The 57,671-nt window shown below is 61.5% G+C and carries 35 protein-coding genes (2 of these 35 cut by a window edge); 17 read left to right on the top strand and 18 right to left on the bottom strand.

The genetic code is table 11. The features are described from left to right. A protein-coding gene (locus V3330_RS01555; RefSeq protein WP_354693619.1) for a pseudouridine-5'-phosphate glycosidase crosses the window boundary here: on the bottom strand, positions 1 to 581 show its 5' portion. The gene continues 361 nt to the left of window position 1, outside the view; only the first 581 of its 942 coding nucleotides appear in the window; it begins with the start codon at positions 579 to 581; its stop codon lies off the left edge, out of view. Positions 582 to 742: 161 nt separating this feature from the next. On the opposite strand from V3330_RS01555, the gene V3330_RS01550 reads away from it, so the two are divergent. After that, a complete protein-coding gene (locus tag V3330_RS01550; protein WP_354693618.1) occupies positions 743 to 2,329 on the top strand; it encodes an amidase in 1,587 nt (528 codons plus the stop codon). 15 nt (positions 2,330 to 2,344) lie between these two features. Here the strand turns inward: V3330_RS01550 and V3330_RS01545 are convergent, their stop codons facing one another. Next, positions 2,345 to 4,606 carry a S9 family peptidase gene (locus tag V3330_RS01545; RefSeq protein ID WP_354693617.1) on the bottom strand — a complete coding sequence of 754 codons (2,262 nt, stop codon included), beginning with the start codon at positions 4,604 to 4,606 and terminating at the stop codon, positions 2,345 to 2,347. A 6-nt stretch (positions 4,607 to 4,612) separates the two neighbouring features. Further along, positions 4,613 to 7,048, bottom strand: coding sequence for a TonB-dependent receptor (locus V3330_RS01540; RefSeq protein WP_354693616.1), 2,436 nt, complete (start codon positions 7,046 to 7,048; stop codon positions 4,613 to 4,615). A gap of 746 nt (positions 7,049 to 7,794) precedes the next feature. Here V3330_RS01540 and V3330_RS01535 point away from each other — a divergent pair. The 8 genes from V3330_RS01535 to V3330_RS01500 all read left to right on the top strand — a co-directional run bounded on the left by V3330_RS01535 (position 7,795) and on the right by V3330_RS01500 (position 18,375). Further along, positions 7,795 to 10,038: a TonB-dependent receptor gene (locus tag V3330_RS01535; protein WP_354693615.1), complete on the top strand. Its 2,244-nt coding sequence runs from the start codon at positions 7,795 to 7,797 to the stop codon at positions 10,036 to 10,038. 52 nt (positions 10,039 to 10,090) lie between these two features. Next, positions 10,091 to 11,473: an amidohydrolase family protein gene (locus V3330_RS01530; protein ID WP_354693614.1), complete on the top strand. Its 1,383-nt coding sequence runs from the start codon at positions 10,091 to 10,093 to the stop codon at positions 11,471 to 11,473. Positions 11,474 to 11,517: 44 nt separating this feature from the next. Beyond that, positions 11,518 to 13,092 carry an amidohydrolase family protein gene (locus V3330_RS01525; protein ID WP_354693613.1) on the top strand — a complete coding sequence of 525 codons (1,575 nt, stop codon included), beginning with the start codon at positions 11,518 to 11,520 and terminating at the stop codon, positions 13,090 to 13,092. A gap of 68 nt (positions 13,093 to 13,160) precedes the next feature. Continuing rightward, positions 13,161 to 13,646, top strand: a complete 486-nt coding sequence (locus tag V3330_RS01520; protein ID WP_354693612.1) for a DUF3830 family protein — start codon at positions 13,161 to 13,163, stop codon at positions 13,644 to 13,646. A 70-nt stretch (positions 13,647 to 13,716) separates the two neighbouring features. After that, positions 13,717 to 14,598: a bile acid:sodium symporter family protein gene (locus V3330_RS01515; protein WP_354693611.1), complete on the top strand. Its 882-nt coding sequence runs from the start codon at positions 13,717 to 13,719 to the stop codon at positions 14,596 to 14,598. A 95-nt stretch (positions 14,599 to 14,693) separates the two neighbouring features. Continuing rightward, complete coding sequence (locus V3330_RS01510; RefSeq protein ID WP_354693610.1) at positions 14,694 to 15,185, top strand: MarR family winged helix-turn-helix transcriptional regulator; 492 nt, start codon at positions 14,694 to 14,696, stop codon at positions 15,183 to 15,185. 86 nt (positions 15,186 to 15,271) lie between these two features. Then, a complete protein-coding gene (locus tag V3330_RS01505) occupies positions 15,272 to 16,582 on the top strand; it encodes an NAD(P)/FAD-dependent oxidoreductase (RefSeq protein WP_354693609.1) in 1,311 nt (436 codons plus the stop codon). Between the two features lie 59 nt (positions 16,583 to 16,641). Then, the gene (locus V3330_RS01500; RefSeq protein WP_354693608.1) at positions 16,642 to 18,375 is read left to right on the top strand and encodes an NHL repeat-containing protein; all 1,734 of its coding nucleotides are present in this window, start codon (positions 16,642 to 16,644) and stop codon (positions 18,373 to 18,375) included. Positions 18,376 to 18,604: 229 nt separating this feature from the next. Here the strand turns inward: V3330_RS01500 and V3330_RS01495 are convergent, their stop codons facing one another. Both V3330_RS01495 and V3330_RS01490 read right to left on the bottom strand, forming a co-directional pair. Then, positions 18,605 to 22,060, bottom strand: a complete 3,456-nt coding sequence (locus V3330_RS01495) for a pyruvate carboxylase (protein WP_354693607.1) — start codon at positions 22,058 to 22,060, stop codon at positions 18,605 to 18,607. 128 nt (positions 22,061 to 22,188) lie between these two features. Continuing rightward, positions 22,189 to 24,630 (bottom strand): DUF3604 domain-containing protein, encoded by a 2,442-nt coding sequence (locus V3330_RS01490; protein WP_354693606.1) that lies wholly within the window; start codon positions 24,628 to 24,630, stop codon positions 22,189 to 22,191. A gap of 150 nt (positions 24,631 to 24,780) precedes the next feature. On the opposite strand from V3330_RS01490, the gene V3330_RS01485 reads away from it, so the two are divergent. Genes V3330_RS01485 through V3330_RS01475 form a run of 3 tightly spaced genes read left to right on the top strand, consistent with a single transcriptional unit; the run spans position 24,781 to position 30,052 of the window. Further along, positions 24,781 to 26,184, top strand: coding sequence for an amidohydrolase family protein (locus tag V3330_RS01485; RefSeq protein WP_354693605.1), 1,404 nt, complete (start codon positions 24,781 to 24,783; stop codon positions 26,182 to 26,184). A 3-nt stretch (positions 26,185 to 26,187) separates the two neighbouring features. Next, a complete protein-coding gene (locus V3330_RS01480) occupies positions 26,188 to 27,849 on the top strand; it encodes an amidase family protein (protein ID WP_354693604.1) in 1,662 nt (553 codons plus the stop codon). Positions 27,850 to 27,886: 37 nt separating this feature from the next. Further along, a complete protein-coding gene (locus tag V3330_RS01475; RefSeq protein WP_354693603.1) occupies positions 27,887 to 30,052 on the top strand; it encodes a prolyl oligopeptidase family serine peptidase in 2,166 nt (721 codons plus the stop codon). Positions 30,053 to 30,120: 68 nt separating this feature from the next. Here the strand turns inward: V3330_RS01475 and V3330_RS01470 are convergent, their stop codons facing one another. Next, positions 30,121 to 30,873: a hypothetical protein gene (locus V3330_RS01470; RefSeq protein WP_354693602.1), complete on the bottom strand. Its 753-nt coding sequence runs from the start codon at positions 30,871 to 30,873 to the stop codon at positions 30,121 to 30,123. Positions 30,874 to 31,047: 174 nt separating this feature from the next. On the opposite strand from V3330_RS01470, the gene V3330_RS01465 reads away from it, so the two are divergent. Continuing rightward, on the top strand, positions 31,048 to 31,440 hold the full coding sequence (locus tag V3330_RS01465; RefSeq protein ID WP_354693601.1) for a helix-turn-helix transcriptional regulator: 393 nt from the start codon (positions 31,048 to 31,050) through the stop codon (positions 31,438 to 31,440). Positions 31,441 to 31,470: 30 nt separating this feature from the next. Here V3330_RS01465 and V3330_RS01460 read toward each other — a convergent pair whose 3' ends face one another. The 5 genes from V3330_RS01460 to V3330_RS01440 all read right to left on the bottom strand — a co-directional run bounded on the left by V3330_RS01460 (position 31,471) and on the right by V3330_RS01440 (position 43,069). After that, complete coding sequence (locus tag V3330_RS01460; protein ID WP_354693600.1) at positions 31,471 to 36,471, bottom strand: fibronectin type III domain-containing protein; 5,001 nt, start codon at positions 36,469 to 36,471, stop codon at positions 31,471 to 31,473. A 1,354-nt stretch (positions 36,472 to 37,825) separates the two neighbouring features. Next, positions 37,826 to 38,329, bottom strand: a complete 504-nt coding sequence (locus V3330_RS01455; RefSeq protein ID WP_354693599.1) for a hypothetical protein — start codon at positions 38,327 to 38,329, stop codon at positions 37,826 to 37,828. A 103-nt stretch (positions 38,330 to 38,432) separates the two neighbouring features. Beyond that, a complete protein-coding gene (locus tag V3330_RS01450; RefSeq protein ID WP_354693598.1) occupies positions 38,433 to 39,947 on the bottom strand; it encodes an FMN-binding glutamate synthase family protein in 1,515 nt (504 codons plus the stop codon). Between the two features lie 57 nt (positions 39,948 to 40,004). Beyond that, positions 40,005 to 41,408, bottom strand: a complete 1,404-nt coding sequence (locus V3330_RS01445; RefSeq protein WP_354693597.1) for an aldehyde dehydrogenase family protein — start codon at positions 41,406 to 41,408, stop codon at positions 40,005 to 40,007. Next, positions 41,405 to 43,069 carry an acetolactate synthase large subunit gene (locus tag V3330_RS01440; RefSeq protein ID WP_354693596.1) on the bottom strand — a complete coding sequence of 555 codons (1,665 nt, stop codon included), beginning with the start codon at positions 43,067 to 43,069 and terminating at the stop codon, positions 41,405 to 41,407. Before V3330_RS01440 ends, V3330_RS01445 begins: the two co-directional genes overlap by 4 nt. 196 nt (positions 43,070 to 43,265) lie before the next feature. Here V3330_RS01440 and V3330_RS01435 point away from each other — a divergent pair, with 196 nt between their 5' ends. Continuing rightward, positions 43,266 to 44,906: a DUF885 domain-containing protein gene (locus V3330_RS01435; protein ID WP_354693595.1), complete on the top strand. Its 1,641-nt coding sequence runs from the start codon at positions 43,266 to 43,268 to the stop codon at positions 44,904 to 44,906. Positions 44,907 to 45,050: 144 nt separating this feature from the next. On the opposite strand, the gene V3330_RS01430 is transcribed toward V3330_RS01435, so the two are convergent. From V3330_RS01430 to V3330_RS01420, 3 genes are all read right to left on the bottom strand, one after another. Then, positions 45,051 to 46,097, bottom strand: a complete 1,047-nt coding sequence (locus V3330_RS01430; protein ID WP_354693594.1) for a peptidylprolyl isomerase — start codon at positions 46,095 to 46,097, stop codon at positions 45,051 to 45,053. Between the two features lie 55 nt (positions 46,098 to 46,152). Then, a complete protein-coding gene (gene yghU / locus V3330_RS01425) occupies positions 46,153 to 47,016 on the bottom strand; it encodes a glutathione-dependent disulfide-bond oxidoreductase (protein ID WP_354693593.1) in 864 nt (287 codons plus the stop codon). 191 nt (positions 47,017 to 47,207) lie between these two features. Further along, entirely contained in the window at positions 47,208 to 48,086 is an 879-nt protein-coding gene (locus tag V3330_RS01420) for a class I SAM-dependent methyltransferase (RefSeq protein WP_354693592.1), read from the bottom strand. Positions 48,087 to 48,183: 97 nt separating this feature from the next. On the opposite strand from V3330_RS01420, the gene V3330_RS01415 reads away from it, so the two are divergent. Continuing rightward, positions 48,184 to 48,927: a hypothetical protein gene (locus V3330_RS01415; RefSeq protein WP_354693591.1), complete on the top strand. Its 744-nt coding sequence runs from the start codon at positions 48,184 to 48,186 to the stop codon at positions 48,925 to 48,927. A 143-nt stretch (positions 48,928 to 49,070) separates the two neighbouring features. Here the strand turns inward: V3330_RS01415 and hydA are convergent, their stop codons facing one another. Next, entirely contained in the window at positions 49,071 to 50,465 is a 1,395-nt protein-coding gene (gene hydA, locus V3330_RS01410; protein WP_354693590.1) for a dihydropyrimidinase, read from the bottom strand. Positions 50,466 to 50,591: 126 nt separating this feature from the next. Here hydA and V3330_RS01405 point away from each other — a divergent pair, with 126 nt between their 5' ends. Continuing rightward, positions 50,592 to 51,749 carry an acyltransferase family protein gene (locus V3330_RS01405; protein WP_354693589.1) on the top strand — a complete coding sequence of 386 codons (1,158 nt, stop codon included), beginning with the start codon at positions 50,592 to 50,594 and terminating at the stop codon, positions 51,747 to 51,749. On the opposite strand, the gene V3330_RS01400 is transcribed toward V3330_RS01405, so the two are convergent. Genes V3330_RS01400 through V3330_RS01390 form a run of 3 tightly spaced genes read right to left on the bottom strand, consistent with a single transcriptional unit; the run spans position 51,700 to position 57,224 of the window. Next, positions 51,700 to 52,608, bottom strand: a complete 909-nt coding sequence (locus V3330_RS01400) for a TylF/MycF/NovP-related O-methyltransferase (protein WP_354693588.1) — start codon at positions 52,606 to 52,608, stop codon at positions 51,700 to 51,702. The genes V3330_RS01405 and V3330_RS01400 overlap by 50 nt on opposite strands. After that, complete coding sequence (locus V3330_RS01395) at positions 52,598 to 55,969, bottom strand: glycosyltransferase (protein ID WP_354693587.1); 3,372 nt, start codon at positions 55,967 to 55,969, stop codon at positions 52,598 to 52,600. The genes V3330_RS01400 and V3330_RS01395 overlap by 11 nt, the downstream gene beginning before the upstream one ends. 10 nt (positions 55,970 to 55,979) lie before the next feature. Then, positions 55,980 to 57,224 carry a hypothetical protein gene (locus tag V3330_RS01390; RefSeq protein ID WP_354693586.1) on the bottom strand — a complete coding sequence of 415 codons (1,245 nt, stop codon included), beginning with the start codon at positions 57,222 to 57,224 and terminating at the stop codon, positions 55,980 to 55,982. Positions 57,225 to 57,529: 305 nt separating this feature from the next. Between V3330_RS01390 and V3330_RS01385 the strand changes: the two genes are divergently transcribed. Then, positions 57,530 to 57,671: the beginning of a hypothetical protein gene (locus V3330_RS01385; RefSeq protein WP_354693585.1), read on the top strand. It continues 377 nt past the right edge of the window; the window shows 142 of its 519 coding nt (coding positions 1-142); its start codon is at positions 57,530 to 57,532; the stop codon falls past the right edge of the window.

Genomic DNA, 57,671 nt, shown 5'->3' with positions numbered 1-57,671 from the left:
AGTTCGTCCGTCTGGTATCCGATCACGGGTACCCCGTGGGTTTCCAGGTACTGGGCCGTCAGGGGCAGGTCGAGAATCGCCTTGGGTCCGGAACACACCACCGCCATCGGTGTGCGTGCGAGTTCCGGCAGGTCGGCCGAGATATCCAGAGTCTGTGCCGCGCCCCGGTGCACGCCGCCGATTCCGCCGGTCGCGAAAATCCGGATGCCCGCCATGGCCGCGATGATCATCGTCGCGGCTACCGTGGTCGCGCCGGCCCGATGCTGTTGCAGCACCACGGCAATGTCGCGACGGCTGCATTTGATCGCCTTGTCGCCGAGACGCGCCAGGCGCTCGAGCTGTTCGCTGCCGAGCCCCACCCGCAGGCGGCCATCGAGTATGGCGATGGTGGCGGGCATGACGCCTTGCTCGCGGACGATGGCCTCGAGTTGACGGGCGGTATCCAGGTTCCTCGGCCACGGCAGGCCGTGACAAATCAGGGTGGACTCGAGTGCCATCACCGGATGACCGGCATCCAGTGCCTGCTGGATCTCGGGCTGGACCGCCAGCAGACGGCCAGCCGGTGACGCTGAGGGGTTCATCCGGTCGATAGTACCCCCTGCACCGGCCACCACCAAGTGCCCCAATGACGCACAGCCGCCGGTGATCGGGTAACCGGGTGGTGCTGGCCGCAGAACCCGGTCGGCCGGCGGTGACCGGACCCGTATACTGATGCCACGGAGTGGAGAGAAGCGAGGTTGTGATGAATTCGAATTACCCGGATGCGGTATCCGTAAACGAAGACGCTGGCACAGGCGAGAGCGCAACGATATCGAGGCGAGAGCTGATCACCGCCGCAGGGCTGGGATTGCCCCCCCTGGGACTCGCGGCATGTGCATCGCCGTCCGGTGCGCCGCCCCGGGCGCCCGTTACGCCGATGGATGCATCGATTTCGCGGCAGGCGCTCAGCCAGCCGGTTTATTACTCCACGGCCTCGGCCCTGGCGCGCGCCATCCGGTCCGGTGAGTTGACGTCCGAAGCGGTCGTGACCGCCTGCCTGGAGCGGATCGAAGCGGTCAACGGAATGCTCAACGCCGTCGTTCAGTTGGATGGGGAACAGGCATTGGCGCAGGCAGGGGCCGCCGACCGGGCGCTGGCGCGGGGTGATGCCGCGGGGCCGTTGCACGGGGTACCCATGACCATCAAGGATTCGCTGGATACGGCCGGCATGATCAGTACCGGCGGCACCCTGGGCCGGGCCGCGTTCGTCCCCGGCAAGGACGCCACCGTGGTGCGGCGTTTGCGCGACGCCGGTGCGGTGCTGATGGGGAAGACCAACACGCCGGAACTGACCCTGTCGTTTGATACGAACAACCGGGTTTACGGTCAGACTTTCAATCCGCACGATCTGTCCCGCTCACCCGGTGGCAGCAGCGGCGGCGCCGCGGCCATTGTCGCGGCAGGTGGATCTCCGTTCGACATCGGCAGTGATTACGGCGGCAGCATACGGTTGCCGGCCCACGTGAATGGCATCTGTGGGTTGAAGCCGACCGCAGGCCGGGTGTCGAGGAGCGGGCACATCTTTCCGTTCGGCGGCGTTCAGGATGCGTTCCAGCAATTGGGGCCGCTGGCACGAGGCGTCGAGGATCTCGCGTTGCTTCTGCGGATCATCCAGGGGCCCGACGGGATCGACCCGGGAGCACTGCCGCTGGAATCCCATGATCCCGATACGGTCGATCTGTCGGATTTGCGAGTCGCCTGGTTTGACGACAACGGCATTGCGGAGCCGACACCGGAAACCCGCGAGGCGGTGCGCGTGGCGGCCCGGTCCCTGGCGGAAGGCGGGATTCCAGTCAGTTCGGACCGGCCGGGATCCATCGGCCAGACCCTGGATGTCACCTTGCCGATCTACTTCTGGGATGGGGGTGCAAGCGTGCGCCGGTTGTTGCGCGCTTACGGCACCACCGAGCATACCCTGTCGGCGATTACCGGGAGTGAGGCGCTGACGGCGGAGCAGTTCGATGCCGCCCATGCCCGGCTGGATGCCTGGCGGAGCGAGATGTTGTCGTTCCTCGATCGCTACGATGTGCTGCTTTGCCCGGTGAACGCGCATCCGGCGTTCCGGCCGGGCGCCGGCGCGGATCCGGAGATGATGGCCTGGGCCAGCTATGCGTTCACCTTCAATGCCACCGGCTGGCCGGCGGTGGTAGTGCCGGTCTCGCGTTCGGCCGATGGGCTCCCCATCGGCATCCAGGTGGTGGCAGGACCCGGCCGGGAAGACCGGGCCCTGGCGGTTGCGGGGCGCATCGAACGGCTGGTCGGCGGGTATCAGCGCCCGTCTCTGGCCTGAAACCCCGCGCTCAATTCACGGTTGCAGGTGCTCGTTGAGGAAGTTGACGATTTTCCGGTAGCCGAAGCGTCTGCGGGTCAGGTCACCGTTGGCCCAGACGTGGCTGGCCGCCGGAAGCGGCACGAACTCGAAGTCGGCTTCGCGCGCGATCAACTTCTCGGTGAAGGCCAGGCTGTCCGAGAACATCACCACTGAATCCGCGGTGCTGTGAAGGATCATCAACGGATCCTCGATGCCGTCCGTCTGGTACAGCGCGGACATACGCTCGTAGCGTTCCGGGTAATCGGCCCCCTCGCGCTCCCCCATGACCCACATCTGTTCGGGAAACGCATGCCAGACATTGGTTGCGGGTGCATCCGCCACACCCACCGCGTACAGGTCCGATTTGCGCGAAAGCGACATCAGGGTCATCAGGCCCCCGTAGCTCCATCCCCAGATGCCAACGCGATCCGGATCGACGAAGCCCTGGCCGATCAGGTGGCGAATCCCGCTTTCCAGGTCATCGGTATCGATGCCGCCGTAGTCACCCAGCAGTCCCTGGCTGAATGCACGGCCGTGGCCCCAACTGCCGCGCACGTCCACTGCGAACACCACGTAACCGCGAGCGACCAGGTGCTGGTCCAGGCCCCAGATCGGGGTCGCAGAACCTCCGCCCCAGCGATTGCGCACGGTGTTCGGATAGATTGAGCCGACCACCAGTGGGTAGCGGTGTTCGGGATCGAAATCCGGCGGCAGCAACAGCCGGCCGACCAGTTCGGTGCCGTCCACATGGCTGTTGAACCGGGGGTAACGGACGGTGGCCCAGGGCAGGGCGTCGAACTCGTCGCCCGGTGAACGGGTTACCTGAACGCCCTCGAGTTCCGGTTCGAGCCCGTTCAGGTACAGGTCCGGCGGAGTCGTGTCGTTGGTGAAAATGACGGCGGCCCGTTCATGGCCGGGTGAATAGACCGGCTGGTGGGTTCCGCTACGCCGGCTGAGCCGTTCCGGCTCACCACCGGTCACGGCGACCCGGTACAGGTGCCGTTCGGCCGGGTGCGGCGTGTTGGCGACGTAATAGATGAGTTCCTCGTCCGGGTCGACGGAGAACGATTCGACTTCCCACTCACCCGCGGTTATGGCAACGGGTTCGGTGTCGGCGGCGGCTTTGTAGTACAGGTGATAATAGCCGTCCCGGTCCGTCAGAATGATCATGCCGCGATCGTCCGGGGCCCAGCGGGCCTGCCAGCCCGGGATCACATTGGCCGGGTCGGCGCGGGTCAGGAAGTTGCTGCGTGCGCCGGTGGCCAGGTCATAGACGTCGATGACGTGTTCCTTGATCAGGAAATCACTTTCGTTGACGAGCAGCCGTGTTCCGTCCGCGGAGATGTCGTAACCCCAGACCGGGCGCAGTTCGTCACGCCGATCCAGCCAGCGCAGAGCCCCGGAATCGACATCGACGACGCCGATGCGCCGTCGTGTGGTGGGGTCGCCGGGAAAGGCGCGCCGTACCCGCCGAATCTGTTTCTCGCCGTTGTAAACGTAGTGGATTTCGCGTTCCGGCACCGCGCCACGATCCGCCATGATGAAGACGATGCTGCGCCCGTCATCGGACCATTGGTGACTTTCGACGTATTGGTAGTCGTGTTCGGTCGGGACCAGTTGGCGTGCGGCTTCCGCGTCCGTTCCGGTGCCGCGCACCCACAAACCGCCACCGGGTTCGAATTCGAAGTAGCGGGGGCTGACGGGGCCGCCGTCGACGAAGCCAATGCGTTGTCCGCTTGGCGACCGGCTCAGCTGATGCACCGAGGCGCGTTGCGAATCGAGCGTGACCGGCTCTCCCTTGCCGTTCAATCCATGCAGTTGACCTCCGAGCACGTAGACCAGCTTCTGGCTTCCTGTCTCGCCCCAGACGACCTCGGAAATGCCGGTGTCGGTGATGCGGTCGCTGGCTGTTTCGCCATGTCGGGTCAAACGCCGTGGCGTACAGTCGGCCGCTTCGCAGACCCACAGATCATGAAACGGTCTGCCGGCGTCATTCCACAGGAACGCCAGGCGTTCTCCATCTCCGGACCAGGCCGCGGCCCGCGGGGGCGTGCCCGCGATCGACGGTACGGTGTACAGGCTGTCGAGACTGAGCGCGGTGTCATAAATCGGCGGGTCGGCCGAAACCGGTTTGGAGGGCGCCGCGGCCTGCCCGGCCGGGTCGGCCGAATTCGGCTCGCCGGCGGGCTGGCATGCGGTCAGGGCGGCGTAAACAACGCCGATGAAGCTTGCTCGGATCAGGGGCCGCGTAATCATCGGCGGTCAGAACGTGTAGGTCACGGTCGCACCGAACTGGCGCGGCGGGCCGTACAGGATTCCGGCCGGCAGGAAGTCGGAACCGGGGCCGAAGACTTCAGACTTGTAGACCTCGTCGGTCAGGTTTTCGATCCACAGCGAGACTTCCCAGTCGGGGTTGGGCAAACGCATGCCGACGCGGGCATTGAGCAGCCAGTACGAGCCTTCGGTTGCCCCGATCTGGTTCGCCAGGATGAAATCCATCTTGCTGTTGTAACTGAAGTCGAGTTGCGCGAAAGGCTCGTAGCCGCCAATGGACTGGGGCGCATCGAAACGTACCGAGCCCCGCGCCATGACGTCCGGTGAACGGATCATATTGTCGCCTTCGTAATCTCCGCTGCGGATTTCGGCATCCATCCAGTTCACTCCCGCATTGAACGACAGTGACTCGGTGGCGAACCAGCGTACATCCACTTCGGTGCCGATGACCCGGGCCTGGCCGGCGTTTGCGAGCACGATCAGCCTGAGGCCCTCACGCTCGACTGCGGTCTGGGCCTGAAAATCCTCGAAGTCGTAGTAGTACACCGCGGTGTTGAACTGCAGGTCGCCATCGAGCAGCACGGACTTGAAGCCGGCCTCGTAGGCGGTGAGCGTTTCCTCGTTGAAGGGCTGAAGCTGAGGAACCGAGAAAGCGATCGAGGCCGGGAAGCCCTTGCCGCGGAAACCCGTGCTGATGTTGCCGTACCAGAGCCAGTTGTCGTTGGGCCGGAAATTCACACCCAGGCGCCAGGTAGCTTCATCGGAGCTCACCTTCTCGCGATATTCCGGAACGATCTGCGGCGCGGCGCCGACCATCTGGCCGGTGAAGTGGAACGAACGGTCCTCGGATGTGAATCTCAGGCCGCCGACCAGTTGTACCTGGTCGTTGAGGCTCCACTCGACCTGGCCGAAGGCCGCGATGACGTCGGTTTTCTGCGTGAAACCGTCATTGAAGATCGCCGAGAAGAACTTGTGTTCGGCGAGGTTCTGGATATTGTAGTTTTCGATGTCCTCATTGGAATAAAACAGACCGGCGACCCAGTACAGATCGTCCCATGAGCTGTCCGAGGCGATCCGCAGTTCCTGGGTGAAAACATCCATTTCCTGGTCGAATTCGCCGCCGATGGTGATGAAGGGGCCGCCTTGCTGGCCGAAACCGGACACCCGGTCGAAGGTGCGGTAGCCGGTGACCGAGGTGACATGGAATCGGCCCGGGCTCCAGTTGAGGGTATTGGTGAGGCCCAGGGCTTCCGAGTCGACCTGGCTGCCCATGTGGAAGTTCTTGATCGTGGTGCGCGGATCCGGATTGGGATCGGATACCGTGACCAGATCACCGCGATTGCCGGGGTCCTGAATGAAAAGGTCCCGGCCGGCGAAGTTGACCGGTATTCGCGGGGCGGTCCGGGAATCATAGGCGAATGAAACGCAGTCGTTGTCATTGCGGATGCCTGTGAAAACGAACGAGCAGAACTCCGCAGGATTGTCGCGGCTGAGATTGCCGGCATGCTTGAAGGCGTAGACCTGGGAGTCGTCGCGTCCGGCGTCGAGTATGAACAGGTTTTCAACCGAGTCCGACGGGGTAAACAGGGCCGAGATGCGAATGGCCTTGCGGTCGACATCGCCGTTGCGGCGCACCGGGTCGGCAAAACTCGGGTCGGTGTCCAGTACATAGTCGGTCAGGTCAATGGTTTGCCAGCCGTCTTCCTGAGCGACCACTCCGGCGAAACGCATGGAGAAACGATCGCTGATCGGAATGGTGATGCCGCCTTCGAGGTCGATCCGGTCGCGCTCCCCGTAGGATGCGGTGAAATAGCCCTCCCGTTCCGGTCCGGGCCGTGTCGATATGAAATTCACCGCGCCAGCCGTTGAGTTGCGGCCGTACAGGGTGCCCTGCGGGCCTTTCAACACCTCCACCCGTTCCTGGTCGAATAACACGTGGCCCACCATCGCATTGAAGGGCACCGAGACGCCGTCCACGTAGAGTGGGGCGGCCGGGTTCTGGTTCGGTGACGAGTCGTTGGTGCCGATGCCGCGCAAGGTGAATTCCGGGTCCGACTGGTTGACCGAGCTGCGGTTCATGAACAGTCCCGGTGTAATGCGCGCCAGGTCGGCTGGCGTCGATACACGCAGTTCGCGAAGTGAGTCACCGTCGAATGCGCTGATTGAGATGGGTACGTCCTGCAACCGTTCTTCACGGTACTGGGCGGTAACAATGACTTCTTCCAGCAATGGGTCAGCGGCCTGATCCTGGGCCGCGACGGGTGCCGGGAGGCCTGTCAGGCACATCAGTGCGATTGCAGCCGTACGTATTCGTATGGACGGAAAGGCCAGCGATGGACACGGCGGATGGCTCTTCAAGAACAGTCCAGGCGATTGTTCGCTTTGGGAATGAAGCGTGGGTTGGTTCTCGGGGGGCGTGCGCATGTCAGAGTCCTCAGGTGCATTAATGGCAGAGTCAATACGTACTGGTTTTAGTGTGCGCAAATTTATGTGATTATTGTTAGAAGCAGCTTTGGTATACGCGATCGTTTCCTGTTTTGCAAGTGAGGTTCGTGCCAGTCGGGAGCGCGTCTTGCCGATACGATGTAGTACGGAGACAGGAGGTTTCGGCTGGTGTTTTTGATGGGGCAGACCCTTCCCTGACCGATGGGTCTGCCGTCAGGTTCTTTCTGATGGGCGGCTTTTGAGCCTGGCTTTTGTAGGTGAATGGACTGCCGAATCAGTACGAAAAGGTCTGGTGCGGGAGAGGTTGTATTGCAGTGAAAGCAATGAATTTTGCTGTCAGGCCTGAGGCCAGCCGGTGGATGGGGCTTCGGCGTGTGTTCAGTGAAAAGGTTGCAAGGAGTGTTTGCGGTCGGCAGTTTTCCAGGCCGGTACATGAGCCGCGGCATGCGGGGCGGCCGGGCGTGTATTGCGGGTTCGTTGTGAACAGGCGATTCATGACAGCCGGCCGGACGGGGAGCCTCACGCCGGGCTTGCGCCGGCAGGCCAGATGACTTAATTTGCGTGGTTGTAACCATATTCACACGAATATGCGTATCAGCGTTTATTAGTCCAAAAAGGCACTTGTGGAGAAAATGATGACTGCCCGACCTGAAGACCACACACCAACGGCCGTTTCAAGCGGAAAATCCACTCCAGCTTCGGGCCTTGTGTCCGGAAAACGGAATTTGCTCCAGCGTGCCATCGCACTCGGCCTGATGGCGGCTGTTATGACTCCTGCCGTGGAGGCTGCGGACGGTGCTCTCGAGGAAGTCATCGTCACGGCTCAGAAGCGCGAGCAGAACCTGCAGGACATTTCCCTGTCGGTTTCGGTGCTGTCAGAGACGCAGTTGCGCAATTTGCGCGTCGAAACGCCAGCGGACATCGCGAATTTCACCCCGGGACTGTTCGCCACGACCGGAAACTCGGGCGACCCGATTTTCGCCATACGCGGCATCGGCATGAATAATGGTGAAAGCAACCAGAACCCCGCGGTCACCCCGTATATCGACGAGGTGGCTTTGCCGTCCAACGCCATGCTGGGATTCCAGTTGTTCGATCTGGAGCGGGTGGAAGTGTTGAAAGGCCCGCAGGGCACCCTGTACGGACGCAACGTGACCGGTGGCGCGATCAATTTCATCACCCGCAAGGCCAGTCAGGAATTCGATGCCTACGCGCGTATGAATTACGGCCGTTATGACCTGGTCGAGATCGAGGGCGCGGTGGGTGGTGCGGTCACCGATAACCTGGCGCTGCGTGTGGCCGGCAAATCCACGACACGGGATGGCTGGCAGACCCTGATTCTCGGGCCGGACGTGGGCGAGGGTGTTGACAGCGACAACGGCGCCATCGATCGGCAGGCCCTGAGGGCATCGGCCCTGTGGACCCCGAGCGACAATTTCGAATTGCTTTTCGTCGCCGATGTCAGCAACAACGACTCCGAAGTGCTGGGCTATGAACACGCCGGCAATGTACTGCAGGACGGCTCGGGGCTGTGCTCCTATCCGGCCACCGGTATCCGCAACGAGACGGAATGCGCGTCGTTTGCGATCTGGCGCTCTTCGGTTGGTGGCGATCCCGTCACCGGTGAGCGTGAACTCATTTCGGATCCCGATACCGGGCCGCGGGAAGTTTTCGCCAGTTTCTCCTTCGGCAATCGGGACCGGGTGGATTCCTACGGTTTCAACAACACCATGACCTGGGACCTGGGTTCGGTCCTTCTGACTTCGGTCACCGGCTACCGGGAATTCGAGCGCGAAGTCGGCGGCGACAACGGTTCGCCGTTTATCGTCAGTGACACATTCCGGGCCCAGGACATCGACCTGTTCACCCAGGAATTGCGGCTGGCTTCCAATACCGGTGACAGCCCATTGAGCTGGGTGCTGGGCGCGTACTACAGCGAAGACGAAATCTTCGACGACGTCCTGTTCAATTTCCGCGACCATGCATCGTTTTCGGGCCTGTTCGATTCGACGTTCCTGCAGGAAACGCGGGACATCGCCCTGTTCGGTCAGGCGGAATACCAGCTTGATGAGCGCTGGACCCTGATTGGCGGCTTGCGCTACACGGATGAGGAGCGCGAGTTCACTTACGGCGGCCATGTGACAGGTACCGGTGCTCCGGTACCCATCCCGTTTTTCAATGACAAAGTCAGTGTCAACGAAACGACCGGCAAGGTCGGCGTGGATTTTCGGCCGAATGACGACCTGCTGCTGTACGCTTCCGTCAGCCGCGGTTTCAAGGGCCCGGGTTTTCCGGCCACAATTGCATTTTCGATCCCACAATTGGCGCCGTTCGAGTCGGAGAAGCTGACGTCGTATGAATTTGGCCTGAAATCGACCCTGGCCAACAACTCGCTGGTGTTCAACGCGGCGGCCTATTACTACGACTGGGAGGACATGCAGGCCACCACGGCCGTTACCCGCGAAGGTATTCGCCTGATCGTTCTGGCCAATGCCGGTGACGCCCGCGTCTACGGCGTGGAAGCAGAAGCATCCTGGTTCCCGACCGAGGAATTCTCGGTCCGGGCCGGCATGAACCTGATGGACGCTGAAATCACCAGTGGTGAATTCGACGGCGATACGCCGGTGCAAACGCCGAAGTTTTCCTCTTCGCTGATCGCCAGTTACCAGGCCGCCAATCCGGTGGGCTCGGTGCTGCCTTTCGTCGAGGTGGATTACAGCTACCGCAGCAAGGTCGAGCTGGCGCTGGCCAACAACCCGGCCGAGTTTCAGGACGGTTATGGCCTCCTGGGACTGCGGGCCGGGGTGAAGTCCACCGACGAGCGCTGGGAATTCTCGGCCTGGGTGCGTAACCTCACCGACGAGTTGTACAAGGCGAGTTCCTTCGGCGCCGGTTCGACTTTCCTGCCGGGACGCATCGTTTACGCGGAGCCGCGTACCTACGGCGTAAGCCTGGGTTTCACATTCTGATCCCGGTGTCGAGCGCCGCCATCCCCATCATTGTTCAGATCGGAGAAGTCACATGACTCAATCACGGAGACTTTCATCCTGGAGACGGATAGGCGCGGTCGCGGCGCTGGCCATGGTTTGGCTGGTCTGTCCGCTGATGCTCGCCGCCGCCGAACTGCCCGAGGGATGGCGAACCACCGACGATACGCGGCGGGTTCCGCTGCCGCCGCGGGATGACTCGCAGGATCCGGTGCTGGTTATTGACGGCGGCACCCTGATCGACGGTACCGGCGGGAAGCCGGTGCCGGATTCGCGGGTCGTCATACGTGGCACACACATTGTCGCGGCCGGCGCGCGGGACGAGGTTCCGATGCCGGACCGGGTCGATGCGGAAGTGGATGCCGGCGGTCTGTTCGTGGTGCCGGGCCTGATCGACCTGCACATCCATTTCACCCAGCAACGTGGTGATGATTTCGGCCGCTACCGGGACTCGGCCGCGGCCGCCGCCATTCGTGGCACCCTGCTGGCCAAACAGCTCATCGATGCCGGAATCACTGCGGTGCGTGATGTCGGAACCAGCGACGACGTCGCCCTGCGCATCAAGGAAGCCGTGCACCGGGGCATGATCGACGGCCCCCGGGTGTTGTGGAGCGGGCGCATGATCAGTTCCCGCGGTGGTCACGGCAACGAAATCACCTCCACGGCGACCGGGCGACCCAAGAGCCTGGAGGACGGCGCGCGCAAGCGGGTGGCGAATGGCCCCTGGGACTGGCGCCTGGCGGTACGTGAACAGCTTCGCATGCACGCCGACTGGATCAAGATCACCGCGCCGTATACCCGCGAAGAGGTGCAGGCGGCCGCCGACGAGGCGCACATGCACGGATTCCGGGTCGCGGTGGACTCCTTTGGCAAATATACAGCCTGGGCGTCGGAAGCCGGTATCGACACCATTGAACACCCTCTGAAACTCGACTCCGACATTATTGATGTGATGGCGGATAACGGTACGGCCTTCGTTCCCACGATCACCGCGTTTTACAACGTGCTGACCACCGGCTACCCAACAGCGGGTATTTCCGGAGGCGGGTTCTTCCATACCCACTCGCGGCGTTTTCCAACCAATCACGAGCAACACATTCAAATGGTGAGGGAAGCGCACGAAGCCGGTGTGCCCATCGGCGTGGGTACGGATATTCCGTTCGAAAACGAACGGCGCTATCCAGGCTCCTATCATCGAGAGCTCGGGTTTCTCAAGGATGCCGGCATGAGTGATGAAGAAGTGCTGGCCGCGGCGACCCGGGTGGGCGCGGACATCCTCGGCCTTCCCGACAAGCTGGGCACCGTGGAGGACGGCAAACTGGCCGACATTCTGATCGTCGGCGCTGATCCCCTGGACGACATACAGAACCTGCGTGACGTGCGTCACGTGATCGCCAACGGCCGCAAAATCCGCTGATGCGCGGAATGGCACGCCGTTCAAACCGAATGAGGAGACTGCAGATGAAAACTGGCCATCGTTGCCGCCCGTACCTGTCCCTGAGCGTACTCGCGGTACTGCTGTTCGCGTGGGTTCCGTTACTCGCGGAAGTGGACGAGGAGAGCCTGATGCGCATCCTGGGCCCGCAGGAGCCCCCGTTCGTGCCGCAGCATCCCATCGCTATCGTGGGTGGTACCGTTATCGATGCCACCGGGGCGCCGCCGAAGCTCGGTCATACCGTTATCATCGAGGGTGAGCGCATCACCCGGGTCGGCCCCAGCGAGTCCGTGGACATTCCGGACGGCGCGCAGGTCATCGATGCCGAGGGCATGACCATCATGCCCGGCATCATCAACTCCAACCAGCACATCCAGCTCAACCCGCTGTACCCGGCGCCCACCGCCGACCTGCCGCTGGACGTGCTGCGTGCCCGTTGGGAGGAGACATTCGCACGCATGCCCCACCGCGCCTGGGTGTATTTGATGCAGGGTGTGACCAGCATGCGTCAGACGAGCGGTCCCTCGGCGCGTATTTTGCCGGTTAAAAAGCGAATCGACAGCGGAGAGCTGGCGGGTCCGCGGATTTTCCTGGGTGGCGCCTTGTTCATGAGCCGTCAGCACTTCGAGCACTACATCGAAGAAAACAACACGCCGGAAGATGCCGTGGAATGGCTGCGTGATGAATTCGCATACAACGTTCTGTACGACATTGAAGAAGGCACGGACAAATACCTCGGTCCCGAGTACAACTACTGGAAGCTGTACATGTCGGACGAGGAATACGACGGCGAAAATGATTTCTCAGACGAGGAACTGCGCTACATCATCGACAAGGCGCACGCGCACGGAAAGATCATCGACGTGCACGCCGGTCCGCACAATCCGGGTCTGCGCCGCATGCTGGACTTCGATATCGATACCCTCGAGCACCCGTTCTATGGCCACGTGCTGATCGACGAGGATGTGATTCAGGGCTACGTTGACAAGAACGTCATCGTCGATACCCTGTTGCGGGTCATGGTGACCGGCGCGGAGAATTTCGAGGATCCCCACCAGTTCAACGAGACCTTGTTCATCATGTCGATGGAGCCGAAAGAGTATCGCCTGCTAATGCGCTACCGCGACAAGATGCTGTTCAACCGCAAGCACCCGGACCAGTCCGGTTTGCCGATCTACAAGAGTGACCGCGCCACCCTGGAAGGCCGTTCCGACGGAGGCGACACATTCGGGATTTCCGGTCCCTCGTACGACATGGTGCAAAAACGCCGTGCTGTTTCGCATGAAAATATGCGACGCTTCATTCGCGCCGGCGCGAAGCTGTCGCTCGGTACGGATACGCCTTCGTTCCTGAATTTTCAGCAGGAAGATCCCAATGCCACCGAGTATCAGCAGATGGTGGAAGAGGGCCTGACCCCCATGGATGCCGTGATCGCCGCCACGCGCAACGGCGCCGAGGCCCTGGGCATGGCGGATCAGCTGGGAACGGTCGAAGAAGGTAAACTGGCGGACGTGATCGTGGTCTCCGGAAACCCGTTGGCGGATCTCGAAGCACTGCGCCGCGTTTACGCAGTTATCAAGGGTGGCGTTCGCTACAAATAAGCCTGGTAATAAAGGCAGACAAGGCGCGAACGGCAGTCGATGCGCGCCTCATCAAGGGAGAAGAAGGTATGCAATTCATCCGGTTCACCGAATCGGTTTCGGGTCTTTCGGCGCGTTGCCGTCTGCTGAATGAACAGGCGCCGCGGTCCGCCCGTTTTCTCGAACAACTCGCGGCCGGAAGACACGCCTTCGAGGCCATGCACGCGATCTGGACCGGGCCGGAATTATCCGTCCCGTTGCCGGCCGCGGTCCTGCCAGAGTCGCTGGCCGCCGACGTGATACCCGAGGAGAACGCCACATCGTTTCCACAGGCCGGCGACATCGTGCTGGCTTCGATGCCGGCCTCGTCGATCATCGGCCTGCCGCCCGGAAATTTTTTCGACATCGGACTGTTTTACGGTCCGGGCGGACGCCTGTTGATGCCCTTCGGGCTGATTCGCGCCAATGTATGCGCGCGCGTCGTGGACGAGGATTTCGAGGCATTTCAGGCGGGTATCGGGACGATTCGCCGCAACGGAGCCTGCACCCTGGCGCTGGCGCCCGGCGATGACTGAAGTGCCGGGCCTGCCCGCGGCTTGGAAACCCGCCCGCGATGCTGGCGCCTGCCGGCAAGGAAACTGAACCATGACCCTGATCGACGATATCCTGCTGCCGGCGTCTCTGTGGACTATCATGTTTTCGATGGGCCTCAGCCTCACGGTTGATGATTTCCGGCGCATCGCGGCCAACCGGCGCGCGCTTTACGTGGGGATCGGCAGCATGCTGGTGGTTCCGCCGCTGATCGGATTGGTGTTCGTGTCGTTTTTCGCGCCCACGCCGGAGCTGGCGGTTGGTTTCATTCTGCTGGCAACCTGTCCGGGCGGAATGCTGTCGAACCTGATGACGGATCTGGCCGAGGGTGACCTGGCCCTGTCGTTGTCACTCAGCATCCTCGTCAGCATGGTGTACATCGTGGTGGTGCCGTTCTACGCGCACTTTGCCATCCAGCATTTCATCGGGGTCGAGGCACAGGTTTCGGTGCCGTTGATCGATTTCGTATGGAAGGTGTTCAGCATCACCCTGATTCCGGCCTCGTTGGGTTTGCTGTTGCGCACTTACCGGAATGATCTGGCGCTGCGTATCAAGGGCGCAGTCAAGATTCTCGGCACCGGGGTGCTGGTTGTGGCGTTCGGATTCATCCTGGTCGACCAGATTCCGGTCTTGCGTGAGCATTTCAGCAGCCTGTTCGGAGTTACCCTGGGCATGAACCTGGCGAACCTGGCGGTGGCCTTGACCCTCACGACGGTGTTCGCGCTGGTTCCCAAAGAGCGGGTCGCGATCGGCATCGAGCACATGATCCGCCAGGAAGGCACGGCCATTTACATCGCCGTTACCATCGTCGGCAGCCGGGAAATGTCACTGCCGATGATCATGAATACGCCGGTCGCGCTGTTTCTGTGTATCGCTTTCGTCTTCCTGTCGCGACGCTCCCTGGCCGAAAGTCGGGCCGGAGCGGCAAAGGTCTGAGTGCCGGTGATGCCGGTTGATCGTGGGTCGAGAGCTTTCATCAGAACGCGTGCTCCGTGCACAATGACGCCACCAAGTTAAGGAGCTCCCCAAAAATGGCTGAGACAAAAAACAGGGAACTGCCCCGGCATCTGGACCCGGCGAAAGCCGACTTCGATCTGTTCAGTTCGCCCTTCTACCTGATCGCGCACGCGGACTTCAAATTCCACGAAGACCTGGACAAGGCCATCGCCAAATACGGCCTCGACCGGGCGACTTATCGTCTGCTCACGGTTTTGATGCGTCGCAGCCCGATCAGTATCAAGGATCTTTCAACCCTGGCGCTGCTCAAGCGTTCGACCGCGAGCCGGGCACTGGAGCGCATGCGGCGCGAAGGGTGGGTCGAGCACAGCCTGAACAAGACGGACAATCGCATCACCGATGTGTACCTCACCCATTCGGGCCGTGAGTTGTCCGAGCGGGTGATGCAACTCGGCAGCCGGCAGCTCAAGCGGGCCGTGGAAGGGCTGGAAGAAAAGGACATGATGCGCCTGGTGATCCTGCTGCAGACGCTGGTCCGCAATCTCAGCAAACTTCCCATTGAATAAGACCCTGTCGGGATCGCCTGCCAATCGATGAAATACACCATGTCTTCATTCGCTCCACCCGGTACTTGCAAGGATTACCCGAACCCGTGACGGTTGGCAGACACGCTGACGATGCCCGCGAGAATGTGCTTTGGGACCATACCGCCCCTCCTGGCCCTGAAACCTCGAGGCTGGAAGGGGAGGCCGAGGCCAAGGTCGCGGTCATCGGCGCCGGAATCGCCGGCCTTTCGACCGCGTTGCACCTGGCCACTGCCGGCATATCGGTGGTCGTGCTGGAAGCCGGGGACATCGGCGGCGGGGCGACCGGCCGCAGTGGCGGACTGATCGCGCCTGATTTCATCCGCCACACACCCGATCAGGTTGAAGGCGAGGCGGGTCCGGATCGCGGTGAAGCCCTGGTCCGCATGATTGGCGGTTCGGCGGCCTACTGCTTCGATCTCATTTCCGAATACGGCCTGGAGTGCGAGGCGGCGCAGAACGGATTTTGGACACCGGCGCACAACGAACGGGTCGCCGAAAGTCTCCGGACCCGGGTGCGACAGTGGCAGGCCAGGGGTTTTGGCGCCCGCTACGCCGACCAGGAGGAGACGGCCCGCACGCTGGGAACGGATCGGTATTGTGGCGCTTTGGTGCTTGCCGACGGCGGCACGCTCAACCCATTGGCCTTCGCCCGCGGGCTGGCCCGTGTGGCCATCGAAAAAGGGGTGGCGATCTTTGAAAACAACCCGGTCCATTCACTGGAACGGCAAGGTGGAACCTGGCGCCTGAACACCGCTGATGGGCCGGTGACGGCGCGTCAACTCGTGCTGGCCGCGAATGGTGGCAACGGACAACTGCACCCGGGCATGCGCGGCGTGGTCATGCCGCTGGATGTGATCGAATACGCGACGCGGACACTCGATACGAACCGCTACCCAATGCTCGAAAACGGTGCTTCGTTCACGGACAAGCAGCCGTATGTGTTCACCGGCCGGTTCGATGCCGAGCGCAGGTTGATCGCGGCTTTTCCCGATTTCGCCATCCCGCGCAGCCGTCGCGTATTGGAATACGAGGCGCGAACGCGCGTGCGCCAGCATTTTCCCCACTGTTCGGATGTCGAAATCGAGTTTCTATGGCCCGGCCGGGCGTGGCTCAACAGTGATCTGCTCCCACGGGTGTATGACCTCGGTGACAGTGCGCTGGCGATCCAGGCCTGCAACGGTCGTGGCTTGTCGGTCAACACCGTCCTGGGTGCGGAGTTGGCCAGGGCGATTGCCAACGAGGACTACGCCGGCTTGCCGGTGGCGCCGAACAGGCCCCAACCCATTCGGGGCTTCGCGATTGCGCGCCACGTTCCCACCTTGCTGATGCTGTACGCGCATCTGCGCAGCAAAATCACGCGGGCCTTCACACGCTGATTCCGGTCACGTCGACCCGGTAATGACCGGGTCGGTTTCCATCCGTGCGACAATGAAGCATGGATAACAAACACCCGGTTGCGCGAACTCTGGCTGTATTGTTCCTGGTGTTGCTGCTGCTGAGTCTCGGAGGGCGATTCCGCAGCAGCGAGATGGCGGCCGCATCGGTTGGGCCCACCCATATCGCTGCGGGTGGCGAAGTGGTTTACGTGCATGCCGCAGGCAGCCTGTACCGATTGGATTCGACCGGCGCGTTGCTCGACCGCATTCCCCTCCAGGCCCTGGGAGTCGACAGTGATCCCATCGACTTGCGGGTATTGCCCGACGGGCGGTTGCTCGTGGCCACCCAGCGCCCGGCGGCGATTCGCGTTTGCCAATGGGTCGAGCCCGCGGGAGATTCGGTTTGTGAGACCCTGCCGATTCCACGCAGTGCCAGGCCGGAGCGTCAGTTCAAGGTGCTGGCGGATCCCGCGCTGAAACCATCGCCGGCGGACTTCATCCTCACGGACGCCCGGGGCGACGATGTCCTGGGCTGGAACCGATCCGGAGCGGTCGTTTCTCTGCTGCCGCCGGGGACCCTGGCGGGACCGAACGACCTCGCGGCCGGCCCGGGCGGAACACTGTGGATTGCCGATACGGACCACCGGCGCATCGTGGAACTGGTCGCCGACGGTGAAGGCGGCTGGAAGACCGGCCGGGAGCATGGCGCCGTACATGCCTGGATGCGCGAGGCGCGGCATTTTCCGATGATGCTCGCCGCCGGGCCCGGCGGGCAGCTCTGGGTGACCCAGGCTTCGGAGTTTTCCGATGGCCGCGCGGACCTTGTGACCTTCGATCCGGAGCGTGGCGCGACCGGACGAATCGATCTGCCCGGCAGTCTGTTCGCGACCGATGTGGCGGCGATCGACGGGCAGATCCTCGTGACCGATCTCGACACTTTCCGCGTGTTTCGTGTTGACGCCCTGACTCGGCACGTCGGATTTTTCGGCGATGGCGATTTCACTGCGGCGATGGATGATCTGCGTGCTGGCCGGGCCCGCTACCTGCGTTTGAGTACATGGTCACTGGTGGCGGTGGTTCTGTGCGCGGCCCTGATGATCGCAGCGGCCGTCGCCGCGACTCCGAAAGGCCAGCGGCTCACGCCGGCGCCGGTTGCCCTGGACGTGGAAGCCGCGCCCGAGTCGGCCCCGGAGGTTCGAGGGGTTCACTGGCTGCCCCGGGAGCCGCGCTTCGAGCGTTCCCTCGTTTGGCTGAAATGGTCGGGTGTTTCGGCGGCGGTACTGATGGTCACCGTGTTGGCAGCGCTCTGGTTCATGACCCGGTCGCTGACGGATTCGGTCCCCGGCGCAGATGACTTGCTGCAGGGTGAATTCACCAAATTCGTGGGCCTCGGAGTGGCTTTCGTGTCGATCGCGCTGTTCGCGTCCCACCAGGCGGGGCGGGCGCTGGCCCTGCGCCTGGGTTCCGACGGGCGCCGATTGCACTTCCGGCTGCACGACGGCCGGGATCTCGCCGCAGCGCCGTCGGACCTCGTCTGGACCGGTCGCGCGATTCTGTATCGTGGCTTTCGTGTTCCGCTACAGGGCCCGGGGGCGAAGGGGGCGCGAATCTACCCGGAAGGGGAGCTGGAAAACTGGGTCGCGCCGTTGTTGCGCGACGTCGACCGTATCTCGGAGTGGGAGGCACTGAAACGCCAATGGCGGGCCGGGCAGGCTGGCTGGGTCTGGCTGGTGTTCGCGGTGGTGGTCCTGGGCTTGGTCCTGGTCGGCGCGGAGGCGTTCACGTCCGGATAATTCAGAGCTAAACCAATTGCCCCTGGGCCGTGCGGCTTCGCCCTGAAGTCCGCCACCACCCGGAGAGAAATCATGCGTTACCCGGGCCGCGTTGACGGCACGGTTCACCCGTGAAGCGGTGACGTTCATTCGACAATCGGGTACGGAACCGTTCTTTCTTCTGCTGGCCTGCGCTGCACCGCACATTCCGCTCGCCGTCAGCCCGGACCCGGACCGGTTCAACCCGATTTCAGACGAGTTCCACCACCAGGTCGCCTTGCTCGACCAAAGTGCCGGGTTCGAGGTGTACGGCCTTGATTTCACCGTCGCGGTGGGCCGCGATCGTGGTTTCCATCTTCATCGCCTCGATGACGAACAGCGGCTGGTCTTTCTCCACCGTGTCACCGGCGCTCACCTGCACGGAGGCCAGTCTTCCCATCAATGGTGAGCCGACCTCGTTGTCTTCGACCGCCTTGCGGTGGACGGCTGTCTTGCGCACCGCCGAAGCGTCCGCGATCAGCACGGTTCGGGTCTGCCCGTTGAGCTCGAAAGTGACCCGGCAGTTACCGTTTTCATCGGGCTTGGAACGGTATATGAAACGGATGGAAATGGTCTTTCCCTGTTGCAGCTTGACGAGGATTTCCTCGCCCGGCGGCAGGCCGTAGAAAAATGCCGGTGTCGGCAGGTAGTCGATTTCACCAAACTCCTGCTGGTGCTGGTAAAAGTCTTTGAAAACCTGCGGATACATCTTGTAGCTGAGAAAGTCCAGCATGTCGGTATCGTCGTCGAATTCCTTTTGAAACTCGGCGAATTCGCGGTCGAAGTCCACGGGTGGCAGGCTGGCGCCGGGCGGTTCGGTGGGCGCATCCTTGCCCTTGAGCACCAGCCGGGACAATTCGGCCGGAAATCCGCCGTCCATCTGACCGAGTTTTCCGCTGAACAGGTCGACGACGGAATCCGGAAACGCCAGTCGCTCGCCCTGTTCCATCACGTCCTGTTCGGTCAGGCCGTTGGCGGTCATGAACAGCGCCATGTCGCCGACCACTTTGGAGGAAGGTGTGACCTTGACGATGTCGCCGAACATGCGGTTGACGATCGCGTAATTCTTCTTGATCTGTTCGAAACGGTGCCCAAGCCCCAGTGAAACGGCCTGCGGGCGCAGGTTGGAGTACTGGCCGCCGGGTATTTCGTGGTCGTAGACTTCCGCCGTGCCCGATTTGAGGCCCGACTCGAACGGGTAGTAGTACTCCCGCGTCGCTTCCCAGTAGTTGGCGTAGTCGTTCAGCGAATCCAGGTCGAACGCCTGTTCGCGTTCGTGACCCTTCAGCACCGCAACCATCGAGTTCATGTTCACCTGCGAGGTCAGGCCGGACATCGAGGCCAGGCAGACATCGACGATGTCGACGTCGTTTTCGATCGCTTTGAGCAGGGTGGCGGGCTGCATCGACGAGGTGTCGTGGGTGTGCAGGTGAACCGGAATGTCGACCGCTTTCTTCAAGGCCGGAATCAGCATCTCGGCGGCATAGGGCTTGAGCAGACCGGCCATGTCCTTGAGCGCCAGCATGTGCGCCCCTTCGTCTTCCAGGCGCCGGGCCATGTCGAGGTAGTACTGCAGGTTGTAGCGATAGCCGGGATCGGTGTTGAGAACGTCCCCGGTGTAGCAGATTGTCGCTTCGGCAATGCCGCCGGTGCGCTCACGCACCACCTGGATGGAACGCTTCATGCCTTCGATCCAGTTCAGTGAATCGAAAATCCGGAACACGTCGATGCCGTTGTTCCAGGACTCCTCGATGAACTTCGCGATGAGATTGTCCGGGTAGGCCTTGTAACCGACCGCGTTGGAGCCGCGGAACAGCATCTGGAACAGGATATTGGGCATGGCTTCGCGCAATTCCTGCAAACGCCGCCAGGGACTCTCGTGCAGGAAGCGCATGGCGACGTCGAAGGTCGCGCCACCCCACATCTCCATCGAAAACACCTGCGGGTGCGCCTTGGCGAAACCTTCCGCCACGGCCAGCATGTCGCGGGTGCGTACCCGGGTGGCCAGCAGGGACTGGTGGGCATCGCGGAACGTGGTGTCGGTGTACAGAATGTGCTTCTGTTCCTTGACCCATTGGCACAGTCCTTCCGGGCCTTTCTCGTCCAGCAGGTTCTTGGTGCCGGGCGGATAACCCTGCAGCCGCTTGACCGGCGGGATGGCCGGCTTGCGGAAGGTGCGGTCGGGGATGGCGTCGCTGACATCCGGGTTGCCGTTGACGATCAGGTTGCCCAGATAACGCAGGGTCTTGGTGGCGCGGTCGAAGCGCTGGGAAATCTCGAACAACTCGGGATGCTCGTCGATGAACGTGACCGTGGCCTCGCCGGATTCGAAAACCGGGTGTTGCAGCACGTTCTCGAGGAATCCGATGTTGGTCTTGACGCCGCGCACCCGGAATTCCCGCAAAGCCCGGTGTCCGCGCTGAATTGCACCCTTCAGGGTGCGTCCCTGGGAGGTGAGTTTGACCAGCAGAGAATCGAAGAACGGTGAAACCTGGGCGCCCGCGTAGGCCACACCCATGTCCAGCCGGATGCCAAAGCCGCCAGGGCTGCGGTAGGCGATGAGCGTGCCGTAATCGGGTTGGAAGCGGTTTTCAGGGTCCTCGGTGGTGATGCGGCACTGCACCGCGTAACCGACGCAGGAAATCTCTTCCTGCGCGCCGATGCCGATTTCGGGGTCGCTGAGCCGGCAACCGCGCGCGACCTGGATCTGGCTGCGCACGATGTCGATGCCGGTCACTTCTTCGGTGACGGTGTGCTCGACCTGGATGCGCGGATTGACCTCGATGAAGTAGATGTTCTCGTCGCGGTCGACCAGGAACTCCACGGTGCCCGCGTTGGTGTAGCCCACGTGCCGCGCCAGCGCCAGCGCGTGATCGAACAGGGCCTGGCGGGTTGTGTCCTTGAGCCCGGTGCTGGGGGCCACCTCCACCACTTTCTGGAAGCGGCGCTGGACCGAGCAGTCGCGCTCGTACAGGTGGACCAGGTTGCCGTGGGTGTCGCCCAGAATCTGCACCTCGATGTGCTTGGGCGAATCGATGTACTTTTCCAGGAACATGGTGTCGTCGCCGAAGGCCTTGCCGGCCTCGCTGCGCGCGTCGGACCACGCACCCTTCAGATCCGCATCCGAGCGAACGACCCGCATGCCGCGGCCACCGCCGCCGGCGGCGGCTTTGAGCATGACCGGATAACCGATCCGCTCCGCCTCGCTGCGTGCCACGTCGATGGATTCCAGGGGCTCCCGGCTGTCTTCGATAACGGGCAGCCCGGCCTCGGTCGCGGCCTGCTTGGCGCGCACCTTGTCGCCCAGCCGCGCCATGACTTCCGGGGTCGGACCGACGAACCTGATGCCCTCTTCACCGCAGCGCCGCGCGAAATCCACGTTTTCCGACAGGAATCCGTAGCCAGGGTGGATGGCGTCCACATCGTGCAGTTTGGCCACTTCGATGATGGCCTCGATGTCGAGATAGGGTTTGAGCGGGTCGTCGTCTTCGCCCACCTGGTAGGCTTCATCGGCTTTGTAGCGATGCGATGAAAAGCGGTCTTCGTGCGTGAAAATGCTGACCGTGCGGATGCCGAGTTCGGCCGCCGCGCGCAGTACGCGAATGGCGATCTCGCCGCGGTTGGCGACGAGAATCTTGCGAATATCCGTGGGAAGGTCTTGCGACATAAAGGTTACCCGGGTCTTAGGTGTGTGGACGGCTATCCTGCCTAGTCTCGGGACTCAGGGCTATACCTTCTTGTCCCGCAGCGCAGGATTGTTGACGCCGGGTTCCAGCACAAAGGGAACGTGATCGTTCAGCGGGTGACAAAAATCGGACTCGACCAGGCGGTCGCACCATCTTCCTGCTGTACGCGGACCCAGTAGGCGTGGGTGCCGCCGGGCGGATGCGGGTCGGTCCATTCGTGCCGGACATGGCCGGGATAATCCCGGCCTACACGGCTGACCGCCACTTCCCGATCGACGCCGCCGGCCTGAAACACAGTCGCTTCCGGTGTGATTTCATCGAGCGGCACGGTTACTTCGACGCGGTCATCGCCTTCGGACGACGTGTCGAACTGTCCCCGGGACCGCATCCGCAATCGAATGTCGATGGCCGCACCCGTTGTGGCGTCTGCCGTGAAAACCACTCCGTCCTCGTCTCCGGACGTCACGGTCGCGATGTGGATGGCCTCGTCATCGTGCCGGACCGTTTCGGTGGGGTAGTCCAGTCGCCAGGGCCGGATGTCGTCGAGTTTTGCCGCCGGCCCGCGGATTTCACCGCTCCAGTTGGTGACCCGGCCCCGCTCCCGCGATGCGGCGCCGCGCCAGACTACCCGGTAATCCGATGCCGGGCGGTCGGGCCTGAAGATGCCGATTCGCTCGGTGCCGCGGAAGAATTCGATTTGCTCGATTCCAGCCGTGCCACTGGTCTCGACGGTGAAACGGGGTGCCTCCCGCGCTGTGAGTTCCTGGCCCATCCAGTGCTCGCCCGCGGTGAAACGCAACTGGATGCGTTCACCGGTCGTGGCGTAGACGCGTCGTGCCAGAAATGCCTCCCAGATGGCCTCGCGGGTCAGGTTTCTGGCGAATACGCAGGTCAACCCGCCGTGCACCGAGAACAGGCCGTCGCCGGGAATGGAATCGCCCAGTTTGCCGTAGACGTCGTCACTGCTGGCGGTGAATCCGACTTTGAGTCCGCGTTCCAGGGCCTCGCGCAGAAACCATTCGAACTGGCCGTGATTGGAGTACATTTCGATCACCGGCATGAGGTTCGCGTCGTGATATTCGAGGTTGGCCCGGCGGCCACCGATGTGGGGCATCAGGAAGGTCTTGTCCCGGTCCACGCTGGCGATCAGGTCGGTCACCGTGTAGCGATCGTCGGCCGGATCGTAACCGCGCAGGTCGGGCTCTACATAGGCGCTGCGGAACAAGGGTTGGTCTTCTTCGAGGTAAATCACGTTGTGATCACCGCCGCGGCCGGTGGTGCCGGACCATTCGTAGCCCGGAAACACCACGAAACGCCCGGCTTCGTCGAAATGCCGGCTGGTGGCCTGGATGGCATCCCAGGTGGCCGAGGTGATGTGAAAGTCGTTGACCGCCCAGGACATGAAATCGATTCCGGCAAAGCCGCGGGCGTAGCCCGCATACTGTGCCAGGTTCGAGGAACCGCGAATGTGCTGACCGTGCAGATCACCGCAATAGAGATTGAATTCCGGGGTGGTTCGGGTTACCAGGAGATTGGATTCGGCCTTCAGTGCCGGGGCATCCAGGGTGCGGCCGTGGACGGTGATCCGTGTTTCCTCCGGGGGAAGCGCCAGATCGTCGAAACGCCGGTAACCGCGATCCTGGGTGCGGAATGTGTAGGTTTCAGGAAGTCCGCCAATCCCGTTCGCCGACAGCGCGACCGTACCGGTGAATGAGGTCGCCGGGTTGCCCCACTTGTCCTTGACCTTCACCAGCAGCCAGGTGGTGCCTCCGGCTTCCGCCTCGGACGGCCAGAGCAGTTGCAGCCGGGCTGCCTCGTCGGCGAGCACTTCCATGCGCGGCGATTCCAACACGCGGACCGGCATGTTGGCATTCAGTGGATCGACCGCAAAGCGGAATTCCTGGCTCTGGTGGGGTTTGACGGTGGGCGCTCGGGCGCCGGGACTTCCGGCCGAGCGGTCGCCCAGAATGATGTTGACCCGATCGCCCGCAACCAGGTTGCCTTCGCGTACCGTGAAGATCAGTCCTCCCCAGTATGGCCGTGGCCCCGCATGCCGGTTGTCCTGACTTACGCTGATGTGCGCCTGGCCCATGGTTTCCACGCTAACGTAATTCGGTGCTTCAGGGTCCGTCCACTGAAATCGGCCCCAGTCGGCCACGGCATTGAACAGCAGGAACAACCGCGCGCCATCGTCGATGCCGAGATGTCCGACCTGGTAACTGAGGCGCCAGGTTCCGTATTGTCCGGTGGTCGCCTGCGCGTCGGCTTCCAGCGTGGCGTGGCCATACAGCCGTCGGTTCTGCCCGGGCCCCTGCGGGCCCAGGTCGAGTTCGAACGAATCGATTGGCTCCTGCCCGTTGGGCGGCTCTGCGCGCTCCGCGGCAAGCAGCGGCTGGATCGCGATCGAGACACTGTTCGGAGTCAGGAAAACCGGGGCCAGCAAGACCAGGACGAAAAAGGTCAGAACTCGCCGCGGTGAGGCGCTGCGCGAAACGGCGGTGCGAGTGACGGGTGGCGGAGGATTCGTGCGGCAGGTCGGATTGGGACTCATGGTTGCGAGGGGCTCCGGGTTCACGGTCGTCGAGGAAAAGAAGCTAGAGTGATCACAATCGCGTGAAAATGAATACAAAGTAGCAGTATGGACGGAACGTCGCAACACGGAGCGACCATTCGGTCACGCTAAAACCCCGCGGTATTCGCCGTGGGGCGCAAGCCCTTCGACGCGCGTGGTATCGGTGCGCCCCTGCTCATATACTGCACAGACTTCCTTCCAACCGGAGGTGTCGCCATCTTCAGATACGCCCACAAACCCGCCATCCCACGGCAGTATCTGCTTTCCCTGATGCTGTTGCTTGTTGTGGGCGAAGCCCGGGCGCTTGATCGCCTGGCCATCGTCGGCGGACATGTCGTGGATGTCGTGCGCGGCGAGATCACACGCGATGCCGTGGTCGTGGTCCAGGGCGATCGCATTGTTTCCGTTGAATCCGGAGCGCAGGCAGTTCTCCCGGACGATGTGGAGATTCTGGACGCCACGGGCACCTGGCTGATCCCGGGCCTGATGAACATGCACGTTCACCTGGGACTGAAACTGCCCGGGAAGATGTCCGCCGAACTGGCCAACGAGACCGAGGCCGAGTTGGCCCTGCGCATGGCCGCCTATGCCCGGGAAATTCTGCACGCGGGTGTGACCACCATTCGTTCACCGGGCAATTCCTGGCCGCCGCGGGCGCCGGGGCATGAGGATCTGGCTTTGAGCAAGGCGATCGCGGCGGGACAGGCGGTCGGTCCCCGTATTTTCAGCGCAGGCGAAGCGCTGGTGATCACCGGTGGGCATGGATCCGTGGCCGGGCAAACCCACAACGACGGGCCGTGGGAGCTTACGCGGGCCGCGCGGCGTGAAATCAGTGCCGGAGCCTCGTGGGTCAAGATCATGATTTCGGGCGGGGTAGCGACCGAGGGCGGATCGATCGCCGAAGCGCTGATGACGCCGGATGAGATTCGTGCCGTGGTCGACGCCGCTCACCGCTTCGGCGCGCGCGTGGCGGCCCATTCCGGTTCGCCCGGCGCGACCCGGATCGCGGTCGATGCCGGAGTCGACAGCATCGAGCACGGCTATTTTCTCGATCGCCCCGTATTGCGGGCGATGAGGCGAAATGGCACCTGGCTGGTGCCCACCATTGTCGTCAGCCAGCCTGGCACGCGGCCGTTCTTCGAGAAAATCGGATCACCCGACTGGTACCTGGAGCGGCTGGAATCGGTCGGGCGGCAGCACTGGGAGGCGCTCGAAACAGCGATCGCGGAAGGTGTGAACATCGCGCTGGGAACCGACCAGCTCCCGTCGGAGCCCAACGACGGAACGACGGCAACGGCCCGCGAGGCGCAATACTACGTGGCAGCGGGAATGACGCCGCTGCAGGCCCTGCAGTCGGCGACGATCGAGCCGGCGCGCATGCTCGGTGCCGACGCCGAACTCGGTTCGATCGGGCCAGGCAAGTATGCGGACATCGTCGCGGTGGCCGCAGATCCCACCGCGGACATCAAAGCCCTGCGCGACATTCGCCTGGTGGTGAAGGGCGGCCACGTGTTTCGCAGCGAACTGGACTGAACCATGAACACTTCGCGATTGATGAAGCCCGCCAGGGTTCGCCGGCTTTCCGGTCTGCACGGCCTGATGGCATGTGTGCTGTTATGGGCCGGCCTTTTCGCTCCGCTGCAGGCTGGCGAACGGGTCTTCGACCTGCGTGAAGCGGGGATTGACGACATCCAGGCCGCGGTGGCGGCGGGCGCTTTGACGTACGAACGTCTGGTCGAGCTCTACCTGGCGCGGATCGAGACTTACGACGATGCCGGGCCTCGTCTGCGCGCCATCATCGAAGTCCCTCCCCGGGCCCTGGAAATTGCCCGCGCACTCGACATCGAACGCGAGGAACGCGGACTGCGCGGCCCCCTGCACGGAATTCCCGTGGTCATCAAGGACACGATCGACGTCGCCGATATTCCCTCGGCTGGCGGCAACATCGCGCTGGCGGGAACCTTTCCTTCGGACGACGCCACGGTGGTGGCGAAGCTGCGTGCTGCCGGCGCGATCATCCTGGCCAAAACCAATCTCGACGAGTTCAACATGGGTGCCGAAGGCCTGAGCTCACTGGGCGGTCAAACCCTCAACCCGTATGACCTCGAGCGGAATCCCGGAGGTTCCAGTGCGGGCTCGGGTGTGGCCGTAAACGTCGGCTTCGCGACCGTCGCGCTCGGCACGGAGTCGGGTGCGTCGGTCCGGAGTCCGTCCAGCAACAACAGCCTGGTCGGCATCGCTCCGTCGGAGGGCCTGGTGAGCCGGGCTGGCGTCATGGCGATTTCCTACACCCAGGATCGGGTTGGACCGATGGCGAAAACCGTGCGGGATGCGGCGCTGATGTTGCAGGTGATGCGGGGATTCGACGCGGCCGATCTGTTCACCTGGCAGTCCCTGGGCCGGCTGGACGGTGTGGACTACCTGGCCGCCCTGGATACCAACGCCCTGGCCGGGGCGCGGATCGGCGTGCTCCGCGACCTGTTTCGCGAAGGTGATGAATTCAGGGAAATCAATACGCTGATCGAAACCGAAATTCAGACTCTGCGCGGACCTGCTGATTCCGAGGTCAACGTCATGCCCGGGTCCGGCGCCATGCTGGTCGATGGTCTGTCACTCGGCCTGGATGTGATCGACTTCTTTCCCGACGCACGCGCCAGCGTGCCGGAAATCCGCGCCACCTTCGATGCCTGGCTGACCGCGCGCGGTCCGGACACGCCGGTGGCCTCGTTCGAGGACCTGGTCCGGTCCGGTGAGTACCTGCAGGCGCTCAAACCCCTGTTTGAACGCGTGCTGGAGTTGCCGGGCCCCGATCTCAATCGCAACTATCACGCCCGGCTGGCCAATCGCGCCACGGTGCGGCGGCTCATCGTCGATCTGATGGACCGCCACCGCCTGGATGCGCTGGTCTATCCGTTCAAGTCGCTGGCGGCTCCGCCGCTCGGTACCTCGGACCGGGGACCGCGTGACAATCCCGTCAGTTCGGTATCCGGGCTGCCTGCGATCGTCGTGCCGGCCGGAGTCACGAGCGAGGGACTGCCGATTTCCATCGAGTTCCTGGGGCGGCCGTTCAGCGAAGCAACCCTGATCGCCATCGCGTATGCCTACGAGCAGCAGAGCCGCAAGCGGGTCGCGCCGGATTCGACCCCGGGCCTGACGGGGGAGCGGTTCACCTACACGGTGGAAGATCCTTGCGACTGAGCCGCCCTGGTAACCCAACACCGGAGCAGTGACTGATATGCGTTCTGTTTTGATTCGAGGAGTTCTGAATCTCCCTCTGATTCTTCTGATCCTGCTGTTCGTGTGCCCGCCTGGGGTACGGGCGGCCCCGCCCGAAATGTCCATCGACGGGTTCTACTCGTTGCCGCAAGTCATTGGCACCTCGCCTGAAGCGGCGGTGTGGTCGCCGGACGGGCGCCATGTCGCGTTCCTGTGGAACGATGGCGGCTACCCGTTTCGTGATGTCTGGCTGTACGATGCAGGGCGCGACTCCCTGCGCCGGTTGACCGACCTCGGGGGCGCCAACGCGCGATCAGAAACCGCGCGCGGAGTGACGGAAGTCGCGTGGCTGGCGTCAGGTGACCAGTTGGCATTCGTGTTCGAAGGAGACCTCTGGACCGTCGCTGCGGCCAGCGGCCAAAGCAACCGGCTCATGTCATCCGAAGAACGGGAACATAGCCTGCGGCCCGCTCCGGGCGACGATCGGTTCGCTTTCGTCCGCAGCGGAGACCTTTGGGTCCTGGACAGCGACGATGCGCGCGCCGCGCACCGCTTGGTGTACACGGAATCCGGCAAGGTGGCGGTGGAACGCTACCGGTGGTCGCCCGACGGCGACCGCATCGCGGTGGTTCTGGCCGATAAACGCCGCGTGCCGGTCCGGGACATCCACTTCTACGCGGAAGGAGAGCACCGGGTCCACCGGGTTTCCCGGCCGCTGCCGGGAGAAGAAACCACGCGGCGACGGATCGGCATCGTCGATGCGCAGGAACCGAACGACGCGCTGTGGCTGGAGCATCCGGCCCTCCACCCGGTATACGGTATCGCCTGGTCGCATGCCGGGGACCGGCTGCTGGTGGACAGCAGCAGTTTCCTGCTGGAGGAGCGCAATGTACGTACCTATAGGGCGCAGACCGGCGAGGCTACGCTGCATTACCGTTTTCTCGAGCCGCGTCAGCTCAACCCGGCCTGGTCGGCCGCCTGGGCGCCCGGCGACCGGGGGCTCGTCATTCTCAGTGACCGGGGCGGCAGGTATCACCTCTACCACCAGGCCGAACCGACTGGCGAACTGCGCCGGCTGACCGGTGGAGAATGGGAGGTGTCGTCATTCGAAGTCGACGCGGACGGCGGCTCGATCTACTTTGCGGCCAACAAAGATCACGTGGCCGATCGCCAGCTCTACCGCGTACCGTTCGATGGCGGTGACATCGAAAATCTCAGCCAGCGGCCGGGAACCCACGACGCGGTGTACGCGCCCGGTTTCGGCCGCGCCGTCGTCCGCCATTCCAGCGACACGAGGCCTCCCGACCTGTATCTGCTGGCGACGCGGCAGCCGGGCGCAGCGGTGCCGGTGACCCACTCTCCCCTGCAGACTTTTGACACGCACAGGTGGGCGCAGGTGCGTTACATCGAATTTGCAAGTCACGTGGACGGCACCCCGCTTGTCGCGCGCCTGAGTCTGCCTGCGAACTACACGCCGGGCCACCGTTATCCGCTGATCGTGGGTTCGGTCTACGCCGATACCGTGCGCAACCAGTGGGGCGGGCGGACCTCTCACCCGACCTGGGGCCTGGATCAGGTGCTGGTGGCGCGCGGTTACCTGCTGCTCAATGTCAACGTCCGTGGGAGCTGGGGACAGGGCAAGTCCTTCCGGCAGGGCCTGTTGTCCGGCTACGGTGGCATTGACATCGACGACCTGGAAAGCGGTTTGCGCCACCTGGTCGATGAAGGTCTGGCCGATCCGGACCGGGTTGGCATCTGGGGTTCGAGTTACGGCGGCCTGATGACCCTGATGTCCCTGTTCAAGAAACCCGGGCTGTACGCCGCAGGCATTGCCGGCGCGCCCGCATCGAACGTGTGGCACGCGTTTCCCGAACAGATGTGGGTGATGGGTGATGCGGTGGGAGATTACGGCGATCGCTACCGGGCGCAGTCCGCCTATTATCACAGCCAGGGATTGCAGGACCCCTTGATGATCATTCATGGCACCGCGGACGACGTGGTGTTTTATGCCGATTCATTGGCACTGGCGGAGCGGATGATCGACCAGGGCAAGTCATTCGAACTCGTCAGCTTGCCGGGGGTCTCGCATGCCTGGGATGTCGATTCACTGTCGGAAGCCCGTTTCGCTTTCAATCGAATGGTCCGCTTTTTCGACCGGCACCTGAAGCCGGAAAACGCCCGTTGAATCGGCGCCGGCCGGGCGCACGCATCGCTGGATGCGGCAGATGCCCGGCGCGATCATTGAAGTGCCGTTTACCGTGGCGCAGAAGTGAGCGGGGCCGTGCGGGAATCGGCTCGCGCCGCCTGGTTTCGTCGGCGCTCGATCCATTCCCGCAAATGGCTTCTGCTGGCGGCATTGAAGTGCCTGGAGTCCAGGATCAGGGTGTCGGAGCGGTGTCGGTAAAGCCGATGCACCACGCGGGAGAAACCACCGGCGTCGTGAATGACGAGATCCGCGGTGGCCAGGGCATCGATACTGCGCAAGGTGTCCGCAACGGATTCTCCGATGATCCGGTTCACCGGACCCTGCCATGGAAGCGATTGCATCTCGTCTCGCCATTGCGTTGCCAGACGCCGCAGGTGATGCCGTTCGGAACGGCTGATCTGAACCAGGCCCCGGGCCACGGCATCAATCAGTGCGAACAGCGTTCGTCCATGGCCGTCTGACAGCACGGTGAGTGAAGCGGGCGCGGTGCCGAGCGCCGCGGTGATTTCCCGCAGCACATTCACGTAGTGCCGTGTTTGGGTATGCCGGAAATCGGGTTCGAGTCTGACGATTTCGTTTTGATACGCCACTTCATCCTCGTATACCCGGTTTCCGTGGAGTATGAGTTTCCGGTCGGGGAGTTCGACGATGGAACGGTCTCCGCGCCGTACGTGCAGCACGATCCGGATCCCCTCGGGCGATGGCGGCGTCCGCCCGGATCGTTCCCGATGCGCCCAGTAGCGGTCGTAAAGTAAACGCAAGGTCGCATCGCGTCTGCCCGGGTCCGCGTGATCAACCATTTGCCGAATCTGCCCGATTTCATGGTGATACCCGGGTCCGGGATGGAGACGCAGCAGCAGGGTTGCGTTGCCTTTTTACAATACACTCGCGTTTCAATTAAGTCATTGATTCCAAAGCCATACGACTTTGAGCCGATCTCCGTAGGAGACCGCATTCGAAAAAAGAGACTGTAAATGGGGCTATTTCAAAGTGAGGTGGCGGATCTGCTTGAAGTCAACACGTGGACTTTTTCTAACTGGGAAAAGGGCCGTACACAGTCTCCTTTTGCGGTCATGCCGGCAGTTTTTCGACTCCTAGGTCATGATCCATACCCGAAGCCCAGAACACTCCCAGAGCATCTCTTGGCTAAGCGGCGGGAAATGGGCTGGGCGATCAAACAGGCCGCGTGGGCGATCGGTGTTGATTCATCAATTTGGCGAAACTGGGAGAATGGACAGATGATTTTGTATCGCAAGCACCGTGTTGCTGTTGCGAATGCATTGAACCTAAGTATGGATGCCTTGGACGAACAGATGGCCATTGAATGGCGCAAGACTCATGGGCGGGTTCGATTTGATGCTTGGTAGTGCACATAATATCCGGGGCATTCTAGACTTCTATTGGTTCTGAAGGATAGAGGCCTTTTCATTGTAAACATCTTCAATTTGCTGAGCCGTCAAGACAGTGCCCACCCAGACCCTGTAGTCATGCATATCTCCTACGAAATATGTGCTCCCATTTCGTGTACACCCTATTACAGTTGCGAAGGCACTTCCCGGTGAGCCGGCAGATCCTGAAGCAACAAGTTCTCCATTCACGTAAAAGCGAAGCGAGTCATCTACATGAACTGCAGCAATGTGGGTCCAAGAATCCACTCCTGTCACCGTCGCCTGTGCTGTGTTTACGTCATCAATTCCATATTTGACGGTCATTAAGTCACCAGACCATCGTGCAACTTGTAGGTGGCCCCAGCTAGTGGAGCGTTCGTAAAATAAGCCGTAGCCCGTACTTCGGTCCTCTGTGACTTTCATCCAGAAGGCAACCGTACCGTCATCGCCACCCAAGAGCGTCCCTGAGCGATACAGGTAAGGATTGTCGCCATTTGGGGGGGTGGATTTGTTAACCGAGCCATTATCAGTGCCTGATCCATCGAAGCGAGCAACGTGGAGTCCGTCAACCAATACTGGGTAAACCGTGTTCAGTGCGTTATTTTGCGTAAGGGTGTAATCACCAATTGAGTCATCCAATACTTCAGCGGTTGTAAACCACTGGACGGTTGCTGCTGGCGTTGAGTCGAAAAACTCAAACCCATCGCTAAATAAGACTTCACCTGTACCGTGTTGAACATAGTGCACCGATACAGTATGTGCACTTGTCGGCATCGTAATCTGATTAATGGTCGACGTACTTCCGTCGTTGTTGGTGCCGTTCCAACTTCCCACACCCCATCCGCTGTTGGGCGTAGCTGTCAGATTAATAAGTTCACCGGCATGATAGCCGCTTGGCGCACAACCAGTGGAACCGCTTGGAGTCGCTACTGGATCAGAACCCAATCCTGTGTGCTCCAGAGTCAAAGGCAAGCACACTGAATTACGCCGACCTGCGTCGTATTCGCTCAAATCACTGCAAGTAGTGTCTGAGAGACAAGCTTTGACCCTGTAGTAATAGGTCACATCAATTTCTGCGCCGAAATCGTCATGAGTTGTAACATTTCCAGCTGAACTGGAAATTGGGGCTCCACAGCTCCCAAGTGATGTGTCTGTACACCGATAAACCTCGTAGTAGTCTTCGCCTGATACGTCATCCCAGGTAATCTGAATTTTGTCCGCATAGACATCAAAAGACGCGTCAATTCCTCGAGGAATTTTTGGAGTGGACGGAGAATCAGCAGTCGTGTCGGAAGCTTCGTTACTGTATCCGGAATGACCCGCTGGATTCCATGCACGAATGCGGTACTCGTAGGTTGTAGAGGACGACAAACCTACGTCGAAGTAGGTAGTTTCGTTGGCAGGCACAGTGATAAGTTGGGACCAGCCATTACCGCCTGATTGCCGTTCTATCTTGAATAAGTCCTCGTTATCAGAATTGTCCACCCAGTCCAGAAGAATCTCATTAGCTGACGCAGCACTTGCGTTAAGGGTGGACGGGGCATTTGGAGGTGATGGCGGGGGGGCAAGCGTCGTGGCTGAATCGACATTGCTATGATCTGAATATCCTTCGGAATTCCACGCCCGCAACCGATATTCATAGGTCGTGGAAGACGTTAACCCTTCGTCAGCATAAGAATATTCATCCGCCGGTAATGTGGCAATGAGCAACCAATTGCTGCCGCCGACTCGACGCTCCAACTTGAAATAAACTTCATTGTTTGAATTATCTATCCAAGTGACATTAATTCGATTACTTGAAACGGCTATGGCGTTGAGCGAAGAAGGTGCGTTCGGTGCCGACAACGGAAGTCCGTCAGTTGTTGCCGAATCTTCGTTGGTGTAGGCGGAATTACCAATTCCGTTCCAGGCTCGCACTCGGTAATCAAAAGTACTTGAGTCGGGCAAGCCAGAATCTGTAAAAGTATTGTCATTGGCAGAATTGACACCGACTTCTGACCATGCCCCACCCGCTGCTTTTCGTTCAATTTTGAACCCTTCCTCATCTTCGGAATTGTCGGACCAAAATAGCCCAATCTGAGTATTTGAAGCCGCAAAGGCGATCAAGCCGTCGGGCGCGCTCGGAGGCATTGGCGGCGGCGCTTGAGTAGTTGCGCTGTCAGTGTTGCTGTAAGGAGAGTCACCAATTTCGTTTGATGCACGAGCGCGATACTCATAGGCTGTTGATGACGCAAGTCCCGTATCGGTAAAGCTTTCAACAGTGGGTCCGGTTACCTGAATCTCTGCCCAAGGTCCCGCGCCCATTCTGCGTTCGATTTTGAAAGAGTGCTCGTCAATCGAATTATCTTGCCAATTGACTTCAATTGAACTTGCGGACAAAGCTACGGCTTCCAGGTTTGTTGGAGCATCTGGAGGGGTACCAGATTCGGTTGGATCTAGGAAGAACTGCACATCATCAACCCACACAACTGCGTCTAACGAATCACCACCTTCAATTAGATAAAACCCCAACTGAATTATCTGCCCTTGGTAACCAGTAGCGTCAATCAGGCAGTATTTCCACTCGGCCGTTTCGGATGCTAACGAGAGGTTTTCACAAGGCATGGAGACGCCATTTATCCTAGCCTCAAAGGTGTCGTCCAAATCTTCGTGACTCACACGCGCGCGATACTGAATCCACTGCGCGGTCTCTGGAACGAATAAGGGATTGTGGGCAAGGTAGGTTTCATTATCACTGAGTTTTAGTGCACCGTTCTCAATATCGCCATCACCACCGCCTCCGTTTGCGCCCCAACCTGGAACTCCATAAACGATGGTGTACGCACCCCAGGGGCCTCTATCGAAATCGCCGTTTAATATTCCCTCGAATTCAGGATTGAACTTGACCTCTAACTTTTCAGTTTGGGGACAGAACTCAGTGTGCCCTGAACCAATTCTAGAATGGTAGTAACCGCTGACATTGCGGGACCTGGCTTCTGCGAAGCAGCCGGGCTCAGGCTGATCGTACCAGAGCGACGTGTCGGGATTGCAAAGTGGGACAGAGATTGACCAATCGAGGTCTATCGTAGCTCTGTACCACTCGTGCACAGCTGAGTGGCCTACCTCTCGTCCGGAAAGATCAAAATTGTAGGCTCCATCAAAGGGCGCACCATCGAGATTACCGCATTCATTATCTTCACTGTGATAATTGTCGACAAAATCCGTTCCAAGCCATCCAACCACTGGGCGACTAGGATAGGTATATTGGTTCACATCATCGTCTTCGGCGATTGCCCCAACACCATCCCAGTGCGGATCAAGTGCTGTAAATTGATCAATCTGCGTCACGAATTCGTAGTGCAGTAATCTCTCAGCAGCCTCACTATTTACGACGACTCCGCGGCTGTGACCGATAAAGTGCAAGTTGTCGAGGGAAAAGTCTCCGTCTGCCGCGCCAGATATGAGCGCAGTAAACAACGAATCACCTGCTGCTTCAGAGAAACCCCACCAGTCGTTGTTGCTCTCATCCGCCCAATCGAAAAGAAGAACAGTTTCACCACCACCACCACCAAATTCCGACTGCAGCACAAATTCGTTGGAGTTCTTGATATACATCCAAATGGAGCCCGCCCCAGCTCGAGCCACAATTGCGTCAGCCATGTCTTCAACCCAACCTGGGAATGAACCTGTTAGTTGGTAACCGTGAGTAATTACAGTCGTTCCATTTTCAACAATTCTTGCGCTCATTGTCACCACGTCAAAATTGGTGTTGTTCCCTTCATTGGATTCGACCAAGTTGTCATTGAAATCTGCGATTAAGCCAAACCAGACTGTTCCGTTTTCCGGGAATCCAGCTGGTGGAGTGGCGGGTAAGAGTTCAGGATGAGAAATCGCCAATGTGCCCGCAGGAACATTAAATGAATGCAGGAAATAGTCATCTGCATCGCCGATAGTTGAGTCATTTGACATGACAAGGCGGGCTGTGGATGCGCCGGCCGGCCCGCCACCATTGAATATTTCAACACTGAAACCAACGTTTTCACCCCAGTTCCACTCACTTCCTACCGTCTGCAAAAAAGCCGTCAAGTCCGGATCTTCGACAGGAGTGCTCATCGTCACCCTGTCGGAGTCAGTATTGTTTCCCTCGTTTTCTTCATCGACAGTGTCGGTTGCATCAGCGATTAGCCCAAAATAGACATCTCCATTCTCCGGAAAACCCGCAGGGGCACTAGTTGGCAAAGTATGCGGATATGACAACGCCCAACTGCCTGCAGCGACACTAAATGAATCGATCAGGATGTCATCACCATCGCCAATCGTATTGTCGTTCGACAATACTAGGTGTGCTGTCGAAGATCCCGCAGTACCGCTACCTATGTTCGAGACTTCCAGATCAAAACCTACCGATTCCCCCCACTCCCAAGGCTCAAGTTTTGCATCTATCGTTGCAATCAAATCCGGTTTTGGTTGCACAACAGTTAAGGATTTCTGCATCACCCACCAATTTTGTTGATCTTGGCTTCCGTTGGTTGGCTCACCCAAATATCCCGAAGGCGAATTCATGTAAGCACGATATTGAATCGTGAAAGTACCGAGAGACCGTGGCGTTACGGAGAGGTTGATGTTTCGGCTGGAACCTGCACCCCAACTGCTTGTGTACCTTTCGTAGGCTACATAAAGTGTAGTGGGCAACTGACCACCAGTCCCTGGCCGCAAAAACAGGCATAAAGTGCTGCCAGCATCACACTTGGCTTCCGACGGGAGATTGCTCGAATTATAGGAGACCCTTGAAAGGTCACCAGACTGATTTAGTTGTGGAAACGATATGTTTATTCCAGCATCGTTCGATGTGGAAGCACCGCAATTCTCAGCAAAGACGCTGAAGTTAACTGAGTCACCCAGTTCGATAGTTGTCGGAATAGACGACATCGAGACATTGCATGGGTCCTGTGCAGCAGTCTTAGTTGCAGAAACCAGCAGTCCAATCGTCACCAGGAAATGGATGGTGGACGAATTTTGAACTTTAATCATTTATTTGTCTGCAATGGCGCGATTATCGCCTTCAGCCATATTACTGAAAGCCGATAAATTAACAGGGCTAGAGTCCCTTCCCATCGAGACGGAATAATCCATCAGTCCCCAATTGGTAATAATAATCTTCTACTCGTACGGGCGTTATTGTCAACTAACGAGCAGTCGCAGAATCGAATCTAGTAACTAATAGTTCATTAGGATGAACAAGTGTAAGTATGGAAAAACCAGTAAAGTATGAGTAACCCATGATTCACGTCAAATAGTGATGGAAATCTTGGTGCTTGCACTCAGTGGGTAGTCCTCATGGAGTGCATGGGTTCGTGTTGGTGAATTACAGGACAGTAGTCGATTCGCTCGCGGTGCGCCGATCGCATTCTCGACATGTCCGTATTCGTATTTGCCAAGGAATGATTAGTCGCCTTTGTCAGTATATGTGGTCGACATTCGAAAGTGCTGAAGTGGTCCAGAAATGCTCGATTGGCTGTGCTGTATTCCCCGCCGAAATTGCAGGAACAATTACGGTTTTCAGTGAAAGTAGTAATGTCAACATCGCGAGACTTGCAAGAAATTGTGCGCGAAATAAATCCAGGTGCAGACGGCAGGCTGATTGGCACGTTGCAAGGCAAGCGTTCACAACGTCACCGCCTGACAGTTGTCCCCGATTTGTTTGATGGACCAACGACTTTTGACCGATATGCGTATCACGTCGTGGGACGATCCAAGCTTCAATTCAACATCGGCTATCAAAGAAAAGAAACCCCCGTTTTGCTAAGCGTGAACTGCTCCAATAGAGCCGATAACCCTTAAGGGGTTTTGTACTGACGGCATCATTTCCGAGAAGCACTCTGGCTTCAAAGAGGGCGACGATCTATTAATCTCCGATGATGGTACGGTCCAATACCGTATAGACCGACCAAAGTTTAAATAACTTCTCCAATATGTAAGCCGTGGCTATTTTAAGGCATTGTTTGCCTTTGCTGGGATCGTATCAGCTGAAACAAAGGTGATGACACTGTTATTCGTAAATTGATGCGAAAAGGCCTAGATGTTCGGTTTGTGTACGCAAACTATGACAGGAGTGGTCTTGGAGAACTGCATATGGATATTGACGAAATGTTCGCTGAACACCACTCACGAGTCACCAGTGAGAAAGTAACGATCAGCACGCGAAACAGTAGGCGGAAAGGAAACTGTACGTATCGTGCTCTAATCGGATACCTCAATACAGGTAGTATGGATCACAAGCCGCATGATCCCGGACGTGCTCCAATTATCAAAGAGATGTTCCAGCTCTACGCGATGGGAGAGTGGGATTGAGCTGATATTGCTCGCTACGCCAATAGGCAGGCATTCACAACGGCACGGGTGTATCGCCGATGTCGGCACGCTCGTACAGGGCGCGTCGAAAGTCGCTCAGTGAGCGCGGGCGACTCGCGCGAAACAGGTCGGCTATGTCAACGTCGACCGCGCGGCGCCGGGGCAAGGCCGGATCGTCGATCGAAGGAGCGAAGTCGTTCAGTCCGAGAAAGGTATTGATGGGACACGCGGTCTTCGGTGTGGCGGCTGGCCGGTGCCGGTGGGCGGTTCTCAGTCGTGATTGAAAGGGCCTCAGGGTTCCGCAATGCAGATACGCCTGAACGGCCAGCCAGCGTTGCGCCCGCAGTTGCGAGTGGGTGACCGAACGGGCGAAATTCAGTGGGGTGTGCACATATTCGAGGCCGCACGCGCGTCCGAGATCGTGCAACAGGGCGAAGGTGTTGGACAGGGTGTCCGCAATACCTGCCGAACCCGCTGTGGCAATGGTAAACGAGTGCAGCGAACGGGCGCCGGGTGTTCGATCCGCCTGGTTGCTCATGCGCCTTGAATCCCCCTGCTGTCGGATGGTCAGCCCGTGGATCAGCTTTGCAGCTTTCGGGGGAAGGAGCAACCGGCACCCTGGCGGGTGCCGTCGCGGCGATCTAGGTGCCGGTGGCGACGATTGTGGGTTCCGGCAGGGGATAGAGGTCGTCCAGAGCCTGGGTGAAGCCGTCTTTGCAGACCACTCGCGCGTGGTAGCGGCGCAACAGGCGGGGTTCCGGTACGCCACAGGAATGCGCGATGACACCCACTTCCTTCACCATGTTTCGGGCATAGTTTGCGACTCGTACGGACTTGTCCGCCGGATCCAGCCCGTGCTGCAGTTTTCGATTGTGGGTGGTGATGCCGGTCGGGCAGGTGTTCCTGTTGCACTGCAGCGCCTGGATGCATCCCAGCGCGAACATGAAGCCGCGAGCCGAGACCACGAAATCGGCCCCGATGCACAGTGCCCAGGCCACCTCGGTTGGATTGATGCGCTTGCCGGAACACCCGAGCCGGATACGGTCGTCCAGGCGATGACGGATCAGCAGGTCGCTCACCAGGGGCAGGCTTTCCTTGATGGGCAGGCCCACGTCGTCCATTAACGGCATCGGTGCCGCACCGGTGCCGCCGTCGCCGCTGTCCACGACGATGAAGTCCGGCGCCGATTCGATGCCGCGCCGGTTGATCTCGGCGAACAGGTTTTCCAGCCAGCCGTAAGCGCCGATGACCGCTTTGAACCCGGTGGGTTTGCCGGTCACGCGGCGGACATGCGCGATCATGTCGAGCAGGTCTTCGACGCTGTCGATTTCCGGGTGCCGGTTGGGACTGATCGAATCCTCGCCCACCGGTATTCCGCGAATTCCGGCGATCTCTTCGGTCACCTTCGCGCCCGGCAGTATGCCGCCTTTGCCTGGCTTCGCGCCCTGGCTGAGCTTCAGTTCGAACATGCGGACGTTTTCGTGCGCTGCGATTTCGCGCAGTCGATCGTCATCCAGTTGCCCGTTCGCGTCGCGCACGCCGTACTTGGCCGTGCCGATCTGGAACACGACGTCGCAGCCGCCCTCGAGGTGATAGGGCGACAGTCCGCCCTCTCCGGTATTCATCCAGATGCCGGAGGCCTGCGCTCCGCGCGACAGCGCGCATACCGCGGGTGTGGAAATCGCGCCGAAGCTCATGCCGGAAATGTTGAAGAACGACGCGGTCGTGTAAGGAGTTTCGCAATACGGACCGTACTTGACCGGCGACGGCGGTACGGCGTCCTCGTCCAGTGTCGGGAAGGCACAGTTGACGAACATCACCGTGCCCTCGGGTCGAAGATCACGGGTGGAGCCGAACGCGACCGTGTTGTCGACGTTCTTCGCCGCTCGATAAGCCCAGGACCGCTGTGCGCGGTTGAAGGGCATTTCCTCGCGGTCCATGGCAAAAAAGTATTGCCGGAAGAACTCGCCCAGGTGTTCGAAGAAGTAACGCGCGCGGCCGACGACCGGGTAGTTGCGCCGGATGGTGGACTGGGTCTGCGATCGGTCGACGATGTACATCACCAGCACGGATGCGGCCGCCAGCCCCAGCGCGAAAATGAACAATGCCGCAAGCACTTCGAGCATTGTCAGCAGTAAGGATCCGACTTCAGCCATGGTATTTGTCCTCAGGTTCGTGGTGGCCGTGACGCTCCCGGTAGCGATGGAACGGGCTCAGAGCTCAGGGGAGTGAATCACCGCCATCTTCTCGATCTGCATGTCTTCGATGGTGTAGGGAATGCCGCCGACGCCGTAGCCCGACTGGCGCAGTCCGGCAAACGGCATGCCGTCTACCCGGAATGCCGTGTGGTCGTTGACCATGACCGCGCTGGCGTCGATGCGTCGATACACACGGAGCGCGGTGTCCACACTCCGGGTGAAGACCGCGGCCTGGAATGCGACCGGCAGGTCGTTGGCCCGTTCGATGGCGTGATCGAGATCATCGAACGGATACACGCACACCACCGGGCCAAATATTTCCTCGCGCGATACCCGGGCATCGGCGGGCGGATCGACCAGCACGGTCGGTGCGTAGCAGTTGTGCCCCAGGTCCTCTCCGCCCGACACACGCCGGGCGCCGGCCTGGGTCGCGTCGTCCACCCAAATACTGACCCGCTCGAGTTCCGCGGGCCGAATCAGCGGTCCCACGTCGGTGCGCTCATCGAGCGGATCACCGACCGTCAGTTCACTCGCGCCCGCGGCCAGCCGATTCGCAAGTTCTTCGGCAATCGAGTGATGGGCAAAGACGCGCTGCACCGACACGCAGACCTGGCCGGCGTGATAGAAACCGCCTTTCAGGATGGCAGGGACGGCGAGGTCGAGGTCGGCATCGCCGGCAACGATCAGCGGCGCAGCGCCGCCATGCTCCAGGGCGCAGCGCGTACCCGGGGCCAGGCGTGAACGCAGCATCCAGCCGATTTTCGCGCTGCCGATGAAGCTGAAAAAGCCAACCCGCGAATCGGTCACCAGTGCTTCCGCCAGTTCGAGATCGGTGGGTATCAGAAATCGGCACCAGCCTTCGGGCAACCCCGCCTGGGCCATGAGTTCGACGAACCGGAATGCGGACAGGGGCGTGTCCTCGGCGGGTTTGACGATGACCGAGCAGCCAGCCGCGACGGCGGCGGCAACCTGGTGGACGATGAGGTTCAGGGGATGGTTGAAGGCGCTGACGGCGACCACCACGCCCACGGGCTCCTTCTGCGTGAAGGCAAGGCGCTTCGCTCCGGCGGCCGTGCCGGCGATGGGGATCGTATGTCCGGCCTCGCTGCGGATGGTCTCCACCGCCAGGCGTACGCCGTCCGCGGCGCGTGCCGCCTCGACGCGGGAGTCGATCAGGGGCTTGCCGCCTTCCGATGCGGCGAGACGGGCGAGCTCTTCCAGCCGGTCTTCCATCAGGCCGGCGAGCCGGGTCAACACGTCGACCCGCTGATGCACTGGCAGCCAACGGTCCCGGTTACGGAAAATGGCGAAGGATTCGGTGAGCGCCTGCTCCACCTCGGCCGCGCCGGACCGGGCCACGGTGCCAATGACCGCGCCGGTATAGGGGGAAACGACCTCGAGCGGCGTGTGGCCGTTCATCCGCCCGCCATGCCCGGCTGAATGATCTCGCCCAGGCGGCGCGTCAGCAGCATGTTCTCACGGTAGTCCACCGGCGCCACGACCAGGCTCGGGCCGGGTTCATCGAATGCGGCTTCCAGCACCGGCCGGAAATCGGCCGCGTTGTCCACCGCATGGCCGATCCAGCCGAAGGATTCGGCCAGTTTCAGCCAGTCCGGATTGCCGAACGACAGTTGTGTATGACGGCCGAATTCACCTTCCTGCTTCCATTCGATCAGCCCGTAACCGCCATCGACCCAGACCAGCATCACGAGATTGCTGTCGAGCCGCCGCGCAGTCTCCATTTCCTGGACGTTCATCAGGAAGCCGCCATCTCCGGCGATGCCGAGGATGCGGCGTTCCGGATGGACGAGGCTGGCTGCAATGGCGCCGGGCAGGGCGAAGCCCATGGAACAGAAACCGTTGGGGATCAGGCAGGTGTTGGGCTCGTGGCAGTGGTAGTGACGGGCGATCCACATCTTGTGCGCGCCGACGTCGGAAAGCAGGATGTCGTCCGGACCCATGATCTGGCGTACGTCCCACAGCATCTTCTGGGGACGGATGGGACCCTCTCCGTCGTCACCGGCATGCGCTTCGAGTTCCTCGCTCATGCGCTGCCGCAGATTTTTCTGTGACTCGAGATCAAAAGCCGGCAGCTTCGACGCTTCCACGCGGGCATTGAGCATCCACAGGGTATGGGCCAGATCGCCGACCAGTTCCACCTGGGGGTGGTAGTGGGCATCGATCTCCGCTGGCAGGAAATCCGCATGAATGATGGTCTTGTCGCGGTCGGGGTTCCACAATTGGGGGTGGTATTCGACCATGTCGAAACCCAGTGTAATGACCAGGTCTGCCTCGTCGATGGCCAGTGTCGGCAGATCCTTGGAGCCCAGCCCGATGGTGTACAGGCAGGTGTCCGAATCCATGTCCACCGCGCCCTTGGCCATGAAGGTGCTCAGCACGCCAATCCCGGTGGCTTCGCAGAAGAGTCTGAGCTGTTTGGAAGCACGACGCCGAATGGTGCCGTTTCCGGCGATGATCACCGGGCGCCGGGCCTTGCGTATCATGTCGAACGCCCGATCGACCACTTTGTCGTCCGGCACCGCGCGGCGAAAGCGGCGCGGGTCCAGGGGCTGCGCGTCGACAGGAATCTTCGCCACATCTTCGGGCAACTCGATGTGAACGGCTCCGGGCTTCTCCGTGCGCGCCAGCCGAACGGCCTTGCGCACGATTTCGGGCAGGGTTTCCGGATGGTAAACGGTGGTGGCCCATTTCGTGACCGGTTCGAACATGCCCACCACGTCCATGATCTGGTGCGATTCCTTGTGCAGGCGTTGCGTGGAACCCTGGCCGGTCAACACCAGCATCGGCGCGCGGTCCATGTTGGAGTTCGCGACGCCGGTGATCAGGTTGGTGGCACCCGGCCCCAGGGTGCCCAGACAGCCGGCCGGATTGCCGGTCAGCCGTCCGTGAATCTCCGTCATGAACGCCGCTCCCTGTTCATGACGGGTTAGAACGAATTGAATGGAATCCGATTTCTCCAGAGACAACATGAAGTCGGCGTTTTCTTCGCCCGGAACACCGAAAATGTATTCAATTCCTTCGGCTTCCAAACAACGAACCATGAGATCTGATGCTTTCATATCTCTCCCGGGCGAATTTGTGAATCGCCTAATTGACCCGGCAATCGTTGCGAATCTTTCGCGGACACCGGCTGGCCTCCATTCCGTGACGTGCGTGAAACGTACGGCTTTCTTTGCGCGACCGGGATTTTTGCGGGCGGGAACGGTACCATTGAATGCCGCCCGATGCGGGCGTTCAAAGCCAGGGAAAGACACCATGTACCGAATGCTTCTCCGTTTGCCCGTCGTGATCTGTCTGTTTCTGATAACGGATGGAGTGTGGGCGCAGACCCATCAGGATCTGGTCGAACTGTTCGAGGACTGGCGCACCTTCGAGCGTCCACCGGTGCTGGACGGCGCGCCTGATTACAGTGACGACCGGTTCGCGGCCAGGCGGTCCGGGTTCGAGGAATTGCGGGGGCGGCTGTTGGCGATGGATGTCACAGACTGGTCGGTGCCGGAACAGGTCGATTGGCACCTGGTGCGTGCCGAAATGAACGGCTATGACTTCAACCGGCGGGTGCTGCGCCCGTGGGCGCGTGATCCCGCGTACTACAAGACCGTGTGGATGGATCGCAGTGACGTGCCGGCTCATGAAGGTCCGACCCATCACGCGGTGGTCGAATTCTGGACTTACGAGTTTCCGCTTTCTGCGGATCAGCAGGCCAGGCTGTCCCGTGAAATCGCCGTCATCCCGCCGTTGTATCGTCAGGCGCGGGCCAATCTGACCGGCAATGCGCGGGAACTCTGGTTCGCCGGCATTCGAGTGATCCGCAACCAGGCGGCGGACCTGGACACCATCGAAGAGCTGACCCGCGATTACGACAACGCGGCCCTGGCCGAGTCGATCGCAGCGGCTCGTGCCGCGACCGTCGAACTGGCCGACTGGCTGGAAGCGGAAGCGCCGAAGAAGACCGGACCGTCCGGTATCGGCCGGGAGAATTACACCTGGTACCAGCAGAACGTGCACCTGGTGCCGTTGACCTGGGAGGACGAGGTTCGCCTGCTCAAGCGCGAGCTGGACCGGGCCTGGTCGTCGTTGAAACTGGAGGAGCATCGCAACCGCAATCTGCCGCCGATGAAAGCCGCACAGAACGCGGCCGAATATGCCGCACTGGCCGACCGGTCCGCGACCCGCCTCATCGAGTTTCTCGACGAGCAGGACATCGTGACGGTCGAACCCTATTTCGAAACGGCCTTGCGGTCGCATTTGGGCGGTTTCGTACCGGAAGAAACGCGGCACTTCTTCTGGATTACCGCGCACTACGACCCGACCCCGCTGTACACGCATTTCTGGCATTGGTTTGAACTGGCGCGTATGGACACAACGCCACATGCGAGTCCGATCCGGAAAAACGCGCTGTTGTACAACATCTTTGACAGCGGCAATGAAGGCACGGCAACCGGGGTCGAGGAAATGTTCATGCACGCCGGTCTGTACGACGACAGCCCACGATCGCGTGAACTGGTCTGGATCCTGATGGCCCAGCGCGCCGCCCGTGGGCTGGGTTCGCTGTACGCCCATGCCAACGAGATGACCATGGAGGAGGCCGGCCGCATCCACATGGAATGGACGCCGCGCGGCTGGATGAAGACCGAGCCCGACCTGCTGATTTTCGAACAACACCTGTACCTGCGCCAGCCGGGTTACGGCACCAGCTACATCACCGGTAAATACCTGCTCGAACGCACCCTGGCCGACTGGTCCAAGCTGCGCGAGGAAGCCGGTGAACCGTTCTCCCTGCGCGAATTCTTCGACGCCCTGAACGCCACCGACAGCATCCCCATCGCGCTATCACGCTGGGAAATGACCGGCCTGGACGGAGAGATCCGGTTCCTGATGGACAACGACGATTGACCAATTAGGAATGGGGTCAGAGTAAAGGGACAGAGTAAAGGGTCAGCAGGGCTGGGGTCAGAGTAAAGGGACAGAGTGAATTTACTCTGTCCCTTTACTCTGACCCCATTCTTGCTCTGACCCCATTCTTGCGGGGCGTTGTGATCAGGGCGCGGTCAGACTCTCACAGAACGGCACGTTGTCCAGGGCCAGGCGTTCGATCGGAATCACGCCCTGGCGGTCGATGGAGGGGAGGTCGTATTCGATGGTTCCGGTCTCGCAGTCGGTGAATTCAAGCACCACGGTTCCGTCCGCCTCCTGAGCGGGGACCGGGTCGCTGGTATCGAACACCCCGCCGGAGGTGATTTCCACGTCGAGTTCCGCCCGGTTGCCGGAAAATGGGCCGAAGGCGGTCAGCCAGCGATGGCCCGGTTCGCCGAGTTGTGCTTCGGCGCCGGTTCCGGGACGGGTCACATCGTAGGTGAACCAGGCCAGGAAGACCTGGCCCAGATCCGGAAAAACGGTTATGAAGAAGCCCTGGCCGCTGGTCGCAGGGTTGAACCAGGCATCGTTGAGACCGGCGTTGATGGAAAATTCGGCGTCTTCCTGCACATCGACGAAAACGAGGTGTTCCTCGTCGATCGTCGCGTTGCCACCGGGAAAGTCAATCAGCGGAAGTTCGTCGAACGGCGCGCCGGCATTCCAGATCTGCAGGGCGGCAATGGCGTCCACGACCTGCATGCCGTCGCCCAGAACCTTGCCGAAGACCGTGAATCCGCCGTTCTGATCGTCCAGTTCCCCGGAGTTGTCCCCCAGGTTGATGAACCACTGGCTGGTCGCACTGTCGGGGTTTCCCGCCTGCTTGGCCATCGCGATGGTGCCGCGCAGGTTGGAAATGCCGGGCTCGTTCGTGATCGGCGGATCGGTCGGGATTGCGACCGGTGCGCCGTCGGCGAAGGTAAAGCCGCCGCCCTGAATCACAAAACCGGGCACGCTGCGGTGGATGAAGGATCCGGTGTAGTCGCCGCCGCGCACGTAATTCAGGAAATTGTTGACGGTCACGGGCGCGGCCTCGTCGAACAGTTCTACCTGAAAGTCTCCCAGGCTCGTCTGTATCGTCACTTCGGTCGCCAGCGCCGGGCTGGCTGTCAGAATCGCCGCGAGTACGAGCAGCATCCGGCGCATCGCGCCGGGCCGGGTGTTCACTACCATGTTGTTATCTCCGTTCAATGAACCGGCCGCGAGTGGGGCGGCCGTCGGGTGGGAATCAGGCGCCGGGGGCCTGCTTGTCGAAGTCGCTGGCGTCATGCCGTTCGTGCAGCTGCTCGTCCGGGTCGCCGAAGTTGCGGTTGACCCGGCGGCCGCGCTGCACCGCCGGGCGGCCATTGACCAGCTTCGCCCAGCGTTGTACCTGCGGGTAGGAATCGACCTGCAGGAACTCGGCCGCATCGTACAGGCGTCCGAGCGCCAGCGCGCCGTACCAGGGCCAGATGGCGATGTCGGCAATGCTGTATTCCGGCCCGGCCACGTATTCGTTGTCGGCCAATTGGCGGTCGAGTACGTCGAGTTGCCGTTTGACCTCCAATGTATATCGGTCGATGCTGTATTTGATCGGTTCCGGTGCGTAGGCGTAGAAATGCCCGAATCCTCCACCCAGGAAGGGCGCGCTGCCTTTCTGCCAGAACAGCCAGTTCAAACATTCGGTTCGCGCCGCGTGAGTCGCGGGAAGAAAGGCGCCGAATTTTTCGGCGAGATACAGCAGGATGGAACCCGATTCGAACACCCGGATGACGGGTTGCACGGACCGGTCGACCATGGCCGGAATTTTTGAATTGGGATTGACGGCGGTGAAACCCGAGCCAAACTGGTCTCCCTTGTTCACATCGATCAGCCAGGCGTCGTATTCGGCTTCTTCGAACCCCTTGTCGAGCAATTCCTCGAACATCACGGTGACTTTTACGCCGTTCGGTGTCGCCTGGGAATAGAGTTGATGGGGATGCCGGCCAACGGGCAGCTCCCGGTCATGGGTGGCGCCGGCCTCCGGGCGATTGATGTGCGCGAAGCGGCCGCCGGTGGCCGCGTCCCATTGCCACACCCTGGGTGGCGTCCATGAATCGTTTGTTGTGCTCATAATCCTAGCTTTATGCGGAATGGGGAGTGAACAGGTGAAACTCTGGGCCGGCAATCGGCCTGATCGTTTATGCGAAAGTTGTTGCGGGAACTTTGCAGGGCGCTGATATCTTCACGCGGCCGGGCCTATTATCCCGCAAGTCGGCGCCCGTGAGAAATGCTCGATTTCGTCCTTGCGAACGAGGGTTCGATTCACGGATCGAGAGGGCCTGTGCCCGCTTCGTTCTTGCGAAAGCGCAGGGTCATTCGGTCCGACTCACCGATGGCCAGGTATTCTGACCGGCAGGCCTCACTGCGAGCCGCATCGTCCATCGACCGGCAGTGGCGCAGGCCCGGGGGCAGACTCCACACGCCGGCGGGGTGATTGCGGGTGTCGCGTGGATTGGCGTTGACCTCGGAGCGGGCGTCCAGGCGCAGGCCGGCTTGCGCCGCGAGTTCAATCACGTACTGCTCGGTGACGTAGCCGGACTGTTTCATCTGTTCCATGTCCGTGCCCGGCAGGGCCCGGTGCTCGACCACCCCGAGTATGCCGCCGGGCTTGAGGGCTCTCGCCATCGCCCGGAACATCTCGTCGGCGTAGCCACCTTTGATCCAGTTGTGCACATTGCGAAAGGTCAGAACGAGGTCGGCACTGCCGGGTGGTGCCATCGTGGTGCGTTCGGGAATGGAAAGCTCTGTCACAACAACGTGGTCGTAACGGTCCGGTCGGCTCTCCAGGGCTTCCGCAAAATCCGTTTGTACGTCCTTGCGCCACTGCGGCGTCCGTTCCGCCGTCATGGCGAACCCCGCGGCATAAAACGTCCCCTGATGTCGCAAGGCCGGTGCGAGTATGGCCGTATACCAGCCGCTGCTGGGCCAGACTTCGACCACGGTCATGTCTGGATCGAGGCCGAGAAACATCAGGGTTTCGATCGGATGGCGCGCGTCGTCACGGGCCCGGTCCACCGGGTTGCGATGGTCGCCGGCCACTGCCTCTTCGAGCAGGGCCTCGATCGGCTGTGTGGCTAGTGCCGGACTGGCCCAGGCCAGGGCTGCGGCAAGATAGGAGGGGGCGAGATGAATTTTCTTCATGTTGAATCCAGACTCCGCGGGCATGGAAACCTATCAGACCGCGAATCCGGGAATTATATTTCCCGAAGGTGCTTCAATAGCCTGCTAGACTTCGAGTATGTCTTTCCGGTCGCGATTGATTGACGTGCTGGGTGCGGCTTCGCTTGCGGTGGCGGTCGGCATCGGGGCCGGCATGGGCCTGTTGGCCGTTCCGCGGGCTTTCGCTTCCGGACCGTCACTGGACGCGATGATGCTCAAGCCCCTGCCGGAACGCCTGCGTGAGGCAGAGCGCCTGTACGAGGAGCGTCGATACGAGGATGCCCTCGAGGAATACGAAGTGCTGGCCCGGTTCGGCAGCAAGACCGCGCAATACCGCCTCGCGCTGATCCATCTGGATGAGCTGGACGAAGACGCCGATCGCATCCAGGGCTGGGTCTGGGCCGCGCTGGCTGCCGAATTCGGGCAGGTCAATTACGCGCGCCTGCGGGATGAGGCCTGGGCGACGCTGAGCCCGGCGCAACAGCGCGCTGCCTGGGCCCGTTTCCTCGACAAGGCTCAGATTTATTCGGATGAGGCGGTCGCCCGCAGCCTGATGATCAAGGCGCGGCGTAAGCGGGGAATGAATACCATCGCGCACGGGCTGCGCCGCGACGGATCGGTCAAAACCTACCGTACCGTTGGCATGAAAGGCGATGTGCTGGGGCCGGACAACGTGCTGGGCATTCTGCAGCAGGTCGAAAAAGTCGCGGAGTCACATTATCGTGGTGAACACGTGCGCCTGGGCGAGTTCGAGGTTCTGGAAGCCGATGCGGGTGAGTCGCCCGATGCGGCTGTGGACCCACTTCCGGAACGAGATCGCTGATCGGTCCGGCGGCAAGGTGACCGTTTCCGCAAGCTGTGGCTGAGCTCAGCCCATGGAGGGGGCGGATTCACCGTAACCGACCATCCGGTCAGTGATCCTTCCCGGGGGTGCGCCGGATACGGGTGTTGTACCGTCAACTCGCCTCAGCGCAGCCCGCCATAAAGTCCGCGCTTGAGGAACTGACCGTCGCCTTTCTTGCCGAGGTACTCGTTGTTCTGCACGACGACTTTGCCACGCGAAATCACGGACTCCGGAAAGCCCGTCACCTCGATGCCCTCGTAGGCGTTGTAGTCCACCCGCATGTGGTGGGTGCAGGGGTTCTTGACGCTGATGGTCTCGGTGCGCGCCGGATCGAAAACGACGATGTCGGCATCGGAGCCGACGGCGATGGTCCCTTTGCGGGGGAACAGGCCGAAGGTTTTGGCGGCCGCGGTCGAAGTGAGTTCAACGAATTTGTTCAGCGATATCCGGCCCTGGTGCACGCCGCCGTTGTAGACCAGCGCCATGCGATTCTCCACGCCCGGCGCGCCGTTGGGGATTTTCGAGAAATCATCCACGCCGAGTTCCTTCTGCTCCTTGAAACAGAACGGGCAGTGATCGGTGGAGATCGACTGCAGGTCGCCGAATCGAAGTCCGCGCCATAATTCGTCTTGGTTCCAACGTTCGCGCAGAGCCGGGGTCATCACGTACTTGGCACCCTCGAATCCTTTCTGCTCGTAGTGCGAGTAGTCCAGGAACAGATACTGCGGGCAGGTTTCCGCGAATACCAGAACGCCGCGATTGCGGGCCAGGGTCACCTGCTCCAGCGCGTCGGCGCAGGACAGGTGCACGATGTAAACCGGGACGTCAGCCACCTCGGCGATTGCAATGGCCCGGTGGGTTCCCTCGGCTTCCATGCGAGTGGGCCGGGTGAGTGCGTGATACTTCGGCGCGGTATGCCCCTCGGCCAGAGCCCGTTTGACGATTTCGTCGATGACGATGCCGTTCTCGGCGTGCATGCAGACCACGGTGCCGTCGTCTCCGGCCTGTCGCATGGCCCGGAAAATCGTTCCGTCGTCGACATACAGAACGCCGGGGTAGGCCATGAATAGCTTGTAGGAGGTCACGCCTTCGTCGGCCAGGTGCTTCATCTCCCACAGGCGTTCGTCTTCCATGTCGGTGACGATCATGTGGAAGCCGTAGTCGATGGCGGTTTTGCCGTCGGCCTTCGCGTGCCAGGTTTCGAGCCCCTGAAGGGTCGACTCGCCCTTGGTCTGGATGGCGAAGTCGATGATCGTGGTGGTGCCGCCGTGCGCCGCGGCGCGGGTGCCGGTTTCGAAGTCATCCGCGGACATCGTGCCGCCAAAGGGCATGTCCATGTGGGTGTGCGGGTCGAGGCCGCCGGGAAAAACGTACTTGCCTTCAGCGTCGATGACGGTGTCGGCTTCCATGGTCAGTTCGCGGCCGATGACCGACACGGTTTCGTCGTCGATGAACACATCGGCATGATAATCGTCGACCGCGGTGATCACGCGGCCATTTCGGATCAGTATCGACATGGCGCTGCCTCGGTTGGTTTGATCTCCTGAAACCCTAGCACCCGGGCAGGGCCGGCGACAATTTTCGAGCCGGGTTTGCCGTGAGCGATGGTGACGGCTTTGGGCCCCGGCCGGGGCTTGACGCCCATGCAGTGCAGCGACGACTATCCCTTCATGCTGGTTAACATACAGGCACTGCGCTTCATCGCGGCGTTGCTCGTCGTGCTGTATCACGCGTCGGCGCATCTGGGCGTGGCCGGGCAGGCCGCGGGGCCGCTGTTCGCATTCGGCCGGGCGGCGGGATTCGCCGGTGTCGATATTTTCTTCGTCATTTCCGGGTTCATCATGGTCTGGACCACGCCGGAATCGTCGGGGCCGGCCGATGCCTGGTCGTTCATGCGGCGCCGGGTGGCGCGTATCTATTCGGGTTACTGGCCGTTCTACGCGATCGCGATTGCGTTGTTCACCTGGCTGGGCGGGACCTATCTGACCGGGGTGTCGTGGCTCGGCTCACTCTTTCTCTGGCCGACGCCGTTGCCGGATCTTCTGATCCCGGTGAGCTGGACCCTGATTTTCGAGATGGTTTTTTACGTGTTGTTCGCCGTGCTGATCGCGATCGCGGGTCGGCGGCGCGCGTGGTGGCTGACCGGCCTCCTCGCCGCCATGTTGGGTTGGGCGGCTTACACCCAGTTCGTGCGACACGCTTATGATCCGGGCCGGCTGGAGCTCATGAGCATATACGAGCAATACCTGGCGTTTCCCTACCTGCTTGAATTTCTGGCGGGGGCGCTGCTCGCGATCCGGTGCCTGCGCCGGCCCGGCGCTTCCTCGGCCTGGGGCTGGGGACTGCTACTGGCGGGCGCGGCCCTGTTCGCGGCAGGCGGGTGGCTGAATGAAAGCGGCATCGCCGGGCGGCTGATCCAGGGCTACTTCGTCAATGTGCGGGTGGCGGTTTTCGGCTCGGCCTCGCTGCTGATCGTGGCCGGACTGGTGCGCCTGGAACAGGCCGGGGTGCGATTTCCGCCCCGTCTGGGCATACCGGCCGGCGGCTCTTCCTATGCCTTGTACCTGAGCCATACCCTGGTGCTGGCCGCCACGAATCACCTGGGTTTCGATCGCTGGGCCGGGGGGCTTTCCCCGGTTGTGGCTCAGGGCGCCTATGTGGGGCTGATCGGGCTGATCGTCGGCTACAGCCTGCTGCACCACCAGGTCCTGGAGCGGCCCCTGCACCGGAGTTTCAGACGCCTTTTGCGCGTCAGGGCACCTGCCAGCACACCCCGTGATCGTCGATGGGTTGCAGGGTAGCCGTGATGCCCTCGCGCTCGCGGTAGGTGTCCACCGCCTTGCGGCAGGGCGGCAGAATGCCGTAATCGTCGATGATCACCCAGCCCCCGGGCGATACCTTGTCGCAGAGCGTATCCAGAACGGTCAGGGTCGAAGCGTACAGGTCCGCGTCGATGCGCAGGACGGCCAGTGAATCGATCGGTGCGGATGCCAGGCTTTCATCGAACCAGCCGGGCAGAAAGCGGGTTTGCGCGTCGAGCAGACCGAAGCGTTCGAAATTGGCGCGTACCTCGTCTTCGGTCACGGCCAGAACCGGCAGGCGTGACGCGTCCATCGCGTAGTCACGATCCTCCGACTCGTCCGATGCCGGCAGACCGGCGAAAGAATCCGCCGCCCACACGGTGCGGTCGGCGCAATCGTGCGCGGCGAGCACGGCCCGCATCAGGATGCAGCAGCCGCCACGCCACACGCCGGCCTCGAGCAGGTCGCCGGGAACCCCGTTGCGAAGTACGTCTTCGATGCAATGCTGCAGGTTGTCCAGACGTTTGCGGCCGACCAGGGTCAGGCTGAATTCGCTGTAGTTGCGCAGCCTGCCATCGACCCCGGGAGCACGCCCTTCCATCGGGGTCTCCAGCAGGATGGTGTCGCCGCCCTGCTTGGCGGCGCGCAACTGGTCGAGCAGCGCCGGGTCCTTGCGGACCGCCCAGAGGTGCTCCAGTTCGGGAACTGTTTTCTGGGCGGCGCAGAGCACGCTCATCAGCATCTGGGCTTCGAGTTCGATGTACAACTCGTTGATCAGCGCGGATTTCACCAGATCCAGGTAGCGGTCACGCAGGCTGTCGGTCGTGGCGGCTGCCTTCGGGTCGGTTTCATTCGTCATGTTCGGTGACTCCCAGCGCGTTCAGCCAGCGTTCGCGGCGGTGCCGGCTGAGATGGTGTTCCAGTATCCAGGTCTGCAACCGGCGCGCCTGCCGCAGGCGTTCCGTTTCATCGTCCAGCCAGTGAGTGATTCGGCTGATCCAGTCTTCGGCATCGTCTGGCGCCGCGAGCGGGACCGGGCAGTGCTGGTACGGCGGCAGGTCGGCGGCGATGACCGGTACGCCGAGTATGCCGTTTTCAAGCACCTTGAGGTGGCTCTTGCAGCGGTTGAACGGGTGGTCCGTCAACGGCGCGATGGCGATGTCCAGGTCCAGCTCGGCCAGCCTTTTCGGATAGCTGTCGAACGGACCCATCGGCAATGCCTGCACGCCCAGGGCCTGCAGGGGTTCCGGGCACATGCCGAGGAACAGCCAGTCGGCCCGGTCGGCGGTGGCGCGCACCACCGGTTCGAGAAAGGCCAGGTCGGCGCCGTGCTGCGGAGCGCCGGCCCAGCCGATGCGCGGCCGCCGCGGGTTCTGACCGTCCGCTCGCATATTCTGCCGCTCGTCGATGGCGGGTGCGTTCCAGATCCAGTCGGGCAGGGCATTTTCGATCACGTGGATGTTGGGGTGATTCAGATCCAGCCGGGTGCGCAATTCAGGGGTGGTCAGCACCAGGGCATCGCTGAGGGCCGCTGCCTGTGCCAGCCGTCCCGGCACGTCGTCCGGCAGCATCGTTCGTGCGGGATTGTCCGGCGCCAGCGCCGTCCACAGGTCGTCGACGACCAGCGTGATCCGGGTGCCCGGTTCGCGGTGCAGACGGTCCATCAGCCGCAGGCCCTCGTCCGACAGAAACGGTTGCACGGCGACGTGGCGGGCCGCCGAGCCCGCCAGTGCCCTGCCGAGATCGAACCCCTCATCCCGAATCACATGAAAATGAGAGGTGGTGTCGTCGCTGTCGCTGGCGAGGTCCTCGAGCGGAAATCGAATGCGGTAGTGCGCGGTACCCCAGTGATCACGCATCACGCCGAGGCAGTGACCGGGCCGGGTGTCCGCGATCGGCCGCACCGTGCCGCGGAGCGCTGAGACCTGTTGCCGGAATCGGGCCGGCGCGAGCTGGGTATCCAGCGCCGGCTTGCCGGTCGCCTCCACCATTTTGCTCGCATCGTGGCCAGCTTCCGGGTCCGGTATGGGAGCTGATTCCAGCAACTGACGGTACACGCCCGCCAGGGCGTGTGCCGAGTCCTGGATCGATGTCACGCGGACTTTTCGGAGCCGCGCTCGGCAATCGGACAGAACCTTCTCCTCGAGTACGTGGCTCAGCGCCTCCGTCCAGCTTTCCGGCCGCATGTCGGCCACCAGCCAGCCATGGGTGCCGGGCTGCACGCGTTCGGCCAGCGCGCCGCGGGAACTGGCCAGAACCGGGACCCCGTGCGCCCAGCATTCCGACGCCACCATGCTGAACGATTCCTCGTAATGCGAGGGCAGCAGGCCCAGGTCGATGCCGGCCATCACCCGGCCGACGTCATCCGGATTGTAAAAGCCGCGCAGTTCCACGTTGGTGGGCAGGCGGTCGGGATCAAAACCCTTGATGCGTCCGTGGATGCGGAAACGGACCGGGGCATCGGTCAGAGCCTGCGCCAGGTGCAGGACGATTTCCGCGCCCTTCAAAACCTGGTCACCCCCGAAGTAGCCGATGATCAGGGGGCGGCCGCTTTCGGCTTGCTCCAGCGCATCCAATTGGGAATTCGTGGCAGTGGGGCTGGGCCCGGATTCGGGCAGCGCGACGCCGTGCGGATGCACGTGAATCAAGTCCTCCGGCAGGTCCGGGTAGGCTGCCTTCATTTTGTCTCGGATGAAGCGGGAGGGGACCAGCAGGGCATCGGATTCATGGAACATGGCCCGAATCAGTGTTTGTCGGGCCCGGGCGAAAACATCTTGAGTTCCGGCCTGCAGCTCATAGCCGGCCAGGCAGTCGCGGCAGCGGTCATCGGGCTGAAGCACCGGCCGCCCACACGGCTGGCCCGTGTGGTGCTCCAGTTGATTATGGATCGGACAGTTGAACCAGAAGTCATGCACGCTGATCAGCACCCGGCAGCCCAGACGGCGCGCGATTCGCGCCAGGACCAGCGAGTCCCAGTGCAGCAGGTGGTGAAAATGCACGATGCGGGCTTCGCTGCCGCGGATAATGCGGGCGAGGGCGCGTTCGGCATGGGCGCAGGAAAAATCCGCCCCGTGCCCGCCGATCCGGGTCGCCGGGCGGATCCAGCGCCGGTTCAGCATCAGTTCACGGTGTGGGCCCTGGGCGCGCAGTTCGAGGTCGCAGGCGGGACCCTCGGTATCGCCCGGGTACACCAGCCACTGCCGATAGTCCGAACTCAATTCGCGAATCAGTGATCGGGTAACGCGTTCGGTACCGCCCACGTGGTATTGGCGATGCAGCACATGAATCACCGCCGGCCGGGGGTCCCCGGGCCAGGCCAGGGACTCGGTTCGGGCGCGCAACGGATTGTCGCGCCACCAGGCGCGCACCAGGGGGCCGTACTCGGGCCAGATCCGGTCCAGCCGTTGCTGATGGCGTTGACGCAATCGCCGGCTGCTCTCCGCAGTAAAGCTGCCGCCCGAATGGTGAAACACACAGGCCCGGTCGGCGGCGAGAATGCGCCAACCCGCCGCCAGGCAGCGCATGGAGAGGTCGTTCTCCTCGCCGTAACCGGGCGCGAAGGTTTGGCTGAACGGCCCGGTCTGGTGCAACGCTTCACGCCGGATAAGCATGCAGAAACCCACGGCAGTGGGCAGTTCGACGAAACCCGCGGTCCGGGCCGCCACTGCCGCGGTTATCGACTCGCGCGGCGCCCCGGACCCGTCCGGACACACCGAAAGTATCGTCGCGCGATTGGAAATCGGGCAGACGATGGCGGCGTCATCATGGCGCGCCAGACAGTCCTGCAGGTGTTCCAGCCAATGCGGGCCGACCTCGGTGTCGGAGTTGAGCAGAACGATGTCCCGCGTGGTTCGCCGGAACGCCTCGTTGCAGGCGCCGACGAAACCCCGATTTTCGGCCAGCGTGATGCAGCGGGTATCGCGCCAGGCCGTGGCGAATTCCGCAATGACTTCGCAGGTCTCCGCGTCGTCACTGGCGTCGTCGATCAGCCAGAGCGTGTCGCCTTCGGACAGGGTCGGTATCAGTGCGGTCAGGCAGGCCCGAAGCAGCGCGGCGCCGTTGTGGATGGGGATCGCGATATCCAGCGGGGCGGTGCGTTCCGGAGGTGCGGTATGCACATCCAGCAGGGCGGGCGCCGACGCGACCGCCGCGCTGCAGGCCTGCTCGATGAAGGCTGCCGCGGCCGGTTCTTCAGTGTCCACGCCCGTTTGGGTGGCCACGGCGAAAACGTCAGGGGACGGCGCTGCGAACGTCCTCGTCGTCGTCGGTCTGATGCTTGCCCTTGGCGCTGACGAAGCGGGCGGACACGGCCTGATCGGTCACGCTCAGCTTGTCCAGTTTGACGTTGACCGACACGATCAGCATGTCGTTGGTTCCGATGTTGACGCCCTTGAAGACCAGCGCGCCGGATTTCTTGTCGGTTTTGCCCTTGCCCTTGAATTTATTTCCGGACAGCAAGGCGGTCGCGTAATCCGTGATGTCCAGTTGCGCGGTGGTTTCGATCAGAAGCGTGTTCTTCTTGAGCTCATCGCCGGAAACGTTGGCGACCCGCACCAGGAACAGCCCATTGCCGCCCTGCGGCAAGGAGGTGGGACCGAGTACGTCCACGGCCACGCCGGTGTAATCGTCGTTGTCCAGGTTGACACCGGCGATCTGGCCGACGGTGAAATCCTGTTCGTCCCGTACTTCGATGGAATAACCGGCATCGCCGTCGATCAGGTAATCGTTCTGTCCGATGACCTGGATCGAGCGTGGAATACAGGCGTCGTCGCCCAGTTGCACCACGTCCGGGTCCACCCTGGCTTCGCCGGGGTCGCTGGATACGATGTGGAAGGTCCGGGGATAGACCGTGCCCAGCGGCATGGAGATCTGGAACAGGTCGGTGCTGCCGTCTTCGGCGGTTACCAGTTGACGCGGGGCCTCGATGACGGGGTTCTGCGGTGCGGAGGCGGGCATGCAGCCGGACGGGTCGCCCCCGGACGGATCGTAGCCATCCGGATCGAATTCAGAAGGATCGTAGCCCGAAGGGTCGCCGCCGGTCGGATCGCCGCCGGTCGGATCGCCACCGGTCGGATCGCCACCGGTCGGATCGCCGCCGGTCGGATCGCCACCGGTCGGATCGCCGCCGGTCGGATCGCCACCGGTCGGGTCGCCGCCGGTCGGATCACCACCGGTCGGGTCGCCGCCGGTCGGATCACCACCGGTCGGGTCGCCACCGGTCGGATCGCCACCGGTCGGGTCGCCACCGGTCGGATCGGTTCCTTCCACGTCGGAACCGGATTTGACCTTGACCGTCGCAGTGTCCGAACCGAGGCTTTCGCGTTCCCCGGCGATATCGAAATCATCCCGTGCGGTGAATTGGGAAAATCCGTCGGCGTACGTCTCGTAAAGTTCAGAGGCCGAGACGCCCGCTTTGGGTACCAGCAGAAAAAGGACAAGGCCATTGGCCACTTTTTTGCGGACGGTTAATTGCATGAGGACCTCGACGGGACCGAATTCCCTTTCAGTGGAGTTGCAAATTAGTCTAGCACACGTTCTGCATTTTGCAGGAACGCGGCTGACGTTGTGCCGCGGCTGTCGTCTCACATCCGGGAGCCTTGTTTTTCATGCGTTCCGGATGGGTGTCGATTTTGCTAGAGTATTGCCTTTTCCAGGCTGCCCTGATCTCCGTGTGCCTCAAATTTCCTGTCGCTGTGATCGCGATGCTCTTGGCCCTGGTGCCGTCGTCGGGGGCGGCGCGGGATGCGTCCTGCCCCTTCGTCGAACTTTCGGAACCCCTCTTGAACAGTGAACGTATTGAACGCTGTTTCGGCAGCTATGGCCTGGAGTTATTGCCCTCCCGCAGTGGGCTGCGGGTCGCTTTGTTATACAGCGGAACGGCTGACCAGCGGATCGCCAGGACCCTGGCGCTGACGGGGTTCG

The organism is Elongatibacter sediminis (genome assembly GCF_037892215.1).
Classification (GTDB): Bacteria; Pseudomonadota; Gammaproteobacteria; order Xanthomonadales; family SZUA-36; genus Elongatibacter; species Elongatibacter sediminis.
The sequence above is the reverse complement of the archived record's forward strand: the minus strand, read 5'-3'. Positions and strand labels throughout refer to the sequence as shown.

Excerpts from the sequence above, each read along its gene's own strand:
- V3330_RS01455 (WP_354693599.1), bottom strand. The coding sequence starts at position 38,329 with ATGAGCAACCAGGCGGATCGAACACCCGGCGCCCGTTCGCTGCACTCG.
- V3330_RS01445 (WP_354693597.1), bottom strand. The coding sequence starts at position 41,408 with ATGAACGGCCACACGCCGCTCGAGGTCGTTTCCCCCTATACCGGCGCG.
- V3330_RS01420 (WP_354693592.1), bottom strand. The coding sequence starts at position 48,086 with ATGAAGAAAATTCATCTCGCCCCCTCCTATCTTGCCGCAGCCCTGGCC.
- V3330_RS01415 (WP_354693591.1), top strand. The coding sequence starts at position 48,184 with ATGTCTTTCCGGTCGCGATTGATTGACGTGCTGGGTGCGGCTTCGCTT.
- V3330_RS01450 (WP_354693598.1), bottom strand. The coding sequence starts at position 39,947 with ATGGCTGAAGTCGGATCCTTACTGCTGACAATGCTCGAAGTGCTTGCG.
- V3330_RS01540 (WP_354693616.1), bottom strand. The coding sequence starts at position 7,048 with ATGCGCACGCCCCCCGAGAACCAACCCACGCTTCATTCCCAAAGCGAA.
- hydA (WP_354693590.1), bottom strand. The coding sequence starts at position 50,465 with ATGTCGATACTGATCCGAAATGGCCGCGTGATCACCGCGGTCGACGAT.
- V3330_RS01525 (WP_354693613.1), top strand. The coding sequence starts at position 11,518 with ATGAAAACTGGCCATCGTTGCCGCCCGTACCTGTCCCTGAGCGTACTC.
- V3330_RS01465 (WP_354693601.1), top strand. The coding sequence starts at position 31,048 with ATGGGGCTATTTCAAAGTGAGGTGGCGGATCTGCTTGAAGTCAACACG.
- V3330_RS01490 (WP_354693606.1), bottom strand. The coding sequence starts at position 24,630 with ATGAGTCCCAATCCGACCTGCCGCACGAATCCTCCGCCACCCGTCACT.
- V3330_RS01470 (WP_354693602.1), bottom strand. The coding sequence starts at position 30,873 with ATGGTTGATCACGCGGACCCGGGCAGACGCGATGCGACCTTGCGTTTA.
- V3330_RS01440 (WP_354693596.1), bottom strand. The coding sequence starts at position 43,069 with ATGAAAGCATCAGATCTCATGGTTCGTTGTTTGGAAGCCGAAGGAATT.
- V3330_RS01550 (WP_354693618.1), top strand. The coding sequence starts at position 743 with ATGAATTCGAATTACCCGGATGCGGTATCCGTAAACGAAGACGCTGGC.
- V3330_RS01405 (WP_354693589.1), top strand. The coding sequence starts at position 50,592 with ATGCAGTGCAGCGACGACTATCCCTTCATGCTGGTTAACATACAGGCA.
- V3330_RS01435 (WP_354693595.1), top strand. The coding sequence starts at position 43,266 with ATGTACCGAATGCTTCTCCGTTTGCCCGTCGTGATCTGTCTGTTTCTG.
- V3330_RS01475 (WP_354693603.1), top strand. The coding sequence starts at position 27,887 with ATGCGTTCTGTTTTGATTCGAGGAGTTCTGAATCTCCCTCTGATTCTT.
- V3330_RS01495 (WP_354693607.1), bottom strand. The coding sequence starts at position 22,060 with ATGTCGCAAGACCTTCCCACGGATATTCGCAAGATTCTCGTCGCCAAC.
- V3330_RS01530 (WP_354693614.1), top strand. The coding sequence starts at position 10,091 with ATGACTCAATCACGGAGACTTTCATCCTGGAGACGGATAGGCGCGGTC.
- V3330_RS01430 (WP_354693594.1), bottom strand. The coding sequence starts at position 46,097 with ATGGTAGTGAACACCCGGCCCGGCGCGATGCGCCGGATGCTGCTCGTA.
- V3330_RS01400 (WP_354693588.1), bottom strand. The coding sequence starts at position 52,608 with ATGACGAATGAAACCGACCCGAAGGCAGCCGCCACGACCGACAGCCTG.
- V3330_RS01545 (WP_354693617.1), bottom strand. The coding sequence starts at position 4,606 with ATGATTACGCGGCCCCTGATCCGAGCAAGCTTCATCGGCGTTGTTTAC.
- V3330_RS01460 (WP_354693600.1), bottom strand. The coding sequence starts at position 36,471 with ATGATTAAAGTTCAAAATTCGTCCACCATCCATTTCCTGGTGACGATT.
- V3330_RS01480 (WP_354693604.1), top strand. The coding sequence starts at position 26,188 with ATGAACACTTCGCGATTGATGAAGCCCGCCAGGGTTCGCCGGCTTTCC.
- V3330_RS01520 (WP_354693612.1), top strand. The coding sequence starts at position 13,161 with ATGCAATTCATCCGGTTCACCGAATCGGTTTCGGGTCTTTCGGCGCGT.
- yghU (WP_354693593.1), bottom strand. The coding sequence starts at position 47,016 with ATGAGCACAACAAACGATTCATGGACGCCACCCAGGGTGTGGCAATGG.
- V3330_RS01390 (WP_354693586.1), bottom strand. The coding sequence starts at position 57,224 with ATGCAATTAACCGTCCGCAAAAAAGTGGCCAATGGCCTTGTCCTTTTT.
- V3330_RS01500 (WP_354693608.1), top strand. The coding sequence starts at position 16,642 with ATGGATAACAAACACCCGGTTGCGCGAACTCTGGCTGTATTGTTCCTG.
- V3330_RS01515 (WP_354693611.1), top strand. The coding sequence starts at position 13,717 with ATGACCCTGATCGACGATATCCTGCTGCCGGCGTCTCTGTGGACTATC.
- V3330_RS01510 (WP_354693610.1), top strand. The coding sequence starts at position 14,694 with ATGGCTGAGACAAAAAACAGGGAACTGCCCCGGCATCTGGACCCGGCG.